Raw genomic sequence first — 57,671 nt, forward strand, 5'->3', positions numbered from 1 at the left:
AGCCTGTCCATTCACTTGGACAGATCCCGAAGTTTCAGGAACTATACCGGCAATAATATTTGAAAGTGTTGACTTACCTGATCCATTCATACCAACAAAACCTACAACGTCTCCTTTTTCCGCTTCAAAACTTACATCTGCCAATGCATAAAAATCTTCGCCATAACTTTTTGGCAAAAAAAGATCCAAGATACGTTCTTTATTACCGTTGTATAATTTATATTTTTTTGTAATGTTTTTTACAATAATGGCCTTCTCCATAATTATCACAACCATCTATAAATAATCGATAAAGTGCCTTCGAAATTTCACATGAATTTTGGCACCGAATAAAAATAACAAGATGACTACTCCCCAAAAATATAATGAGTACTGCCAATGTTCTATGAAATACCAGCCAGTTCCAAATAGTGCCGATCGATAACCCTCAATTAAATAATACAAGGGATTCAATTTTAATATTGTAGGAAGCGGCTCATCTAATATTGTAATTTGCCACAGTACTGGGGATAGGTATAACATCATACGCAATGTAGCATTTAAAAACATATGAACATCCCTAATTATTGTTGAAAGAGTGGACGTAATTAGAGAAATAGCAAAGGTTAAACAAAACGTTGCAAAGATAAAGTAAATAATCTGTAAAAAGTATATACTTACAAAATAACCAGATAACTGGAAGAGGAGAAAAGTGATTCCTAACAATATCAAGTGAGTGTAAAATTGAGAAAAAATCGCAATATTTGGGATGACACTCATAGGAAAATTCATCCTTGATAGCATCCGAAGCCGGGTATAAATAGACTTTGAACCTTGTATAGTAGATTGATAAAAGAAAGTCCATAAAACAAACCCGCCTAAGAGCCAATGAATAAAAGGGACTTCCATTCCTGGTACAACTTCAATATCAGCCCGCTGGCGGATACTTCCAAACACAAACCAGTAAATAAGAATTTGAATAACTGGATTAATAACTTCCCATGCCATTCCGAGATAATTATTTTTGTTTTTACTTTTTAATTCATATAAAGAAAGCCTTCTAATTAAATAAAAGTGTTCAACTTGCTCTTTAATTACTGTTAATGCAGATTTCATTAAATATGTCCTTTCAAAACCTTGATCTTATGTGCAAGCTGCAAGCTTTAAAAACAAGACCCTTATTTTTCTTTGCCTTCTATAGAAGGATTCTTCTCAAGAATATCCTTATAAATTATACAAGCAGCAAATGTAAAAGACAATATTCGCGGCCAAAAAATTTGGATCATCTAACCTACTCAATTTGTAATCAGATTATAATTAAAGTCTATATTAATTATAAACATATTCATTAACCGTATATATATTTCCCCTAGCGACTCTTTATATTAATGCCTTGTAAGATTCTACCATGTATGCTATTTTTTCTATTGAAATGATACATTGAGCTTTGTTATGACAAAGAATAGAATTAACTATTAAAACCAAAAGGCATACCCTTACCAATATATAAGGGTATGCTCACTACCACAACTATTTACCAAACACTTCTTTAACAACCCGATCACTTGCCCGTCCATCTTCCAGGTAACAGAACCTGCTATAAAATTCTTCAATGTTTTTAGTTCGAGCAAACCCAAACTCATCAATAGTTTTTATTTCATTAATCAATTCTTCTGTAGTTTTTACCAAAGGGCCCGGTGCTTTGGCCTCAAAGTCAAAGTAGAACCCCCGTAAATTGTCTCTGTATTCCTCAATATCGTAAACAAAGAAAATCATAGGACGCTTCAAATTGGCGTAGTCAAAGAAAACAGATGAGTAATCAGTAATCATGATATCTGAAATAAGATAGAGTTCCCTAATGTCATCATGTTTTGATAAATCAAATACAAAACCTTCGTATCCTGTGAGGTCAAGATTTTCCGCTACCAGGTAATGCAGTCTTAACACAATAATATGATCATGGCCAAATTCGGACTTTAAGCGATCTAAATCAAGTTGCAAATTAAACTTATACTTACCTTTTGCATAAAACTGATTATCCCGCCATGTAGGTGCATATAGTATGATTTTTTTATCAATAGGAAGATTACAAGTTTCCTTTAAATCTCTAATCGTCTTTTCGTTATTGTTGTTAATAAGAAAATCATTCCTTGGATATCCGGATTCTACGATTGTCTTTTCAAACCCAAAAGCACGTTTAAAAATTTCAGTTGAATAAGCATTCGGCGAAACCAGGTAGTCCCACTTGCTTGCTTCATATAAAAAATTTTTTTTATATTTCTCCGTATTAGTTCCTGGCATATGAACTTCTTCCATATCGGCTGCGAGCCGTTTAAGTGGAGTACCGTGCCAGGTTTGAAGATAAATGGTCTCTTTTGGTTTTGGAAGCCAAAGAGGTAGACGGGCATTAGTCACCCAATATTTTGCCCTAGCCATCATTAATAGCCATTTTATAGAAAAACGACGAAGATATTTAACCCTATCTAATTGTTCAAAATATGGGACATGCCTGCGATCTGCACTCCAATACATTTCATATTCATAATTGTTATCTCTTATAAATTCGTATATTGCCCTAGGGCTATCACTATATTGCTTACCATGAAAACTTTCAAAAATAATTAAGTTCTTTTTGGCAGGTATTTTCCCTAAGAGGTGAAAAGCCCGTCTGTACATGTTTTGCACAAATTTCCCTCTTCTAAATTCAACCCATTTTCTTTTCGCATTATGAATAAACTCTTCTTTGAAATTATAATTGGAAATTTGCAAGGACAGAAACTTGGATTTTTTGGTAGGTTTTACTAGGATTTTTATTTTACCCCTTACTGACCGCACAATCTTTTTTTGAGTCTCTATCCTATCTTGAATCCAACGAACTCTATTGCTCTGAATTGACTCAACCTTTCCGTCCTTCTCGTATGTCATTCTTAAGAAAAATTTATGGAATAATTTTCTTTCTAAGTCAACTTCGGTATTAATATTAAGTTTCCCCCTAAAGCCGGCGCTCTTTAACAATTTATTTCCGTTAAACTTATCAAAGAGATCGGTTCTTTCCACTACCTCTAATGGAACGACATTTATATTCTCATTAATATTATTAGTTAGTACCATCTGTATTTTTTTTACAGTAAAACCATTCTCATTAAATAGTGGAGGATAATTAAAATGGCCTGAAAAGGCAATCTCTTTTCCTGAGTTTTTAACTTCCTCTACATTTGCAAATAAGCAATAATCATTACAAAAAAAAGATAACCTTCTATTTTTTGTAGTGAATGGATAAAACATTTTATTTTGATCGGGAAGTACAATTGAATAAAACCGAAGATAATCGTTTGTGCTTTTTATTCTGGACTGTACTACTTCTACATCTTTCTTTCTATTTATATATACATCCCATATCTTTTTTTCTAAAAATAGTTTAGGATAATCATTAGTTGATAATGAGAGTTTAACGATAATAAATTCTTCGGCTTCATTTGTATTAACATTGAACGGTAATAATATCTCATCAACGCCATCTCGCTGTTTCATTGAAAAGTAATAGTCATCCCACCCATCAATGTAACTTTTTTTGACCGATAACTCTACTGTGTACGTTTTGTCGTTTAGATATATATTTGTCATTTCATTATTTCTTAACTTGCTTTTAATCATGGTGGGTAATACTCCTCTCAAAAAAACCTACAGCCAAAATTATATACCATACATACCATTGTAATCAATTAGCCATGAGAAAGAATAGTTTATCTAAGTAGCAACAATGCGGCATAACTGATAGACCCCCTTTTATTGTATTAGTTTTACCTTGATTTACACAAAATTAAAGAAGTATAATGATTTTAATGAAAGGGGAGAAGGAATTGAGTTTTTTTAAACGTATATTCTCACCTGCAAAAGCAGATAAGACAATGCCAGGGCAGCCGAAACATTCTATTGAGAAAAAAAACACATCTTTAGAAATACCGAACCGTTCTGTAGAAAGCCAAAATATTTCTTTAGAGAATCAGAGAGATTCCACAGAGGATTACCCATATAATGATGAAGGATTTTATATTCATGTGAAAAACAGAACCACCAATTATAAAGTCACAGTTGTAATGCCTGTTTATAATGCCGAATTAACTGTACGGAAAACTATCGATTCTGTAATTAATCAAACAATTGGTTTTGAAAATATAGAGTTTATTATTGTGGATGATCGTTCTAACGATGATTCTCGTACAATAATTTTGGAGTACTCAGAAACATACCCCAATGTCATTCCTGTTTTCTTAAAAGAGAATACCGGATCTCCAGCTATCCCTAGAAATTTGGGTATAAATTTAGCAAATGGGAAGTATATCATTTTTATTGATTCCGATGACTGGTTTAGTGAAAATGGTTTGAAATTACTGTACGAAACATTGGAAAGAACAGGGAACGACTATGCTATCGGAAAAACAATTCAAGTAACAGATAAAAGAATGAAGATTGTTGGAGAATATAATAATTGTATGGCGAGAGATTTTGTTGACCCATATTCTATTCCACATTTATTTCATCATTTAGGCCCAACCGCAAGAATGATGAAGACAACTTTTATAAAAGATAACAATATTAAGTTTCCTAATATGAAATTTGCTGAGGATAAGCAATTTTTCATTGATGTGTTAACAAAATGTTCTACAATATCTACTTTAGATGATGTTATTTATTATGCGAACCGATTGAAGGAAAACAAAAGTTTTACAACAACAACTTCTATATTTGAAAAAACAGACACCAATATAAAGGTAATTAAATATGTTATCGATAAACAATTGCCTGAAAAAATCGAAAAAATGATTTTAAATAGGTTGTATGAGTTTGACTGTATTACAAGGCTTTTTAATAGGAAACATTTCTTAAATTCGAAAGAAAAGGAAAAGTATTTTGAAAAGTTCGGCGAGGTTTTAGAGACAACCAAAAATTTAAATTACGATTTTACTGAGATTTTTTTTGAACCATGGCATAAAGTCCTTGTTACGCTATTTAAAGAGGAAAGATTTGATGATATTACTTCTCTAATAAACTGGAGTTTAAATGAGAGCATTAAGAACACAATAGTTAGAGATGGTTTACCCTATTATCTTCTTCCATTGAATAATGAGAACCAATTCACGCGAGTTAATATGCTTGCATACCACAAAAGTTCGAGCAAGGATACTGATTCATTATTATTGCGCCTTAATGTATATGGCGATCAAATAAATGAGATGGATTCATTTGTTATCCGCCAAAGGGATAATGAATTAAATCAAATTGAACTGCCTCTAAATAAAGTTAGCACTCATGAATATGAAGTTAAAATTCCTTATGAGCAAATAGCTACTCTCACCAGTGCCAGTTATGCTACCTTTATAAAATATAGTAATTATCTAAAGCTTTTCATCAAAATGGATACACGCAAAATTATAAACTTTGATGATAAGACAATTGACTTTTATACAACAATAGGAGATAACTTTGGTGTGAATATTAAATAAAAAAACATCATACCTTACACAAGAAAAAGCACCCAGATTTCTTCTGAAATCAGGTGCTTTTTCTTGTGTAAGGTATCCGATTATTTAAACCTAGGAATATCAAATTCTAAAGAAGGATTAATTAATTGATCGTATAGCGATTTTATTCTAGCTGTCTGTTTAACAGCCCATCCTACATCTGTCGCATATTGTTTAGGCGGATAAATAAAGTTCCACCTCATTTTATAAATAGTATTTTGGTTGTATTGATTGTGAATATAATCTTCACCAATAAACTTTGCTCCACCTACAACCGCCTTATAAGGAGTATCCCATCCCTGTTCATAGGCGTGGATGGCCCCGCAAGTATTCGGACAAGAATCATATGCCTTTATTCCAAACATATTATAAACTTTTTTGATGTCTTTTAAACTTTTTCTATTACTTGAAGTAACAAGTACAGCTTTTCCGCTACTATCCTTTCCTACTTCAATACCTTTAGCTAAATTAGATGTCCCTTGTCCAGTCTCTAATAACGCATGTGATATTAAATATATCTCATTAACAGAATGCCTTTTTCCTCCATCAATAAATGCTTGTCCCAGCCCTTGTAATACACCTTTACCAACTAAAACTTTATTTAATTCGGTTGCACCGACGCCAACACTTGAAGTTAATAATAGGTGCTGATAGGGGCTATTTTCATTTGGATTCAGGTATTGTTCAACATCACTGGCTTTTGCATTTCTCCATGCACCATAGCTAATCTCATGCCATGTACTACCTTCTTTTATAATATTCACTTGGGTCCCTTTAGGCAGAGTTGCATAAACATGACTATTTGAGCTAGCGGATTCCCGAATATTTACGTTAGCAGTAGTTGTACCTACCATTGCATTCGGATTAACCAAGGAGGAGTGTACGTATAAAGTGCTTTTATTATAATTAATTTTATACCACGTTCTACTTCCTTCATGTAAATCTCCATCAACTGTACCTAAGATTGTTACTTTTGTTCCACTGTTTACAGTTGTAGAAATATTATCGCCGAATTCGGGAGTTGTTCGCAATCTTACTAAACTCCCTGTTATAACTCCTGATCTAACAATATCAACAAAATCTTTATGGATAAAAGCATTTTGATTGCGATACTTGTCGGTTTGTGGGGATCTCTTCATTTGAATATTTACAGCTTCCTGGAATGTTAAATTATAATCAGTATATCTTGTACTAGAGTCTTTAACTTCACTAAAGCGAACCCACACTGTTTTTCCATTTATCTTTCCTCGGTACCAAATACTTGTTCCAACTTTTTCCGTTAGCTGAACATTAAAAGCTTGATTAGAATACTTTTTAAGATCAGGATAAATATAGTCTTTACGGCCTCCCCATGCTTTACTATACGCACTGCCTGTTCCCTTGAGATAAAAAGTTTTATTTTCTTTGTCAACAACTACGTGAGGATGGGATGTTATGTCTGCTGCTTTTACCCAGCCTATTAAGCCTTTAATGCTGCTTGGTTCTTTGCTTATTAGGTAAAACGTTTGTCCATTTATAATAGATTGTTTCTTTATATAATAGACAGAGTGTGTATAAGTCGATCCTGCTGTAAAAGCGGAACTAAAGTCTGGTCTATATATCTTTACTTTTGAACTTTTTAGATGGCCAAGCCTGCTAGTTTTACTTTCTTTTGACTCACCTACATACTTACTATGAATCCATACTGTTTTTCCTTTTAACTTTCCTCTATACCAAACATTTTTTCCAACCGATTCGGTTAAATGAACCTGAAACGCATGATCCTTATATTTGGCAAGATCCGAATATATATAATCCTTCCGGCCTCCCCATGCCTTACTATACGCACTGCCTGTTCCTATTATAAAAAATGTTTTTGGTTGCTTATCAACTACTAGATGTGATTGTGTCGATAGGTCTGAGGCCTTTACCCACCCGATAACGCCTCTTTCGCTGCTAGGCTGCTTACTAATCAAATAATAAGTTTCACCATTAATTAAAGCCTGCTTCTTTATATAGTAAACATAATTGGTGTAAGTTGATCCTGCTCCTATAGAAGAATTAAGACCCAAATCATTATAGATCCTAACTTTTGAACTTCTAATATGACCTAATTTGCTAGTTTTACTTTCTTTCACTTCAAAAACATTACCACTATGAATCCATACTGTTTTTCCATTTAGTTTTCCCCGGTACCATATATTATTACCAACAGTCTCGGTTAAATGTACTGCGAACATCTGGCCTTTATATTTTGAAAGGTCAGGGTAGATAAAATCCTTTCTCCCTCCCCAAGCTTTGCTATATGCACTGCCTGTTCCTTTAATATAAAAGGTTTTTGCACTTTTATCTGCCAACAGATGCTGTTGGGTGGATAAATCTAACGCTCTTACCCAGCCTACAATACCTCGAACGCTGCTAGGCTGCCTACTGATTAGGTAATAAGTCTGCCCCTTAACAATCGCTTGTTTCTTTATATAGTAAACATGGTGAGTATAGGTCGGTCCTGCTATGATTGACGATTGCAAACTCAAGTCAGAATAAATTTTGACATTTGAATTTCGAATATGCCCAAGTCTACTTGTTCCTTTTTCTTCGATTTCATTCGTTGCTTGAATTTGAAACGCTTGATTTTCTCCACTTTGAACATCTAGTATTGCTTTCCCAGAATTGTTGTCTTCTACTATAGACTCTTTTACTTTAATGTTCTCTTTAATTGGCTTAGAAGTGTCTAATTCCTCATGACTCTCTTTTTTTGAGGGTGCTTCAGTAGAATCTTCTATTTTTCCAGTTTCCTCTTTTTTCTCTACTACCGGACTTGAAACATCAAATTGGGATTCAACCTTTATTTCAGTTGTTTCTTCATTTTCCGGCGATGGGTTTGATTCCTTTTCACTATTATTAATAGCAGGAATTGATTCACTGTCAGTTTGTTCATTGATAACCTCTTCAGCTAGTAAATGATTTGGAAATGAAGAAAAAATTAAGAGTATTGCAATAAAAAATGATAACTTCCTCATGGGTTTCCTCCTTATATTTTCATATATTGTTAAAGAAAGCCATATTATCCTAACAATGTACTCGGCCTCCTAATTCTCGTCATACTAGTAACATTTTGGAATAATGACTGTCTAATTATAGCATATTTAGTAAGTTTTTCAGTTACTTTTTTGCCTTGTCAAACCAATTAATTCATCCAGTGGATGGTATTTCCTTTTTTTCTATCAAATTAATACTCTTAACCTATTAGGAAAGATTTTTATTTTTTCTATTGACATTTACGGGGGTTTGACTATTCGTCTCAACTAATTTATGATTTTATTTAGCATTGCAAAATTTTATAAGAGGTGCCATATGATTAAAGAATGGAACTTACTACGGGCTGTTGCTTGTTTAAGTATTGTTTTTCTTCATAGCACTACTCAAACTTCAAGAATTGTTGGTCATTTACAGAATGATTTCTATTCCCTTGGGAGAATATTGCTATGTTTTGCAACCCCTACGTTCATTGTCCTCTCAATTATCATTTTAGCTAATCGCTATTCTAATAAGATGCCTGATAACTTTTGGAAGAAGCGAATTAAATTTATATTAATTCCATTTATATCCTTCGGTATTATCGATGCCCTGGTTTCAAAGTACTTCAATGAAAATATATTGATTTGGGAAAAGATCCTAGAAAATATTTTCACCGGAAACTTTGTAGGATGGTTTATTTTAGTGATTTTTCAGTTGTATGCTCTCCATCATTTAGTTGTACATTTTAAGTTAGCCATGAGGTGGTTTTTGCCTACTAGTCTTCTATTAATGTTTTCCTACCTTTATATGATTAATAGTGGCTTAGTTAATCTAGGGGATTATTCACATATGAATAAACTTCCAATTATAGCATGGTTGGGATACTTTTCATTTGCGTTTATAATTGGTAAGCATTATAGCAGAATTTCTTTATTTCTTTTTCGTTATCGTTGGTGGACGCTATTATTAGTGGCAATTTCATTAATTATCGTCTACTTTTCATATGAAGCAGGCATAAGAGGTGTGCATTCAAGAAGATTAGATTTGTTTCCTTTAGTCTTTTCTATTAGCTCTGCAATATTAGCTTGGGGGCAGTTAATTCCCAATAATAATCTTATTAACATAATTAGTAACTACTCTTTTGGCATTTATTTAATCCATTGGCAATATCAGCGAATATTTGCAACTTATATTTCAAATTTATTTTCTAGCTACCTTGCAAATGTCACAGTTTTATTTGTCATATCGTTATTGGCATCAATCTTTACTGTTAAATTGATTTCTGTAATACCGTTTGGTTCCTTTATTGTAGGGAAAATTAAAAAGCGTAAACTTTTACAAGGTAATATTAAAAAACGGATAGATCAGAACGGAGAATTAGCTGGATAGAAAATTATCAAAGGTGCAGCTTTAAAGATCACACTTTATTTAGTCAGGATTAAAAGTTTCTTAATCCATTCTTTATGATTGCTACCTGTGATATATTTATAAATAAAGTTTAAAATTACGGAGGTTTCCGATGAAAAAAGTAATTACGTATGGAACATTCGATTTACTTCATACAGGACATATTAATATTCTGCGCCGAGCCAAGGAATACGGGGATTATTTGATTGTGGCAATTTCTTCTGATGAGTTTAACGCCTTAAAAGGAAAAAAGGCGTATTACACATTTGAGCAACGCAAAGCTATTCTAGAGGCTGTCCGCTATGTGGATGAGGTTATTCCCGAGCATACATGGGAACAGAAAGTAGAAGATGTTCAAAAGCACAATGTTGATGTCTTTGTAATGGGCGATGACTGGGAAGGAAAGTTTGACTTCTTAAAGGAGTACTGTGATGTTGTATACCTTCCAAGAACAGTAGGCATTTCCACAACAAAAATTAAAAATGACTTAAATAAAGCGAATAATGGTTAGGGAAGCTGCAATCCAGCTATATCTGTTTGTTTTTCGCTTTTTCTTTACATTATTCAGCTTTTGTCCCCAAAAGAAGAAAACAACATTCGTTGCTTCCTTTGGGGACAATGTTTTGTTTACGATGAAAGAGCTGAATAGGCAGACGGATGACCAAATTGTTATTTTAAAAACTGCTTCATGCCGGGTGGATTTTGAAGGAACTGTATTAAACTTTGAACCCAAGCATCTTATGGATTGGATTCGCTCCATTTATCATTTAGCGACTTCAGATGTGATTTTTATTGACAACTACTTTGGCTTTTTGGCATCAATCCAGTTTAAGCCAAATGTAAAATGCATCCAGCTTTGGCATGCCGCTGGTGCCATTAAGCAATTTGGACTTAAGGATCCTTCCATTGAAAATCGATCCCAAAAGGCACTCCAGCGATTTGAAAAGGTATACAGCCGATTCGATTATGTGATTGTAGGCGGCGAAAAAATGGCTAATATTTTTCTTGAAAGTTTTAGGATCAGAGAAGAGAACCTTCTCCGTACCGGAATTCCACGAACGGATTTCTTTTTTGACGAGACGGCCATGCAGGAAGCTGCCGATGCTTTAATAAAGGAATTCCCTCTCATTCAACAGAAGAAGGTCATTTTATATGCTCCCACATATCGCGAGAATGAATTCAATGTGTCATCCCTTCCGCTGGACATCGATCAAATGCATCAACAATTCAAAGATGAATATATATTATTGTTACGTCTACATCCTGCGGTCCGTTTAGATTTTTCCAATCACTACCCTGACTTTGTATTCGATGTATCTAACCACCCAGATATCAATCAGCTATTAATCGTGACCGACATTTTAATTTCAGATTACTCATCCATTCCATTTGAGTTTTCTCTTTTACAAAGACCCATGGCCTTTTTTGCATATGATTTGGAGGAATACGAAAAATCCCGAGGTTTTTGGGAACCGTACGAGCAGCTTGTTCCAGGCCCGGTTGTTTTTAATACAAAAGATTTGATTGAGGCCATACAAAAATATGATTTTGACTTTAATCAAATTGTAAACTTTGCAAATGAGTGGAACGAATTTTCGACAGGAACCTCCAGTACCCGCTTGATTCAGGCGATTTACGCAAAAGGGGAAAATGTGACAGGTGCAGATAATGGGTAACTTTCTAAATAATAGGTATGTACGGTAAACCCAAATGATAGTATTATAGAGAGTAGCGTATATACATTGAAAAGGAGTTCAACCCAAATGGGACGACAAAATGCTACATTAACAAAAAAACGAAAGCGTAGAAGGCGCATATTTTGGTTTGCCGTCTTTCCTTTGCTGCTTGTAGCTGCATTAGGAGCTTCTTACGGCACCTATTTATATAAGAAAGCTGAAGGCATGATGAGCGGGGCCTTTTTTGATGCACGCGGAAAGTCGGATCTCCGTGATAAAAAAGTAGACCCACATATTGATAATGTCTCAATTCTATTTATCGGGATCGATGAAAGTGAAAAGCGTGGATTTGCTGAAAACGCACGTTCTGATGCATTGATGCTCGCTACACTGAACGAAAAGGAAAAATCGGTAAAGTTGTTGACGATTCCACGTGACTCTTACGTCTACATCAAAGAAGTCGGCTATAACACAAAAATCAACCATGCACATAGTTACGGCGGGCCACGCGCGACCATTGAAACTGTTGAGGATTTATTGGAAATTCCGGTTGATTATTATGTCCGTCTTGACTTTGAAGCCTTCATGGCAGTTGTCGATGCACTAGGCGGAATTGACGTGGATGTTCCTTATGCATTTTCTGAACAGAATTCCAGAGATAAAGCCGGCGCCATTTCGTTGGAATCAGGCTGGCAAAAGCTTGACGGAGAGGAAGCACTTGCACTTGCAAGGACACGGAAGCTTGACAATGATATCGAACGCGGCAAACGCCAGCAGGAAATCATGAAAGCCATCGCCAAAAAGGCGGCTAGCGGAGCTTCAATAGCCAAGTATGGAAAAGTGATTGATGCAATCGGAGACAATATGCGGACAGACATGACATTCGATGAAATTAAAGCTTTTATTGATTACGCGGTTTCCGGTGATTTAGATATTGAGAGTTACACGATTGAAGGTCACGATACACGGATCATGAACAGCCAGGGCCAAAACATCTATTACTGGCAATTGGATGAGGATAACCTTGCTGAAGTAAAAGGCAAGCTGAAAGACCACCTGGATATCGCCACATACGATGGTACTGAGGTTGCCAAACCTGCTACACAGGAATAACTGAAGAGACTAAAGGATGCTGAGAAATCAGCGTCCTTTTTTGTTTATGAATAAGTACAAGCAAGATGATTATTAAGCCCTAAAAAACTCTAAGATGAAATGATGAACTATTAAAAACATCTAATGTTATGCCGATAATAATAAAGTAGAGAGCCTTATTATAAATACATTGTTTTTTACAATGTCTAACGGAATATTCCTGCTCAAAAGTGTATTGACTACACCATTATTATTGTTATATCATGACTTAGGTCTTATGGATAAAATTTCCTTTTATTGAATGGATTGATAGATAGTTGAAATTAATAGGCCACTATCTACCTTTTCAAATAGATCAATCAAAACTAAGGGGTGTACATAAGTGAAAAGGAATTTATTTTTATTGTTGTTGACGATAGGATTGACTATCGGTCCATTTGGCAACATGGTTGCTGCTCAAACAGTAAAAAAAGTAGTCGTTGACCCAGGGCATGGCGGCTGGGATTCCGGTGCAGTTGGTAATGGACTGCTTGAAAAAGATCTCACATTAAAAATTTCCCGAAAGGTAAATCAAAATCTAGTTAACAACTATGTTGTTGATACAAGAATGACACGGGATTCAGATGTCTACTTATCATTGAAACAGCGGACAGACTTTGCAAATAACTGGGGAGCCAATTTGTTCCTTTCTATTCACATCAATGCTAGCGGTGGATCAGGCTATGAAGATTATATCCACAACAAAACTGCAACTCCTGAGGATAAGAAGGTGCAGGCTGAAATAAACAAAGAAATAAACAAGATTCTTATTGAGTATAATAAGAAAAATCGTGGCCAAAAACAGGCAAATTTTCATGTATTAAGAGAATCAAAGATGGCTTCCATATTACTTGAAATACTTTTTATTGATAATAAATCAGATGCTCAACTATTAAAAAACGAAAAGTTTTTAAACGATATTTCAGAGGCGATTTCAACAGGTGTCGGTAATGCATTGGCTCTCCCTAAAAAAGGAAGCAACGTGGTTGGAACCTCTAATCCAAATAACTCAGCTATAGAAAAGGTTAATATCTCAAAGGCAACCGGGACTTACATTGTAACGGCAAATTCACTTAATGTCCGTACAGGTGATGGTACTAGTTATCCTACTATCGGATCTTTAAAAAAGAATGAACAGATAAATGTTACAGGGGTTACCTCTAAGAAATGGTATCAATTTTCTTATAAAGGGAAAACAGGCTATGTTAGCGGGGCGTATTTAAAAGTTAAGCCCGCCGTTCCTAAGCCTGCGCCGAAGCCTGCCGCTAAGCCAAAAAGTGATCCATTTAAGGTCACCAAAGCAAGCGGGACATACATTGTCACAGCCAACTCACTAAATGTGCGCACAGGAAACAGCACCAAATACAGTTCCCTTGGTTCTCTTAAAAAAAATAATCAAGTGAATGTAACGGGTAAAACATCAAACAATTGGTATCAGATCAAATTTAAAGGAAAAACTGGTTACGTTAGTGGAGCTTATCTGAGGGCTAAGCCTGTGGCCGCTAAGCCCGCTCCTAAGCCTGCATCGAAGCCTGCCGCTAAACCAAAAAGCGCCCCGGCCAAGGCTTCCAAAGTAAGCGGAACATATATTGTAACTGCCAGTTCTTTGAATGTACGCACAGGAAACAGCACCAAACACAGCTCTTTGGGCTCTCTCAAAAAGAATAATCAAGTAAGTGTAACGGGCAAAACTTCAAACAATTGGTATCAAATTAAGTATAAGGGAAAAACCGGTTATATCAGCGGGGCGTATTTGAAGATGAAAGCAGTTTAAGCAGCTAAACCAAAGCCCAAGAGCACCGTTAAAGTAGCTAAAGCAAAAGGTACATACAGGGTTACAGCAAGTAAATTGAATGTCCGATCAGGGAACACTGCTTCTCACTCAAAAATCGGAAGTTTAAGCCGAGGCAAAAGAGTCACTGTAACAGGCAAGACGCCGAACGGTTGGTACCGTATCAGTCATCTTGGCAAGGTTGGATATGTCAGTGGGCAATATTTAAAGGCATAAAGATTTTAATGAGGGGCGTGCTAATAGCACAGCCTCTTTCTATTTTTTCTGTTTTTTACTTTAGTATACTTCACCGACAAAAACTGCCTTTCACAAAAATCTCCCGCTCGCCACTCTTAAAACTCTATAATACTCCGGGATGGTAGATGAACGTTGTCCCCATCCGACTCTGAGACCATATCGGTTAACATAGTTCCAGTTATTAACCCACTCTTCAATCTCTGAATGGTCCGGCCCTCCTTTCAAACTTGTAAATGCTTTAATAACGGCTTTATTATGGTTGGTTATTTGCATTGCATTCCACTTATAAGCATCAAAAAGAGCACAAGCTCGGACCCTACGTCCGTTCTCATGCTCTTTTTCTGCGTTGTATGCGGTGTGCCTGCCTGCCCTCCATGATGCGGAGAAGCGGTTTGTAATCCTTGCTAACAAGGCCTACAATTTCTACAAATATTTCGATGGCGAAGATCAATACTAATAGAATCAGCAGTGATCCCCATACAGTCGACATGGAAAAAATGACGGCTGCCAAGCTGAACATCACAGCAATCCCATAAATAACAAGCACTGTCTGCCGGTGTGAAAAACCAGAGTTCAATATGCGGTGGTGCAAATGGTACTTATCCGGTGCCATTAGCGGCCTGTTGTGGATGATCCTTCGGATGATTGCAAAGAAAGTATCTGAAATAGGAACGCCCAAAATAATCACCGGAATGATTAATGAGAAAAAGGTGATATTTTTAAATCCAAGCAATGAAAGCAGGGCAATCATGTAGCCAAGGAATAACGCTCCCGTATCGCCCATGAATATTTTTGCCGGATAAAAGTTATAGACCAAGAAGCCTAATGTGCTCCCCAAAACAATCATCGCGATTGTTAATACAAACATATCCCCTTGTAAAAAGGCCATGAAGCTGACGGTTATGAGCGCAATGGAGGAAACACCTGCCGCGAGTCCGTCCAGGCCGTCAATTAAATTGATGGCATTGGTGATTCCCACAATCCAGAGGATCGTGATTGGTATGCTCAAATAACCGAACTGCAGCTCCCCTCCGAATGGAAGGTTGATAAATTCAAGGTCAAATCCACCGCTGATGGCTACGATTGCAGCAGTCACCTGCCCCAACAGCTTATATTTAGGGGCGATGTCATAAATATCGTCCAGCATCCCGGTGGCAATGATGATCAAACTTCCAATGACCAGATAGATCATGTGCGGATCCTCCGGCCTAAAAATTAAGAGTCCAACTAGGAAGCTGATGTATATGGCCAAGCCGCCCAGTCGGGGCATCAACGTTTTGTGCACCTTCCTGTGGTCCGGCTGGTCGGTTATTCTATATTTTATTGCAAGTTTTTTCACTAAAGGGGTAATTAGAATTGAGGCTATAAAACAAAGTATTAACATGAAAAACTCCAACTTTGTACCCCTCCTTAATAAAAAAATCCTAGTTTACTATAGTACATCATATCTCTATCCAATCCGGTTTTCAACTAGACCTGGAATCTTGTTTTCTTGTAAATATCACTTTAAGCATAAATATTGGGAGGAATGTCATCCTTTTCCACCTTTGCGGCTGTTTGATCAGTCGATAAAGCCATTCGATGTTCAGTTTGCGCCAAAGTGCGGGTGCACGCTTGACTGTTCCGGATAATACATCAAAGCTTCCGCCCACTCCCATGAAAATTCCTTGTTGGAACAAATGGGCGTTGTTCCTAATCCATCTTTCCTGCCTAGGAAAACCCAATGCAACAAACACTATGTCCGGATTGGATTCTTGAACCATTGTTGCCACTTCCGGATCTTCTTCATTAAAAAACCCATGATGACAGCCGGCAATTTGGATGCCAGGATAATCATGTTTGACGTTGTCGATTGCTTTATTCAGTACATTTTCCCTTGCTCCAAGAAAGAAAACCCTTAGTTGCTCCTTATTTGCGATTGTAAGGAGATCCTTCATCAAATCAAAGCCTGGAATTCTTTCGGGAAGCGGATTTTTTAAAAGCTTGGCCCCCATGATGATTCCAATCCCGTCAGGCAATATGTAATCTGCAGATTGGACAATATTTTTATACTGCGAATCCCGTTGGGCATACATCACAATTTCAGGGTTTGCCGTGACAATGAATGTTTTTTTATTATCCCTGATACGTTTTTCCAATGTATAGATAATTTCTGTTTTTGTTGTATGTTCAAACTCGATGCCGAGTACATCCACTTTTTTTGACATTTTTTGCTCCATTATTGAAAATCTTCTGGACTGATAATCTATTATATCAAATTTTGCGAGTGATTTGTTGAATTCCTACTATAAGGATCAACAAATATTATATCACGGTGGCTAAGCGTAAAGGTTAACAAATTATTACAGCTTGAGGTCACGGCATTACAGCTTGGGATCTGGCCCCAGCTTGGGGGGTCTGGCCCCCGCCAGTAATAAAGGGGGAGGCACCCTTTCGGCGGCCGCCCCGGCGCTAATCAAACGTTTGATTAATATAGTTTCCTGGGAGGTTTTGTCGTTTTTTAAGCGGAAATGGTTGGCGTAATAAGTTGTAGAAGCACATCATGGAGCTGCAATTCACAATTATGAATCTGGCCAGGCGTAGTCAAAAAATTTGAGATATCTAGCCACTCGGTTTTAAGAAAATAGATCTAGAAATATAATGCCATAGAGAAATAAAAGCAATGGTAGCTTTAGTTCATTAGGGTATGTTTTCCAAATATTGGATTATTCAATTCCATCCATCTCAATGTAGAGGAAGAAATCTTAATGGTTAAACATAACCATGTTCATCGAAAATCCCAGGGATTGATAAGTTGCCAATATTATTATTTTGTCCTCAATTATGCGGCTTCGATTAAGCATAAAATGCCCCCTTTAAGTATCCAGCTACCTGTCTACATAAAGGGGGCGTATCAAAAGAGTCTCGATCTATTCACCTATAGTTTATTTATCACGCTGTAATTTGCTTGCCGCTGCTTTATCAAGGATGATGGTGGCATTTGGATGGTTCTGTAGAACAGAAGCCGGGCAATCCACTGTAACCGGAGCATCAATCATGTTTCTGACTGCTTCTGCTTTGCCTTCCCCAAAAGCAAGCATCATGATCTCCTTGGCATTCATGATAGATGAGATTCCCATTGTGATGGCTCTTGTCGGCACTTCTTCCTCTTTATCAAAGAATCTCTTATTGGCTTCTCTAGTAGATGGAGTCAATTCGGCAATATGTGTAATTGAATCAAAGGAGGTTCCCGGCTCGTTGAAACCGATATGACCGTTCGGCCCCATTCCCAGTATTTGTAGATCAACAGGATGGTTCTTCAAAATCTCCTCGTATCGTTCACACTCTTTTTCCAGATCCTCAGCCACCCCATTAGGAACATTTGTCGTCGCGAAGTTCATATACTTGAACAACTCTTCATTCATGTAATAGTTGTAGCTTTGGGGATTGGTCGGTTCTAATCCCACATATTCATCGAGGTTTACAGTTGTCACATGAGAAACATCCGTATTCGTATCACGAAGTTTTTCATAAAGCTTTAGAGGAGTGCTTCCTGTAGCCAAGCCGATTGTTTTCAATCCTTCTTCAAAGCGCTTGATCACAATATCAAAAGCGGCTTTTGTTGCTTCTTCGGGGCTTTCAAATATTAACACGTTCATCTCATTTCCTCCTCACATAACTGGGACACATATGAACGAGAACTATATTTACTGCTTCATCATTTCGAAAAAAGGTCCTGATTATATACCAAATTTAGTAAACTGGCACCTAATAATTATAAAGCTCATGTTTTTTAGTTACAATAAAAATTCGTTGAAACGGTATGGTTTATTTTGGATGAGTATCCAGCATACCCGCGTAAACATTAGCCCCCGCAGGCTTCACTCCAGCCTTGATCAGCCGTTTGATTATTGTGATTTTTGTTGGATTTGGAGTTGTAAGAATCACTGGTAATTGAGCATCACTGCCGTATAGGCTTTTTACCATAGCCCGGATCCGTCTTCTGTAGAAACCCTCCGCACAAACGCCAAAAAAGTATCCAATGCTTTTGTACGATAAGGACTTGATGTAACGATAGAAAACTTCCTTGTGAAAGGTAACCCGTCGACCTGGATCATTTTTAACGTCCCCATGCCAAGTTCTTTACGGATCGCCCATTGTGAAAGTAAACTCATGCCCAGGCCCGCCTCCACTGATTCCTTGATCAACTGAATGCTTCCAAATTCCATCATTGAACTAGGAGTAATTTTTAGCGAAGCAAACAAGTTATCCGCAGCTTTTCTGGTCCCTGATCCGATTTCGCGGACGATCCATCTTTCTTTTTCCAAATCCTGCGGGGTGATTTTTTTATATTGGGCCAGGCGATGGTTCGGCGCTGCAACAATATACATCGCATCCTCCGCGAACGGCTCGATCATCAGCTTGTCATGCTGGAAGTCCCCTTCCACAATGCCAACGTCCATTTGGTGTTTTAGGACGAGTTCGGCAATGTCGCGCGTGTTGCCAATCGAGATAGTCGGTGCGACCTGCGGGTACTCGTCAAGCATGTCTGCAATGACATGGGGAAGGATGTATTCCCCGAACGTGTAGCTGGCTCCGATGGCTAGCGGACCGCTCGTCTTGTTCGTCAGATCATCGACTAGCCGCTGCATCTTTGTATACAGGCCGAGGATTTCTTTTGCATGGTCGTATACGATTTCCCCCGCCTTGTTCAGCTTTACATATTTATTCGTCCGCTCCAAAAGCCGCGTCCCCACCTCCCGCTCAAACGCCTGAATGTACTGACTCACCGCAGGTTGCGTCATATGAAGTTCTTCCGCAGCCCGGGAAAAATTCTTCTTTTCTGCCACTGCTATGAACACTTCGAGTTGCTGGTCCATTTTTGTGCCCTCCCGAGGCCTGACACCCCGGCACATTAACGATTAATCCCTGGGGGACAGACCCTGTATATAAATTACTTATCATTACTATTATAATGATTTATTTTTCTTATACATGCAAATCCCTTATTCTGAAATCAAGCAACAGAATGGAAGGGTGAATCATGTGGGCATATTAAAAGAAAAAAAGGAAGAGAGTGTAGTATTGGCTGAGAAAAAAGCGGCTCCATCACCTAAGAAAAATTCCACTGGACTATGGATTGGCGGAATAGCATTTACTTTTTTCATTGCCTTCCTAGGCTTTTTATTGGCGAAAGTTCCGGGGTTCAGCCTGGTTGGCCAGATGGCATCTGCGATCATCATTGCGGTTGCCTATCGACAGTTATTCGGATACCCGGAACCGTTGAAAGCTGGGATTAATTTTTCATCAAAAATACTGCTGCGAGCAGCCATAGTTTTATACGGACTGAAGTTGAATATCCATACAGTACTTGAGGATGGACTCGGTTTGCTCGTCCGAGATGTCCTGATTATTGTCGTGGCGATTTTACTGACAGTATGGCTGGCAAAAAAATTGAAGGCGAACCCGACGATTTCTTTGCTACTTGGTGTTGGAACCGGGGTGTGCGGAGCTGCTGCGATTGCCGCTGTGGCCCCCATCATCAAAGCGGAGGACGATGATACGGCGATCAGCGTCGGGATCATCGCGTTGATGGGAACGATTTTCGGGATTGTCTATACAATTCTACGCCCGATTTTACCTTTGTCACCTGCGGAATATGGCGCATGGACAGGAATGAGCCTGCACGAAATTGCGCACGTCGTCTTGGCCGGGGCGCCCGGCGGACAGGAAGCGCTTGGTATCGCGCTGTTGGCCAAATTAGGGCGAGTCTTCTTGTTGGTGCCCCTCTGTTTCATATTGATGTTTTGGATGAAAAAGAAGACGGGTGCAGATGCTGCAGATGGCGCAAAGGTAGGCTTCCCTATGTTTCTGCTCGGATTCATCGCGATGAGCTTAGTCGGCACGTATGTGATCGGATTAGTTGTTGTGGTTCCCGACGGTGTAATGGAAGCGATTGGAAGCGGGACGACATGGCTCTTGACTGCGGCTATGGTAGGGCTTGGCCTGAACGTCAGCTTGGCGGATGTTAGGAAGAAAGCGCTGAAACCATTGATTGCAATGAGCGTAGCTTCCGTTGTGTTGTCGGTGTTGGCGTTTGTGTTGGTATAAGTGGTGAAAATGGAGGGGTTCAGCGGGGCTGGACTCCTCCATTGACTCAGGAATATGCTCTTGAAAGTCCTATGACTTTTCGAGAATACTCTTAAATTCTATCGACTTTTCGAATAAATCATCAGGAAAGGTTCATCCCTTAGCCGAACCAACCTACCTCACCGAATCTAATATTTGCACGCCCTCCCCGGATGGAATCTTGCCTGAAATGCCCTGCTCCCTTTTTATGGTAAAACTTCACCTCCTTCTGCCAGGTTTATTTTTCTGAAACTTGATTCCCATCAGGTTTTCCATGCAATCTTCCCATGCGTTTCTCCTCATGAAGTTGCCCTGCAATTTTTGTAAAATGATGGGACACTTTCGAAAAGGAGGATCTTATTCATGAGGAGAATTGGCATATCGATTTTATCTTTATTGCTAGCTATCATACTTGTGCCTGTTTTTCCACAGACTTTTGCAAGCGCTGACAAGTTCAATCCCACGAACGAGACGGCTGTCGGGAAGGACGGCATGGTTGTGACTGCTCATCCGGAGGCATCGAAAATCGGTGCTAAGGTGCTGCAGACGGGAGGAAATGCGATGGACGCCGCGATTGCCGTTCAGTTTGCGCTGAATGTTACTGAACCGATGATGTCAGGGATTGGCGGCGGCGGTTTTATGATGGTGTATGATGCGAAGACCAAGGACATTTCCATCATCAACAGCCGGGAACGCGCACCAGCAGGAGCCACACCGGATATGTTTCTTGATGAAAATGGAAAACCCATCCCCTTTGCAAAACGTCATACCCATGGGAATGCAGTCGGGGTTCCGGGTACTTTAGCCGGATTATATGAGGCTCATGAAAAATGGGGAACGAAAAAGTTCCATCAGCTTATCCAGCCTTCGATCAAGCTTGCTGATAAGGGAGTAAAGGTCAACTGGGTGTTGGCAGATGCAATTAAAGATAACAAAAATAAACTGGCCAAGTCTGCGGCAAAAGATGTTTTTCTTCCGAATGGGGAACCCTTGAAGGAGGGAGACATCCTTGTTCAGAAGGATTTGGCCCGGACGTTTAAGCTTATCCAAAAGCAGGGGCCGGATGTTTTTTATCATGGTGAGGTTGCTCAGGCGATTGCCGGAACTGTCCAGGATTTCGGCGGCAGCATGACAGCGGATGATTTGAAAAATTACCGCCTGACTGTTGACAAGCCGCTCTATTCTGAATATAAAGGGTACGAGGTCGCTTCCATGCCTCCTCCAAGCTCCGGCGGTCTGACAGTTTTACAGATTCTAAAGCTGTTGGAGCCATTCAATATCAGCCAATACGGAATTCAATCTCCGGAAAAATATCACCTTCTGGCAGAGGCCATGCACCTTGCCTATGCGGACAGGGGCGCTTATATGGGTGATCCTGAATTTATTGAAATTCCTGTAAAAGGATTGTTGCATCCAGATTATATTGCTGAAAGAAGCAGCCTGATCAGGATGGATCAAGCGAATCCAAATGTTCAGCCCGGAGATCCATGGGCGTACGAAGATGGCCGTGCTGCTTCCTACGTTGAGCAAAATGATGAAAAAGCGATTGGACAAACGACTCATTTTACTGTAGCGGACAAATGGGGCAATATTGTCACTTATACAACGACGATTGAACAGCTGTTTGGCACCGGGATCATGGTTCCAGGATACGGCATCATGCTGAATAATGAGCTGACCGATTTTGACGCTGTGCCTGGTGGATCCAATGAGGTTCAGCCAAACAAACGACCGCTCAGCAGTATGTCTCCGACAATGCTTTTAAAAGACGGAGAGCCATTCATGACGGTCGGATCGCCTGGTGGCCCAACGATCATCACGTCTGTTTTGCAAACAATTTTGAACGTAGTCGATTATGATATGGACTTGAAATCGGCCATTGAAGAGCCAAGAATATACAGCAACCAATACCCGAATATCCGTTGGGAACCAGGTGTTCCGGATATAGCGCGTGCACGACTTGCACAAATGGGCCATAGATGGGATGCTGTTCCGGGTGAAATCGGAAACGTTCAGGCTCTTATGGTGGATCCGGAAACTGGCCTGTATTACGGTGCGGCCGACTCAAGCCGCGAGGGATCGGCCATTGGTCTTGGAAAAAAGAAAAAGGGCAATGGAAAAGGGCATGATAAAGGAAAAGGTAATGGTAATAATTAATAATTAAAACGCGTCATGCCGGGCATTCCGGCATGGCGTTTTTGATCTAAGGAGCGGACCGATCTTGGAAGTACGTCCATGTCGGCCGGAATCATGGCCAGTTCCTATCACACCGGACTCGGATCCTATTACTTCAACTGCGGAAATTTCAGATTCTCTAATAAAAACAACCACTCCTTTCCTTCCCAAATGCTACATCCTCCGTGCCTTCAGCAACCCATTCGCCTTGTTGATCGTTTCTTTGTATTCCAGTTCGATTTTTGAATCATGGACGATTCCTGCTCCGGCCTGCAGATAGGCAAGCTCCTCTTTGATGACGAGCGAGCGAATGGCAAGGGCAAAGTCGACGTCGCCGTTGGCGTTGACGTAGCCGAGCGCACCTGAATATACACCGCGTTTGACGTCTTCCAACTCGTTGATGATCTGCATGGCACGCACCTTTGGTGCACCGGACACGGTTCCGGCCGGAAGGCAAGCAATCAATGCGTCGAGTCCGGTTTTTCCTACATCCAGGGTTCCCTCCAGTTCGGAGACGATGTGCATGACGTGGCGATAATATTCTATTTTCATTTCTTTGGTCAACCCGATTGTTTCAGGAACGCAGATTTTTTCCATATCCTCGCGGCTCAGGTCGATGAGCATGCGGTGTTCGGACAGTTCTTTTTCATCGGCTAAAAGCTCGACGGCAAGCGCCCGGTCCTCTTCGTCCGTCCGCCCCCTGCGGCGTGTTCCCGCAATGGGGTTGGTGCTCATCTGCTGACCTTTCGATTTAATGAAGCTTTCCGGCGAAGCGCCAAGCACAACATATTCCCCGAAATCAACGAAGAACATGTATGGCGACGGGTTGGAATTTCTGAGCACCCGGTAAAAATGGAACGGATCTGCCTTCACTTCCCCGCTCATCCGCTGCGACAGTACAACTTGCTCCACTTCGCCGGACAGCACGTAGTCCTTCGCTTTCTTAATCCGCGTCATGAATTCCTCTTTTTCGAGCTGGGGCTGAAATTCAATTTCGCAAGCAGCCAAAGTTTCGTCCACATTCCCTTGGAAAATTTGCCCTTCGATATCGGACACCCGCTTTTCCAGTTGCTCTTCCGTACGATTGCCGTCCAAGTCGATGGCAAGGATGTAGATGGATTGGGCCAGGTGATCAAACACAATCACGTCTTCGTAGACTAAAAAATGGATATCCGGCATTCCGATTTCATCCTCCAAAACTTCTCCAATATCGGCATATTGTCGGATTGCATCATAGCCAACATAGCCGACGGCACCTCCATAAAAAGGAAACGGAAGATCGGCTTCAACCTTAGGCAATACGGACTGCAATGTTTTGAGGGGCAGGCCGACTTCCTCCAAGAGCACTTCCCCATTCGCTGAAACAACCTCCGCTCTTGCACCTTCGGCCGTAATTTCTTTGATTGGGTTTACGCCTATGAATGAATACCGCCCCTGTTCATTGTGTTTCAACGAGCTTTCCAGTAAAAATTTCTTTACTCCTTCAAGTCGTAAAAAAACGGTGATTGGCGTTAAAACGTCCGCGTTCAGCTTTGTCATCTTCATGTTTATGTTTTGTACAGTTGTGGTCATTTGCTCATTTCCCTTTCTTTCTTGAGTATTTTGGGGTTAGACCCCAAACAAAAAAGCCCTCGAACAAGCATGTTTTGCTTGTTCGAGGGCGATCATAACCGCGGTGCCACCTCGTATTGGAGAATGAATTCTCTCCATCTTATTCAGACACGGGAAATTTGCCCATACTTTTCCGATGCCCTATCCATATAACGGTGGAATCCCGTGTTTCCCTACTGTGATTCAGGAAACAGCTCGCAAGCCCATTCTGCCCGATTTTTCGCACCGGATTCCCACCAACACCGGTTCTCTGTACCGAAAAACTTCGAACATACTCCCCTTGCTCGACACGATTTCTGTATGGATTTTTTTAAAAAATCACAAGGCGCCCGGCCGACTTTAAGCGACGTCCTGCCCGTCGGCTAGACATATCGAATCATAATTCGATTTTCTTCCTTTTAAAGAAAAAGACAAAAAGGCCCCTCATCCGAAAGGACGAGGGACCGCGTTGCCACCTTTTTTAGCTTTGTAAAAAGCTCTCTCATAAACGCACGAAAACTTCCATGCGCGTTCCCATATAACGACGGGATGTTCGTCAAAGCCTACTGCCGGCCGGACCGGGTTCAGTTTGAAAGCTCGGAAGCCCATTCCCCTTTCGCTCCACACTGGTTTGCACCAACCACCAGCTCTCTGACGTTTCACGGAGGGTACTCTTCTTCGTCTACGCTATTTTCTGAAAGTTCATTCTGAATTGTAATTGATGATATAAAAAATCGGCCCAAATGTCAATAGTTCTTGCGTAAATTCTTTTCCGGAAACTAATTGACTTTGGACCCTATTGCTACATTGCCAACCGGAGAAAATTTTTCGCCCATCATTTTTGTTCAGGCAAATCGCAGCTTCCATCAGCACAAGCGCCGCCTTGTGAATTGTCGCCGGATAAATCCTGAATTACAGGTCCTGACTGCTCTTCCTGCCAAACTTTTTCAAGTGCACTTAAAAAAGTTTCAGTTGGCTGCGCTCCCGAAATTCCGTATTTTTGATTAATAACGAAAAACGGTACGCCACGCACGCCCATCTGCTGGGCCATTTGCTCATCGCTGCGGACTTCATCTGCGAGGGTTGTTTCATCGGCAAGAAATTTGAGCACTTCTTCCCGATCAAGCCCCGCCTCTTGGGCAATGTCTGCCAGCACTTCACGGTCGCCCAGATGCCTGGACTCCGTAAAATAGGCTCGCAGCAGCTTTTCGGTAAGTTCCGCTTCTTTATTATTCGATTTGGCAAAATGTGTTAGACGATGGGCGTCGAATGTGTTGGTTGGAATCAGCGTATCAAAATTGAAAGTCAATCCGACTTCAGCAGCCTGCTGCCGCATTCCCTCGTTCGTTCTTTTCGCCTCTTCCACACTCATCCCATATTTGCTTGCCAGTATTTCGTGAATGCTTTGGCTTATGTCATGGGGTGCGTTCGGGTCAAGTTCAAAGCTTTTAAAATTGACCTCCACCTGAGCCCGGTGGGGGAACTTTTTCAAGGCCTGCTCCAGCCTACGCTTCCCAATGTAACAAAACGGACAAGCATAATCTGACCAAATTTCAATTTTCATATCGGCACCTCATTTTTTTAAAATTTCCCTGGAAAATTGGCACAAGAGGCTGCACATTATCACGGCTACGCGTTAAAGCTTCAAGGGAAACCTACAGAAAAGCTTGAATATTATCTGATGTTCCCCGCAAACTTTTCAGGCACTCCTCGTCCGGCCCCTATAGTTTTTTTGTATCAAAGCTTCCAAGCACACGTACATCGTGGCCGTACGTCCGTAAAATGGTGATGGCCTTTTGCATACTGACTTCTTGCACGCCCATTTGAGCTTCAATAAAAAAGCGGTAAGTACCGAGCTTTTTCTTTGTCGGGCGTGATTCAATCCAGCTCAAGTTGATATCGAGCGATGAAAAGACGTTCAGAATGATCGCGAGCAATCCAGGCCTGTCTTCGCCGGGAGTAATGAGCAACATGGATTTGGACGTTTCAGGAACCTCCGGTTTCTTGTTGGTCACTATCAAGAACCTTGTTGAATTACCCTCGAAGTCCTGGATGTTCCTTTTCGCAATTTCAAGACCAAATGTTTTTGCTGCCAACTCCGAAGCGATGGCTCCGGCACCTTTATTATTCGCTTTGACGAGTGATTCAGCCGCATTTGCCGTGCTGCTGAAGTGCTTTGTCTTCGCCTGGAGTTTCCTTGTAAAATCGCGGCATTGGGCGAGAGCTGGTCCAATCGACCAGATTTCCTCGATATCATCGATGTCCGCACCCTCCACTGTCAGCAAATGAAGAGCGATCGGCAAAATTGCTTCCCCTTCAATCCACACATCATAATTGATCAAGCCATCCGTTGTCATTGTGATTGTACCCTCAATCGCATTTTCAATCGGCACAATTCCCTTGTCCGCTTCCTGCTCCGCCACGGCCTCAAGCACATCGACGATCCCGTCACACATCATGAGCTCCGTGCCGTTCGGCGGGAAAAACCTTAATGCCGCTTCCTCTGAAAAAGTGCCCTTTGGCCCTAAGTACGCAACTTTCAAAATAATTTACCCCTTTTAGTTGAAAAATTAGCTGAAATAAGCCCAATTAATTGGCTCACTCCATTAATTGCACGGATTCGATACATGATTGCACGTATCCGGCGGTTAATTGCACGAATTGGCACCGTGATTGCACGAGTTACGCCCATAATTGCACGAAATCAGCCACCATTGCACGAATCACCATTTATGCAGTCCTTACGGATTGAATTTCCCATTCGAAAAAAATTCCGGCATACAGCCGGAACTTCTTTCGACAAATTTCGGGAAATTTCGGGGAGTGACAGGCACCCCTATTTGCTTAATGCTTCTGTCAAAGATGGGACGATCTGTTTTTTGCGAGAGACGACACCTTTTAATACACATTGGTTTTTATCCAATGAGACGTTGAAGGCCTGCTCGACGCTTTCCGCCGCTTTACCGTGCGCAATCGCCGTTGAGTCGTTCGTTAAAATGTCTGTTACTACGAATAGGAAAAGGTCCAATCCGCGTTCTTCGACCGCACGCTCGAGAGCTTCTTCGATTTCAGCTTTGCGGGAAAGGATGTCTTCGACGCCGATGGCGTTCACCTGCGCAATTTCCACTTTGGCCTGTCCCATTTGGAATGGTTTTGCATCCAAAGACAATAACTCTTCCGCAGTTTTACCGCTCACGTCCGCTCCGGCTTTGAGCATGTTCATTCCATATTCTTCCGGATCCACGCCTGCAATTTCCGCAAGCTCGCGTGCTGCTTGGACATCGCGCTCCGTGCATGTTGGAGATTTGAAAAGAAGCGAGTCGGAAATGATCGCGGACAGTGCAAGTCCTGCGATGTCTTTATCAATTTCAATGCCGTTTTCTTCGTACATTTTTTTCAAAATCGTAGCCGTACATCCGACAGGCTCTACACGGAAATAAAGTGGTTCGCTTGTTTCGAAGTTGGCAACGCGGTGATGGTCGATAACCTCAACAATTTGGACTTTTTCAATATCATCCGCACTTTGCTGGCGTTCGTTGTGGTCAACAAGGATGACCTTGCTCACTTCATTCGATACGGTGCTCACTTCACGCGGAGCTTCCGTGTTGAAAGTTTTTAGCGCGTATTCAGTTTCACCGTTAACCGCACCGAGACGGACTGGTTCAACGTTTTCTCCCAATTTAGTTTTTAGGTCAGCGTAGACAAGCGCCGAACAAATAGAATCTGTATCTGGATTTTTATGACCGAAAATGAGAATTTTTTCCATGACTCTACTCCTTGTTTTCAGATGATTTTATATGATAACTATTTTAACATATCGAGTTATCTTAGTGTTAAAATGACAAGGTGAGGGGGCATTTACATATGAAAAAAATAATCGGAATGTTGTTTTTGCTGCTCATTGCTGCGATGGTCACTGGCTGCAATAAGGAACCGAAGCCCGAAGAGCGTTTTACCGCTTATGTAAAAGAGTGGAACGAACATAACTTTGACAAGATGTATGATTATCTATCCGAAGAGGCACAGGGTAAGGTTTCAAAGGAAGATTTTACTGATAGATACGAAAAAATCTACAAGGATCTCGAGATCAAGAATTTAAAAGTTGATTTTAAAGCGCCTGAGGAAGTGGAGGAAAAAGACGGCGCGGTGGAATTCCCTTTTCATGTAAAAATGGACAGCTTTGCGGGCGAAATCGCATTTGATCATACCGCTGTTTTGACAAAAGAAGAACGGGATGATGCCCAAAATTGGTTTGTGAATTGGGACACGACGTTTATTTTTCCACAGCTTGAAGAAGGCGATAAAATCAGTCTTCCGACAACTCCTGCCAAACGCGGAGATATCGTCGATAAAAATGGGACGGGACTTGCCGTGACGGGGAAAGTCTCCGAAATCGGAATCATACCCAGCGAAATGGGCGATGACGAGGAGAAAGTCATTAAGCAGGTTTCTGACGTGCTCGGATTGAGCAAGGAAAAAATTAAAAAAGAGCTGTCAGCTAGTTGGGTTCAGCCGGAACATTTTGTACCGATTAAGAAGATTCCGGGAGATGCCAATGATTTATTGGAAAAAGTGACAGCGATTCCTGGCGTCAACAACCGCACGGTTGAAGCAAGGGTTTATCCGCTCGGCGAAGCGGCTGCACATTTGATCGGCTACGTCGGCCCGATTACTGCTGAGGAACTCGAAGAAGCTGGCGGAGGCTACCAAAGCTCGGATGTAATCGGCAAAAGAGGTTTGGAGCAAGTTTTTGAAGAGAAGCTAAAAGGCGAGAACGGGGTAAAAATCGTCATAAATAAAGAAGATGGCACAGAAGAAGTGTTAGCTGAGAGAGAGGTCAAGGACGGGGAAGACGTCCAATTGACAATTGACGCTGGCGTTCAAGCTGAAATTTTTAACGAATTAAAAGGCGAAGCGGGCGCAGCAACGGCGCTGAATCCTGTAACCGGCGAAACGCTCGCATTAGTGAGCAGCCCAAGCTTCGATCCGAATATATTATCATTGGGCGCGACAGCGAAAGATTGGGAGAAGCTTGATAAGAACAAGAAAGACCCGCTTGCCACCCGATTCAAAAATGGCTACGCGCCGGGATCAGTGTTAAAGCCGATCACATCGGCGATTGCACTGGAAGCGGGCGCGGTCGATTGGAAGAAAACGTACGATATTAAGGGATTGTCCTGGCAGAAAGATGCATCTTGGGGCGGCTACTCCGTGACAAGGGTTTCCGACACGAACGGGCCGGTTGATTTGGAAAAAGCGCTCGTGCTCTCGGACAATATTTTCTTTGCAAGGGCAGCCCTGGACCTCAGACAAGATAAGTTTATCGCTGGACTGAAGACCTTCGGATTCGAAGAGGATATTCCTGACTATGCTTTCCCGCTAGATAAATCCACAATCGGGAATATCGATTCTGACATTGCTTTGGCAGACTCAGCTTACGGGCAGGGGCAAATCGAAATGAACATCGTACACTTGGCAACAACGTACACGCCACTTATCAATAAAGGAAATATGATTCAGCCTGTTTTGGTAAAAGGTGTTGCGGATAGTGCCGTTTGGAAAGAAGGCATTATGAGTGAAAAAACGGCTGCTGATATACAAAACGCTTTGGTGAAGGTGGTCGAGGATCCGAAAGGAACCGCGCGAGGCGCCCGAATTTCTGGCAAGCGCCTTGCCGGAAAAACTGGTACAGCTGAACTGAAGGCGAAACAAGGTGAAAAAGGAAAAGAGAATGGCTTTTTCGTCGCTTATGATACCGAAAAACCGGATATGCTTGTAGCCATGTTGATTGAAGACGTGCAGGGCCGCGGCGGATCAGCGCCTGCGGTAGATCGAGTAAAAAAAGTGTTTGAGAAATAAAGATGTGGTGTGTCCCGGCGCGAATGCCGTAAATAAAATAGAAAGGCAGCTCTTTTTAAGGGCTGCCTTTTTGTGTGGTGTGCGGCAGCGAGTTCGAGTAGGAGAGAGTTCTGGCGGTCTACTTTTTTTGATGCGAGAGGCTGAGTTGTGCGCCTTGATTGATGAATCTACTTCTTAGCGAAACCCAACTCTTTTGGAAATAATGTCATCTTGCGGAAATAACATCCATATTCGTCGGATTTTCGAAATACTGGCCGAGATTCCAAAATACTATCCGACTTTCTGAAATACTAACCGGAATTCCAAAATACTATCCGATTTTCTGAAATACTGTTCGGTTTTCTGAAATACTGTCCAGAATTAAAAATACTATCACTTTTAAGCCTTCCAAATCAAAACCGGACGCTCCAACGTCCGGTTCATCTTTTTCCTATTATGTTTTAGGGAAACTTCGGGGAGTGACAGTGGTCGCCCACCTATGTTTTTTTGATAAAGACTTTCCAGTCGACTCCCGTGCTGATTTTGTATTTTTTCGCGAAGGATTGCTGGTTGATGGCGACCGCAACGTTGTCGAGTGAGTTGATGTAGATCAACGATTCGCCTTTTTCGGTAGCTGCGAAGGAACGACCGTAAATCATTTCGCGCTCGAACACGATAGCGGATTCGTGTTCGATGGTGACTTTTACTAAATCGCCATACTGGACCTGCAAATCTACCAGCTGCGAACGGCTAATGTTTGTCCAGATATTCCCGTAGCGCACATCGAGCACGTCAATAATTCCGTACAACACTTCACTTTCCATGTAAGCATCCATAGATGGCAGCATGACGAGCTGTTCGAGATCGAGCTTTGACCCAACCTGTTCAAAACTTATTACTCCTGCAGCCAGCCGCGCACCTGTATAGGCGTAAATGTCGCGGCCATGGAACGTGTGGGATGCGCCCGAATTCGGAAGTCTGTTGATCGTCTCATCAATCATCCTCATTTCGGCAACCCCGATATCTTTATTAACATGTGTTAGCGTCCCGTTATCCGGAGTCACGATGTAATGATTAGAATGAGTACGCGCGACGACGCTGCGTCGATCGGTACCCACTCCCGGGTCGACGACTGATACAAATACTGAGTTCTCCGGCCAATAAGCAATAGTCTGGAGAAGCCGATAAGAGCCTTCCCAAATGTCGAATGGGGGAATTTCATGTGTAAGATTATAAATTTTCAGATCCAAATCCACGCAATTCGCGACTCCGTACATGGCACTGACCGCCCCATCACCCAAGCCAAAATCCGATTGTAGTATTAAAGGGTTGCCCACCGTCTTCTTCCTCTCTTATATGAAATTTCTTAAAATTGCCATTGGAAAAAAATTGCTTCGAATAATACGATATCTTAATACACGCAACCCCCTTTGTCAAAGTTTTACCTGAAGCCCGGGAGGGAATAACACCATAGAATAGCAACCGAGAGACAGGTGACTTAAATGAGAAAATGGACGCTGGCATTGTTTATTTGTTGTATGATGGCTTTCCCTTCACTTGCATCAGCCGAAACCCAGGTGGTCATTTCCTTTGACGGCATGCGGCATGATTTTTTAGAGGGTCTTATGAAAAAGGGAGACATGCCCCATTTTAAAAAAGTTGCGGAAAAAGGAATGTATGCCGAAAATATACAGACGATCTATCCCTCTTTGACTTCCGCTTCCCACGCAGCAATTGCGACCGGGGCTCCCCCTTCCGAGACAGGTATGGTCAGCAACGAAATCCATATGCCGGATAAAAAATTGTTAAATCGGGATGACGCTTTCTTTTCACCGCTTGATGCTGAGCCCATCTGGTCGAAAGCTCGTGAAGACGGAAAAACGACTGCCACCGTTCTTTTCCCAGGCTCGAATCCTAAATACGGCAACCAAGCGGATTACGCGGTCTATTATGGAAAAACATGGACGGAAAGCGCTCTTGTTCCGCTTGAATTCAAAGGAAAAAAAGCGAAGTTTCCTTTATTCAAGAATCGTAACGTTTATATTCGGGCTACGGATTCCAACACGTTTTACTATTCATTCGACCCCGCGATGAAGGATGCTGTGAAGGCTGGATTGAATGAATGGGGTTCTCTTTCCTATCAAACTAAGAGCGGAGACCTGGTGGGTTTTTCGTTTAAACTAAAATCTTCGAAGCCAGATTTGTCCGATGCCAGGTTATATCGGACAGCTGTCACATCCGCCAATATTGCCGGGCCTTCCGGTTTTAAAAAAGATATCAATGAGAAGTTCGGATTTTTCCCGATGCAGGACGATGATACGGCACTTGCTAAACAGTGGATCACACGCAAGGAATACGAAGAAATCAGCGAGCGGTTCGCCCAATGGACGACAGATGTATCGTTATACATTAAAGAAAAGTACAAGCCGGACCTGTTATTTTTTTACTATCCGCAAGTCGACCATGAATCACATAAATATTTACTTGTGGATCCGAGGCAGCCCGGATTTTCAGAGGAACGGGCCGAGCAGTATATGGGATATATCCGCTGGTCGTATCGGCTGGTCGACGACATGCTCGGACAGGTTCTTCCTCAGTTGAAGGCGAAAGACCGGCTTTTCCTAGTTTCCGACCATGGCATGGAGCCGGTGCATTCAAAGCTTTCCCCTAATGAAGAGCTGGAGAAGGCAGGTCTGCTAGTCCTTGATGAGGACGGAAAAGTGAACTTAAAAAAATCAAAAGCCTTTGCTGTTGCCAGTGGCTCCATCGCGCATGTGTATATTAATTTACGTGGGCGTGAAAAAGGCGGAATTGTCGACGAAGATGAATATGACACGCTGCGGCGAGACATATTGAAGATTTTTGAAAGGGCGGAAGTTGAAAAAAAGCACTTCCCCCGCCAAGATTATGTATATTACGGTTTCGCCAGTTGGTGGCACAACCTCGTTCACCAGGGTGATATTGCCGATGCAGTTGATTCTGTAAGAGAGGCTATCAGCCTGGCGAGCGAAGAAAAAGTCAGGCCGTATGATGATGTACTCATGACCGGAAGCGGCCGAACGCCTGAAGTCAATCACGAAAACGCAGGAGACATCCTTTTAGTGGCAAAAAGAGGATACTACATGGCGCAGGGAGACGGAAATGAAGTCATGGAGCCAGACGACCTTGGTAACCATGGCGGCGACCCTTCGAGACCAGAATTGTTTCCGATTCTTGTGGCGGCCGGCAACGGGATTCCTGCTGGTGTCATCGATTCTCCGATTTCCACCATGGATATTGCTCCCACTTTATATGAATTAATCGGCGTCGAGCAGCCTGATTTTGTCGAGGGGAAACCGATTCGGGAGCTCGTGGGTGAAAAAATCCCTTAGCATCGGGCTTTGAGGATGAATATATTTTATTGAAACGCTCAATCACTTCATCTAAACATAAAAATGGCCATTAAGCAGGCACCTGCTTAATGGCCATTTTTTATCTGCCGCTGTTTGTGAATACCCTGTTCACAGATAAAAAGGTACAAATGCGGCAGCGCCTTAACTTCTAGTTCCGCGTGCGTTGGATTTGCCCTTCTTTTCTTTCTGTTCATCTGGCCGCTTGTCGTTACCATTTCTTGGTTCCCTGTGTACTTTTGAATCTTTCACCATGTTAATCCCTCCAATAAAGGTTTTGCTGCAAATGAACGCAGCAGCCAGTACTATCATGACCTTAATATGTTCAAATATTCACAAACCCATATGGTTTAGGAGTATTGAAAATCTACCGGGGGGAGATTTTTTGGCGGACTCCTGTGAAAGATTGAGAATGACACAGGAGTTCTTGTTCCGTTTCTCGTGTTCCTCATTTCAGGACACAGCCCGTTTACCCTTGTTCAGTGCATCACAAAAAACCGCAGCCAATTCCTCACATCTTTTCGTATCTTCAGCATCGGGATCCAGCTCCACTTTTACACGTTCGCCCACGAGCACTGCCCCTATCTCCGTGAATCGTTCCGCCATTGAATCGACCGCCTTCCCGAACTCCGGATAAAAGCTGTCCCCTGAGCCAAATACCGAAACGATCTTTCCGTCCAAATCAACATCCAGCAACTCTTCGTAAAAGTCTTCTACTTCCCAAGGAAGATCACCGTCGTCATATGTGTATGTGCCGAACATAATTCCATCATATTCAAGCAATTCCTCCGCCCGGATGTCATCCGCGTCAAAGCCTTTCCTTGTAACCGTCATCGCCTTATCCACTAGGCATTTTTCGATAATGCTCGTAATCTCTTCAGTGTTTCCCGTCATACTCGCGTAGAGTAAAAGTACACGACCCATGGTACCCACTCCATTCCTGTTCTTCTTTCTTCCATCATAATGGCAACAGACATGTCCCATCCTTGATGTGCGTCAATGTTTAGAAAAATGACCCGATTACCCATGTTGCTGCCTCCCAATTCAAGGGCTTTTCACCCAAATAAAATCCCCGTTGGGTATTTTTGCAATACTGTATATCTTTTAGTTTCATTCTTTCAATAACCTTATTTTTTTAGCAAAAAAGGAATTCAGAAAACATTAATTCAAATTATACAGACGGCCCCGTTATACCGCATTATTGATTTCCGCTTCAAGTGGCTGGGCAACATAGCTTTTCCGGACCGGCGATAATGCCTTACTTTTGGATGCAAACGGTTTTCGTGACAGCTAATCCTGTTGCTTGGGACAATTATTAAATACTTAAATTGTGCATATTGCTATGCTAGGCTCCTAAAGACAGGAATTCCTATTGCACTTATCGATTGGCAGGCTTCGCTTCTGATGTGCACCGAAGGAAAGGTTGTGGGAGAAGTTATACCACATAGGAGGAATTCTTTCGAGGTATACATGCCGCACTATCCAGCTATGAAGCACCTTGGAACCACAGGATGTGACGCAAGAGACAGGGGTTGTCCAGGGATCTTCATGCTGGAGAGGGCCGGCGAATTTACCTTTGCAAGCTCCTCTGCGCGATCCTAGAAGGGCGAGCGGAGCTGATGCGTTGATAGTGACCGAGGAAGCAGGTAAATTCAGATTTAGGGCACCATGACTGCTTCATAGTGACCATATAGGCGAAATTGAGGACAGAACGGGCACCATGGAGCGTTCATAGTGACCGAGGAAGCAGATAAATCCAGATTTGGGGCACCATGACTACTTAATAGTGACCACCTAGGAGAAAATACGGACAGCACAGGCACCATGGAGCGTTCATAGTGACCGAGGAAGCAGATAAATTTAGATTTGGGGTACCATAACTGCTTCATAGTGACCACCTAGGAAAAAAATGCGGACCGCACGGGCGCTGTTCTTCCCTTTAACTGAGAGTAATTTAAGTCACGGAATTTCCGGCCACGGACATAAAAAAAGGGCGCAAAGAGCCTGGCTCTCCGCGCCTTAAACTGAAGGTAAGATATTCTAATTATTCTAGGTTGGCATGCTTTCCATACATGGTCTGTGAATCGAGACCTTTTTTATTCATAAATCTTAAAATCACCGCATCAAAGAATAATAGAAGTGACTGTTCAAACAGTGATCCCATGGGCTGGATAGTTACTTTTTCACCGCTTGTTTCAGATTTGACCTGGGCAGGAATTTTAATCGTAATGTCTGCCAATCGGCCAATCGTTGAATCGGGTGCAATTGTGATCAGAGCAACCGAAGCACCGATATCTTTCGCCTTTTGTGCCATAGAGACAAGGCTTTTGGTTTCTCCTGAGCCGGAACCGACAATTAATATATCGTCCTTTTCAAGACTTGGGGTGATCGTTTCGCCGACTACAAAGGAATCGATTCCCATATGCATCATCCGCATAGCAAATGACTTCGCCATCAAACCGGATCTTCCAGCCCCAGCAACAAAGACCTTTTTTGCCTCAATGATTTGGTTGACCAGTTTTTCAGCTTCTTCGTCCGTCAATTGATGAGCGGTACGCTCCAACTCCTCGATGATTTCATTGACGTATTGAACCGTTTGCATCTTTATCGCCGCCTATGCCAAAACTTTTTCTTTGATGAGTTTTTGCATTTCAGCAGCTGCAGCCTTCTTATCTTCCGCTCCTGTAATACCGCCGCCAACGATGACAAGATCCGGCTCAGCGTCTACCACTTGTGGAAGTGTATCCAATTTGATTCCGCCAGCAATAGCTGTTTTAGCGTTTTTCACAACGTTTTTGATGACTTTCAGCTGTTCGAATGGATTTTGTCCTGCTGCTTGTCCGTCATAACCAGTGTGTACACAGATGTAGTCTACGCCAAGTGCGTCGATTTCTTTCGCGCGCTGCTCCAGGTTAGGAACGTTGATCATGTCTACAAGAATTTGTGTACCATGTTTCTTCGCTTCTTCGACAGCACCTTTGATTGTGATATCGTCAGTTGCACCAAGGATAGTTACAATGTCTGCACCAGCTTGAGAAGCGTTCATAACTTCGTAAGCTCCTGCATCCATTACTTTCACGTCTGCCAAAACAGTCATGTTAGGGAAAGCTTCTTTGACTTCCTTAACTGCTCTGTGTCCTTCTTTATTGATGATTGGTGTACCAATTTCTACGATATCTACATGCTCTTCGACTTCCTTGACCAATTCCTTTGCCTCAGGAATATTTACGAGATCTAGTGCTAATTGAAGTTTCATCTTCATCTCTCCTTGTAAATTTTTTTGATTTCTTGGACTCATTGTATTTCAGAGTTTTCGGAATTGGAAGAACGCACTTTACCACCACCTAGTGTCCGGCAGGAAACCTAAAAAATTTGAACTGAGTTGGACTTTTTTGCAAAATCCAAGATGATTTTTATGTTTTTTTATAAATAATTTTCCTTCTAGGCTTAAGCTGGCTTCTGTCAGCCCTGATTGGGCTAATCCAGCGTGGGTATTCAAAAAACAGATTGGCAAAAATGTATACTTCGGGTCATATTATTGCATGGACGAATGTTAGTTCCGGAATTGGTGATGCTTGTAGTAAAAAGGGATTTTGGCCATAAAGGTCGTTTTTATATGATGATAGGTGATTGATATTCTGTCTTTGGAGGCGAGAACGTCACTGCCAAGGTAAACCACGTTATTAATTAGATTGAAGATGACCGAGTATATTTCTTAGGCGGCGATGATGATCATAATCTGTTACCCTGAACGAAAACGAGTCCCAATGGAGTAGTAAAATATGCATCCTTTAGAGCTCCCACGTTACAGGCAAGGCATTTTCTTCGCTGACTCGGTCACTTAAAACCCTTCTTAGTTACCGAGCACGCAGTTTTTCCGCTGACACGGTAACTTAGATCCCTCCTTAGTTACCGGCAAGGAAGCTTTTTCGATAACTCGGTCACTTAGAGCCCTCCTTAGTTACCGACAAGGAAGCTTTTTCGATAACTCGGTCACTTAGAGCCCTTCTTAGTTACCGACAAGGAAGCTTTTTCGAGAACTCGGTCACTTAGAGCCTTCCTTAGTTACCGACAAGGAAGCTTTTTCGATAACTCGGTCACTTAGAGCCCTCCTTAGTTACCGACAAGGAAGCTTTTTCGAGAACTCGGTCACTTAGATCCCTCCTTAGTTACCGGCAAGGAAGCTTTTTCGATAACCCGGTCACTTAGATCCCTCCTTAGTTACCGGCAGGGAAGCTTTTTCGATAACTCGGTCACTTAGAGCCCTCCTTAGTTACCGACAAGGAAGCTTTTTCGAGAACTCGGTCACTTAGAGCCCTCCTTAGTTACCGACAAGGAAGCTTTTTCGAGAACTCGGTCACTTAGATCCCTCCTTAGTTACCGGCAAGGAAGCTTTTTCGATAACCCGGTCACTTAGATCCCTCCTTAGTTACCGGCAGGGAAGCTTTTTCGATAACTCGGTCACTTAGAGCCCTCCTTAGTTACCGACAAGGAAGCTTTTTCGAGAACTCGGTCACTTAGAGCCCTCCTTAGTTACCGACAAGGAAGCTTTTTCGAGAACTCGGTCACTTAGATCCCTCCTTAGTTACCGGCAAGGAAGCTTTTTCGATAACCCGGTCACTTAGATCCCTCCTTAGTTACCGGCAGGGAAGCTTTTTCGAGAACTTGGTCACTTAGATCCCTCCTTAGTTACCGAGCACGCAGTTTTTCCGTCGTCCCGGTCACTTAATAGAATATAGAAAGCAACAATGAGCTTTACTTGTAATTTCCTGTAAAAAATGGAATCAAAGATCATCTACGGTTTACACTCCAGATTCAATGGCAAACCATTTTTATGAATGAAAGAAAAACTCATTCCCATTTTTAATTAAGATCTTGCTGTCCATTAAGAAAGGCCGTTCAGAAAATCAATTGATTTTCTGAACGGCCTTGTTTTCCAACGAATAAACAAATAAGGATTCACCTGCCATATCTGCCCTTCATATTTCAAATTATCATGATTACTTGGCGGCCCCTTCCAGCTTCAAATCGCATTGGGCTGCCATCTCCTTATAATGTTTCCCCCACTCAGAAATGGCGTCAAGCAAAGGCAACAAACTCTCCCCCATTTTTGTCAATGAATATTCTACCTTGGGAGGAACGACGGGATACACCTTCCGGTGAATAATCAGGTCCGCTTCCAGTTCCTTCAATTGAGTGGCAAGCGTTTTTTGAGACACTCCCGGCAGAAGAGATTTAAGTTCGTTGAACCGTTTGGTCCCCTCTTTGCCTAGATGCCACAATATGAGCATCTTCCACTTGCCCCCAATGATTGCAAAGGTTAATTCCTTTTCGCAGTTGAATTTAACATCCTGCAACCGTGACATGAATCTCTCTCTCCTTCCTTCCAGGTATCTATTAAGTGACTAGGTTTCCTTCTGGTAAGTATCAATTATACGCGTTGTTCGCTGTTCATTTTTTGTTAAATTGTGAAGCTTTTTTACTTGGTTCCGGAAAGACCTTAGTTTTATCAAAAAAATCATGTATAAAGTTATCTAAGGAGTTGAGAAGGATTCAAATGTTCCAAACCTTCCAAAAAGCGAAAACGAAAAGGAATTAGAGCATATTCATTATTTAAATAAAAAATTGAAAGCGTTAAAAAAGGGGTGAATGCCATGTCTTTATCTATTCCACATTCTTTTTCTGATACCGCGGCGGTTCCCAGCGGTTCAACAGCTTTGGATCCTTTGACGTTTGTCTTATTTGGGGCAACAGGGGATTTGGCAAAACGAAAGATCTTCCCTACTTTGTATCATCTATTCCTGGACGGGAAGCTTCCTGCCTCCTTTTCTGTCATTGGCTTAGGCAGGAGAGAGTGGACTGACAATGTTCTTCGAACGCATATAAAAGAATCTTTGAACCATTTTTCCAAGCGCTTTTCGGAAGAGTGTTCAAGGATGGATACATTTCTCGATGCCATTCATTATGTACCGCTGGATGTAACAGACCAGGAGAGTTATAACCATCTGCTAAAACAGATTCAGAAACGGGAGGCGGAACACTCGATTCCGGAAAATCGGCTTTTTTATTTATCGGTTGCTCCTGATTTAATCGATACAATCACCACCAACATTCAAAAAAGCGGGCTGGGTGATGGGAAAGGATGGAAGCGCCTGATCATTGAAAAACCGTTCGGTTCTGATTTAACATCCGCCCAACTGCTGAACAAGAAATTGACAAGCGCCTTCGAAGAGAGTGAAATCTACCGGATAGACCACTATTTGGGTAAGTCTATGGTTCAAAATTTAGAAGTGTTAAAGTTTGCCAATCCCATTTTTCAATCAAGCTGGAATCCGGAGAACATCTCCAATGTACAAATAACAGCCAGTGAAACCGTGGGCGTGGAAGACCGGGCCAGCTACTATGACCGGGCAGGAGCCATCAGAGATATGTTTCAGAACCATATGCTTCAAATGCTGATGATGACAGCCATGCAGGTTCCGGAACAATTGAACGCTTCCTCCATCAGACAAGAGAAGAGGAAAATTATGGAGTTTCTCCAGCCTTTAAAGAAAGAGGACTTTAATGAACACATCGTCCGAGGCCAGTATGGCCCTGGAAAAATTAACGGGACGCCTGTTGTCGGGTACAGGGAAGAGCCTGGTATCGAAGCAGTTTCCCAAAACGACACGTTCATCGCCGCCCGGCTGTTCGTTCACTACCCCGACTCAGGTCCTGTCCCTTTTTATATTCGTACAGGGAAACGGATGAAAGAGAAATCCACACGGATTGTCATTGAGTTCAAAAATAGAAACAAAGACCTTTATAAGGGGAAAATTGACCAAGCCGAACCAAATCTCCTGGATATTGAAATCAACAAGGAAGGTATGTCCCTGCAGTTGAATCTAAAAAACCCGGCGACGAAGCAAATTGAACCCATCTCTTTCTCTTTCGCCGCAAATGCGAAAGAAACACCGGGAGAATATGAATTGCTGTTATACGATGCGCTGCGCGGAGATTCCACGTTCTTTGCCCACTGGGAGGAAGTTGAACTCTCCTGGCAATGGGTTCAACCCATCTTGGAGGCATTTGATGAGGATTTGCTTCCCCTGCACTTTTATCCATCCGGATCCATGGGCCCAGAAGCTGCCGACCGATTGTTGGAAAAAGACGGATTTACATGGTGGTAGCTGATTTTTAGATAGATTGTAAACCATGAGCGATTTTATATAAAGGAGACGATTGTCGTGACGGTATCTTTTGATTACTCCAATGCACTCCCTTTTTTAAAAGAACATGAATTAGAATATATCGATGAGTTTGTCCAGGTTGCCCATCATCGTCTTCATAACCAGGCAGGACCAGGCTCGGATTTTTTGGGATGGGTCGAGCGGCCTCTATATTATGATAAAGTTGAATTTGAGCGAATAAAACTTGCAGCTGAAAAAATCCAAGGCCATTCAGATGCGCTGGTGGTTATTGGAATAGGTGGCTCCTACCTGGGGGCTCGGGCTGCTATCGAGGGGCTTTCCCATACGTTCCATAATCAAATCGGGCATGCGACAGAAGTATATTTTGCAGGTCAAAACATCAGCTCCACCTATATCGCACATCTATTTGAGCTGCTTGAAGGAAAAGATATTTCCATCAATGTAATTTCAAAGTCCGGTACAACGACCGAGCCTGCCATCACTTTTCGCATTTTCCGTGAGTATATGGAGAAAAAGTATGGAAAAGAGGGAGCAAGAAAACGGATTTTCGCCACGACGGACCGGGAAAAAGGTGCGCTTAAAAGCCTAGCGGACCAGGAAGGCTATGAAACGTTTGTCATCCCGGATGATATTGGCGGAAGGTATTCCGTTCTAACGGCTGTGGGCCTCCTCCCAATAGCAGTGGCAGGGTTGGATATCGACCAAATGATGGAAGGTGCCGCCGCCGCTTATTATAAGTACAACAACCCGGATCTCCAAACGAATGAATGTTATCAATACGCCGCTGTAAGAAACGCATTGTATCAAAAAGGAAAAGATATTGAGCTGCTTGTAAACTATGAACCTTCCTTACACTATGTCTCGGAATGGTGGAAGCAGCTGTTTGGGGAAAGTGAAGGCAAGGACCAAAAAGGCCTTTATCCTGCCTCAGTAAACTTTACAACGGATTTGCATTCTATGGGGCAATATGTCCAGGAAGGCCGTCGTCATTTGATTGAAACTGTTTTACAAATCAAGAAACCTAAAATTGACCTGGTGATTCAACCGGATCAGGAAAATTTAGACGGACTCAATTTCCTGGCGGGGCAAACCATGGATGAAGTGAACAAAAAAGCCTTTCAGGGCACGGTTCTCGCCCATATTGACGGAGGCGTTCCAAATCTGACCGTGACATTGGATGAAATGAATGAATACCACTTTGGAGAAATGTTCTATTTCTTTATGAAAGCCTGTGCAGTCAGCGGTTACCTGCTGGGAGTGAATCCGTTTGACCAGCCAGGGGTGGAAGAATACAAGAAAAATATGTTTGCTTTATTGGGCAAGCCGGGCTTTGAAAGCGAAGCCAAGATACTTGAAAAAGCACTTTCTAAATAATTTCTATGGCTAAGGAGCGATTGTATGGGAAAACAGCAAATCGGCGTGATCGGACTGGCGGTTATGGGGAAAAATCTTGCCCAGAACATAGAAAGCCGGGGTTATTCCGTATCTGTGTTCAACCGATCCCCCGAGAAAACCGAGGACTTTTTAAAAGATGAGGCCGCCGGGAAAGATTTTTTTGGCGCCTATTCAATAGAAGAATTTGCAAACTCATTGGAGAAGCCCCGAAAAATCATCCTGATGGTCAAAGCGGGAGCGGCTACGGACGCCACGATCGACTCGTTGAAGCCTTTTCTCGAACAAGGCGATATTCTCATTGACGGCGGAAATACCTTTTTCCGGGACACCATCAGACGGAGTGAGGAATTGGAGGCGGCAGGCATCCACTTCATTGGCACTGGGGTTTCAGGAGGAGAAGAAGGGGCATTGACCGGTCCTTCCCTCATGCCCGGTGGCCCCAAAGAAGCTTACGAATTGGTAAAACCTATCTTTGAAGCCATTTCTGCAAAGGTGAACGGCGATCCTTGCAGTACGTATATCGGGCCGGACGGCGCAGGCCATTACGTAAAGATGGTTCATAACGGGATTGAATATGGCGATATGCAGCTGATTTCAGAGTCCTATTTTATTATGAAGCATGTCCTGGGATTATCAGCTCAGGAACTCCATGAAGCTTTTGCAGAATGGAATAAAGGTGAATTGAACAGCTATTTGATCGAAATCACCGCTGATATTTTTACTAAAATAGATGAAGAGACCGGAAAGCCGCTTGTTGATGTCATTTTGGACACAGCCGCCCAAAAAGGGACAGGCAAATGGACGAGTCAAAGTTCATTGGACTTGGGCGTTCCTCTCCCCATCGTGACGGAATCCGTTTTTGCTCGCTTTATGTCCGCCATGAAAGAGGAACGCGTCCATGCAAGCAAGCTTTTAAAAGGCCCTGAGGCCAAAGCCTTTGCAGGTGATCGGACCGCTTTGATTGAATCCATTCGAAAAGCCCTTTATTTGAGTAAAATTTGCTCTTACGCTCAAGGTTTTGCCCAGTTCAGGGCTGCCTCCGACCATTATGGATGGGATCTGAGATACGGTGACATTGCGATGATCTTCCGCGGCGGCTGCATTATCCGGGCGCAATTTTTACAAAAGATCAAAGAGGCTTACGACCGTGATCCTCAGCTGGCTAATCTGCTGCTGGACCCTTACTTCAAGGGGATTGTTGAGGATTATCAGACCGCACTAAGAGACGTCGTGATCACTGCTATCCAACAGGGCATCCCTGTACCGGGTTTTTCCAGTGCATTGTCCTACTTGGACAGCTACCGTACGGAAACGCTGCCGGCCAATCTTTTACAGGCTCAACGGGATTACTTCGGCGCGCATACGTATCAAAGGATCGACAAAGAAGGCAGTTTCCACACGGAATGGACCAAAAATAAAGAACTATCCATATAAGAAAAGCGCAAGCGCCTTGCTTAGCGCGGGCAAACAAGACGATTCCCGAGGAGGCAGTTCTTCAGCCAAGCAGCTTTCTTAAAGGCATCATGAGTACCTTCTTGAATATGCTCCATGCAGCTTTGCGACGAGGTGAGCAACTCTTCCTCGAATAAGCTTCGCCACAGGAGCACATTCTTCTTGCAGGCTTGTGACCTCGAGGGGCTAGGCGCTGAAGGCAGGCTCAGTCAGCGACGTCCTCGAAAAAGCTAACGCTTTTTCTTCGTGCGATGTAACGCTGTCGTAGCTTTCCTTGTCCTGTCGCTTCGCCTGCACTAGCACGTCCTGTGCGTCGCTGGACAAAGAAAAGCATCTTTCAAATTAACATTTTTTCATAGCAAGTTATACATTCTTACTTTTACAGAAACAAGGCCGCTCATGCAGCGGCCTTTCCGTCTATTATCATTTTAAGGAAGGTTGATAAAATGAAAGTTTACGATATTACGAGCACAATTGTTGAAGGCATGACTGTTTATAAAAACAAACCTGAAAAACAGCCAAAGCTCACTACGGTTACGAATGGATATGTAACGGAATCCCGCATTGACATGGACGTACATTGCGGGACACATGTGGACTCACCCCTTCACATGGTGATCGATGGTGATACTTTCGAAACCATCTCATTGGAAGATTTGGTGGGCCCTTGCAAGGTGTTGGACTTCTCGGAAGTAGAAGACCGGGTGACGAAGGAAGATTTGGAAGCTTTCGATATCCAAAAGGGCGACTTCGTACTTTTAAAAACAAAGAATTCATATGAAGAAGAATTTAATTTCGATTTCATCTTTCTTGCCCATGACGGGGCTGAATATCTCTCGGAGCTGGGTGTTAGTGGAGTGGGGATCGATTCGCTGGGCATAGAAAGAAGCCAGGAGGGACACCCGACCCATAAGACATTATTTTCAAACAAAGTGATCATTATTGAGGGTCTCCGCCTGAAGGAAGTGGACCAAGGGAATTACTTCATGGTGGCGGCACCATTGAAGCTTGTTGGGACAGATGCCGCTCCGGCAAGGGTCCTTTTAATGGATGGAATAAGTATTGATGAGGAATAGGAGGGTCAGCGTTTGAAGATAGCAACTATTGGAACAGGATGGATTGTCGATAAGTTCCTTTCCGCTGTGAAGAATACAAGCGGCGCAGCATGTGTGGCGATGTATTCGCGAAAAGTGGATACGGCGCAACCTTTGGCGAAAAAATACGGAATCCCAGCCATTTATACGGATCTGGAACAGATGCTTTCAGAGGGGGATATTGATTTCATCTATATCGCTTCTCCCAACAGTTTGCACTATGAACATGCATATATGTCCCTTCTCCATGGGAAACATGTTATCTGTGAAAAGCCTTTTACATCGACGATTAAAGAAGCCGAGAGCCTGATTAGCCTGGCTAAAGAGAAGCAATTGATGGTGTTTGAAGCGGTCACCACCCTTCATCTGCCCAATTACCATCTATTGAGGGAGAATATGGAGCAGCTTGGAGCCATCAAATGGGTTCAGTGCAATTACAGCCAGTATTCCAGCAGGTATGATTTATTGAAAAACGGCGAAACGCCGAATGTATTTAATCCAAAGTTTTCAGGCGGTGCGTTGGCTGACATAAATATTTATAATATGCACTTTGTCATTCATTTATTTGGAAAACCACCTCGCCTTTCCTATACCGCCAATAAGCACGAAAATGGAATTGATACCTCTGGCGTTTTAGTTATGAGATATCCTGGTTTCATCGCTGAGTGTGTGGGTTCAAAAGACTCTCATGGAATGAATTTCCTTTTGCTCCAAGGTGAGAAAGGCTATATGCTAGCTGAGGAAGGTCCAAATGCCTTCAACCGCGTAAAAATGAAAATCGGGGAAAACGAGACTGTACTGAATGCACAGTCAAACCCTAATCTCTTAGCCTACGAACTGGCCGTATTCAAAGAGATCTACGACACAAGTGATTTTGAACAATGTTACGAACTGCTGGATCACAGCTATTCCGTCATGCAAGTCTTTGAGAAAGCGAGAAAGGATGCAGGGATCTTGTTTGATGCTGATTTAAAGAAAAGCGGAAGGCGCGCAGCTTTAGGCGACAAGCACTAGGCGAATTTTGATGAGGGAGTTCCTCAGCCACCACAGCAAATCAACTGACTCCCATTTCATCATGAGACGCATCCATGATTATGCTCCATGCAGCTTTGCGACGAGCTCAAAGGTTGGAATAAGCTATGGCGCAGGAGCACAATCTTCCTTAATCAGCTCCCTTGCAGACTTGTGACCTCGAGCTGATGTCGCCAGGCCACCTCAGGACGCCACATCCTGTAGCTTCGGCAGGCTCAGAGCGCGACATCCTGTAGCTTCGCTTGCACTAGCACTTCCTGTGCGTCGGTGGCACTAGGACCTCCTGTCCGTCGGAGCTAGACATAACGCATATTTTTCTAAAAGAAAACAAAGTCAAATTTTATATTTCTTAATTTCTATAAAAAAGTTGAAAAGGGAGAAAGCCTATGTACAAAATGATCGCCATTGACCTCGATGATACGTTGCTTACCGATCAGCTGATCATTTCACGAGGCACAATTGAAGCCATCCAACAAGCGGTGGATGCAGGAATTGTCGTCACAATCGCCACAGGTCGGATGTATTCTTCTGCCAAAAAGATTGCCAGGAGTCTGGATCTGAATGTTCCGCTTATCACGTATCAAGGCGCCTTGGTTAAAGAGGCAAACGGGGAAGATATCCACTATGAAAGGCTCATTGACCCGGAAACAGCTCATCAATTAATTGAGTTTGCCAAATATGAAGATTTGCATCTTCAAGTCTATCAGGATGATACACTTTATTCTTCGTCGGAAAATAAACTTCTTCAACAATATGCCAATGATGTAAAGGTCCCTTATGTCATCGAGCCGGATTTGGCGAAGCTTGCCGGCCGAGGCTTTGACAAGATGCTGTTTATTGATGCTCCGGATTACTTGGATAAACTGCAAGACGAGCTCCGCTCCTTGTTTGGCCAACGTGCCCATATCACAAAATCAAGGCCTTTTTACCTTGAGATTACCCATCCTGAGGCCAACAAAGGGCTCGCCTTGCTTCACCTGGCTGGGCGCCTGGGGATTGACCGCTCAGAAATCATTGGGATCGGAGACAGTTACAATGACTTGGACCTTATAATGTCAGCGGGATTAGGAGTCGCAATGGGGAATGCGGTAGACGAATTAAAGAAGCAGGCGGACTATGTCACCTATTCCAATAATGAAGAAGGCGTCCGCCATGTCATCGAAAAATTCATCTTCCAAAATGAATTGACCGCAGTGAAGTCAGGATGACTTAAGCTCTCATCTGGTAATTTACAAAAAAGGCCGCCCGAAAAGTCAATTTCCATTGAATTTCCGGGCGGCCCTTTATTGCATCTTATTTAATATTTGTTGTTGAGTTTTCATTTCAGTAACGGCTGCCAGAATGATTTGAGAAATGTTTTTCGCCAAGCTTTTTACTGAAAATAACCGGGTGCTATTTATATATTTTGGCGGCGCAAACTCTTCCCTGTACGCCACCACACCTTTCATCTGGTAGTCGCCCACTTCAGGCAACACCTTATTCATCGCTCTCCCTGGGATTAGAGGGCCTTTTTCCAAAAAAATCTTCCCGACATCTTGCTTATCCCCAATACTTGCATCTACAGCGAGAATAAACGGATCCAGGAAGCGACTGTTTATCTTTTGAATGGTTTTTTCAATATTCAATGCGTGTACAGGGTATTCAAGTGTACCAAACACTTCATAGGGTATATGACTTTCCCTTAACAAAGTTCCGACCAACGGACCCAAGGAATCGGCAATCACGCGATCGGAGCCAATACATAAAATGACAATATCCCTTCCAGCTGATTTTTGAAAAACTTTCGTCAGTTCATCCGAATCAGCCTCTCGCTTCTTGCGGCAATCTGTGACCTCTCTCCAAAAGTCGAACATCGCCATCCCCCCATATTCCCTATTTACCCTGATTATACATGTAAATAACCACACTTCTACTTTAAAAAAACCAGATAAAGAAAATTAAGAAAAACCCCATTGAAGCCAAGCTCCAATGGGACTGATATTAATAACCTTACTTTTGATATTTCGCTTCAAGAAACTTTTTCCGCTATCGATGAGCCCTTTGCGCCTTATAGTTAATAAAATACCAGCTCAGATGACATATTACTTGGCCCTAGCATGGAATTGCGGTATTCGCTGGGAGTCTTTCCTACGGTAGCTTTAAAGACACGACTGAAGTAATGGGAATTATTATATCCTACCTCAAGTGCGATCTGATACACTGTATAATCTAAATCCACCAGTAATCTTTTGGCTTTCTCAATGCGTAAATGGGTAATATATTCAATGAAATTCCTTCCTGTCACATTCTTAAACAGCCGGCTTAAGTAAGTGCTGCTAAGATGGACATGCCCTGCTACATCTTCCAGGGTGATGTTTTCGCTGAAGTTCTCCTCGATGTATTCCATCGCCATCTGTACTGATTTAAGTGTATATTCGTTGTTGTTTTTAAAGACAAGGTGAGCGAAGTTATCAATCATTTCCTTCAGTCTCTGTTTCATCTCATTGATATTTTCCATAATGTTTAAATCATTGGTGTATTGAAGGAGAATGGAATGGATCTCCTTGCTATCGGCCCCTCCATTTATAGCTGCACGGGCGAAGGTGGCCGAAATTTCCGATATTTGAAATTTAAAAATGTCGGGGTCCACTTTCATATTAATCAGCGCGTTGATTAAAAGGCCTTTGCTTTCCTGTATCCCGTCCATATCCGCCATCTTCAACTTTTTCGCCAAAGCGACAATGTCCTTATTTGGAAGGAGGGATACATCTTTGGAAAGCGGCTCTACGTCATCTATATGAATAACGATGTCCTTGCCTCCGAAAAACTTATATTTCTGCGCATTCATGGCTTCCTCATAAGAAACATGCAAATTTCTTACGTCTTCGTAATAATTTCCTATACCAATTGTAACGGTATAGCCCGTTTGCTCTTTTATATAATACTTGGTCTCTTCCGCCAGCCTTTTCACCAACAGCTTATTATCGTTTTTGTCGGCTTGAAATGGAAGAGAAAGAAGTATGGCGAACTTATCCATCCCTGTGCCCATGGCGAGTGCCTCTTCCAGTTGATTATTCAAGAACTCACGGGCAGCAATAATGACATCATTGCGGATGGAATCTTGCCAATGCTTGCTTTTATTCTTATTTAATGCAAAAAACTCATCGATTTGGACTGCCATTGCCGTATTGGGAACCGAAGACAGGCCGACCATCTGGCTTTGAGTCCAAATCTCTTTTGTTTCCCTAATATTTCCATATAGCAGATTATAGATGAGCGAAACCCTTAGGGACGGCAGGATATCATCGGTGTATTTTTCCGTTTGCCGGCCGGAGGATTCGCTGTTTTCCATTTTGAGGTCAAGCAATACTTGATGTACGTGTTCTTTATCCAAAGGCTTGCTTAGACAATCGTACACACCACTCTTAAAATAAGATCTCAACTCTTGATGCTCGTAATGACTTTTTATTAAAACTAATGGGAAAGTAATCTTCTTATTCAACTGGACAAATGGTGTATTGAGTTCCATTTGGGGAATGTGATCAAGGTCTAAAAAAACAAGGGTATTCCGGGAACCTTCACGGGACTCCATTAAAAAAGAATTTCTGTCTTGGACCTCGACAAGAAATCCAAGTTGATAATCATTGTTCAATTGATGAACCAGATTAATCAAATGAGCATCATAGGTGACAAGCAGTAAATGGTTTCCCATAAAAATCACTCTCTTCCCTTCAAATAAAGATTTACTTGATGTGAACTGCCTTGGGACATATATACCTCATAAATTGAAAGAATTCCTATTCCATAAAAGGTTTTCCGCTTCTTGCCACTCCAAATCCATGGCCAGTAAACCTTTCAGTTCTTTAAAAGTCTCCATATTTCCATCGGCTAGCGCAAATACACGTGCGTGCACCTTATTGAACAAGCCAGCGGAATGATATTGTTCGAATCCTGCCATGGCGGCACCTGAAAACATCTTTAAGGATATATCCTGTAAGTTTTCATCTCCTCCTGCTCCGCGGAAGTTAATGGCAGGGCTTTCATAAATATGGTCTATTTTTACCATTATCGGTATATCCAGCTGGCCCGAGGCAACTGTATAGTTTAATAAATCGCACATATCCATCCGTTCTTGGTACGTAAGCCAGCATGTTCTGGACGGCAGACCGTCAAAATAAAGCCGTTCTTGTATAAAAGACAGCCACCCGGCAATTTTTTTATTGTGTTTAAATTCTTTTAACACTGCTTCATCAATCTTATAAATATCATCTGGCTTGCCGGATAATGCAATCCACTGCAAAGGCATCCGTTCTTGGCTCTTCTGCTGAAACATAACGTTGGACAATGGGCTTGGAAAAATATGATTTGTCCAGGCGCCTGCCTCCCGGTATCCGATCGAACCACTTAAATCAAAGAACAGCGAGCCTTTTTCTTCGAAAATCCCTAAGGTATCTTTGTAATTTTCAATTACTTTGGCAGAGTCCGTTGGCTGGAATTTCGTTTGGTCTATTACTATTTCGGGAGTAACGTTCCTTGCTATAAACTCTTGGTAAACCTCTTTAGAATTACCAAGTAGAACGATAGATAGAGGGGTTTCTTCTCTCAAGGCTTTTTCGGCCAGGGAGATGGCGTCATTTACAGTCGGCACATGTATATCGTAGTAGTTATTTTTCAGCCCATCTTGGATTTGATAGCTATTGGGCTCGATTGTAATGCAAACGCCTCCATTTTTTGTCACAATTAACGGGGGAATCATGGCCATTTCATTTAAGCCGGTGCTTAAAGTGAGCTTCCCTCTGAGTTTACCATGGAAAAAGGTTTCTGTTAATGAGTCCATCTTCTCTAAAAAGTACTGGATCATCCCCTGCACCTCGAGAAAAGTGTAAAAATTCGGCAAGGTTTGTTCTAAAGCATTTCTTTCCATGTACCGCCCGGAGTCCATGGCTTCAGAAGAAATGAGCATTGGAGAGGATGGGTTTGTTCGAACGACAGCAACTGGTTCTCCGGATTGAATAAAAAGCGTCTGGTCCGGTTCCAACTGCCTCAATAAGTCTGTAAATATTCGGGTTTCATTACTTTCATCCCTGTTTTTTCGCCATGCTGGGTTACTTAATAAAAACCTTATTATAGCCTCAATTTTCCAATCCCGGCAAGATAATTTATTTATCATGGGAGAGGAGGCTTTCCGAAACATCGTTAAAATACCTCCATTCCTATTCGCTTTCAGTCTAAGGCACTGATGAAAACTTGAGTCAAATACCTGGTTTTAAAAGGCATTTGACTCATGATGGAAAAATATTAAACTGTTTCTTCTACAGAGTAGATTGTATTGTAGTAATGCATCATTTCTTCTTTCAGGCGGCGAGCTCCCAAGATTGCATTTGCGCGCTCTTCGTCTGTTTCAACATACTTATTGACAATCATGTTTCCTAGCCTGGAGTGGAACTCTTCACCTATTTCACTGGCTCGTAGCATCTTGCAAGCTCATCCAAACCGATTCTGCGGCAGTTCTCGATTACGATGTTGTTTTTAATTTTTTAATACTTTCCCAATTTATTCTGATAAAATTTTGCGACAGACAAAGTATTGGGAAAGTTGTTACTTATAAGTCTACATGGTTCTTTTTTATTTGGGAACTAGTCAAAATTATGATATGTTGCACTTTTTTGCTGTTAATGAGGATAAAAAAGTGCAACCATTAGGCGTTGATCTGCTGCTCAAGTTGTTGTGTGGTCTCTATGTCCTTCATCAGATGTTCGAGCTTTCTAAAATATGGATGCATGACATGGTCCTCCTCTATGAAGGGGACGTGCTCCCGGCAGAAGGAATAGGCCCATTTTGTGCCCTTTCCAAGGTTTTCCGGATTTTGGTAATCTGCTGCTCTTGCTCCGCAGAACAGTTCGATAGCAAGAACCTTATACGCATTACCAACAATTTGAGCCGCTTTTCTTGCAGCAGTAGTCCCCATGCTCACATGATCCTCCTGGTTCGCCGAACTAGGTATCGAGTCGACACTTGCCGGATGTGCCAGAGATTTATTCTCCGAAACAACAGATGCAGCAGCATATTGCGGAATCATCAATCCTGAGTTCATGCCCCCTTCTTTAGTTAAAAATCCTGGAAGTGGATCGTTCAACTGCGGGTTGACCATCCGCTCGATTCTTCTTTCAGAAATGTTGGCAAGCTCTGCCGCTGCAATAGATAGGTAGTCCATTGCGAGGGCGATCGGCTGACCATGGAAGTTGCCCCCCGAAATGACCTTATCCTCTTCTGCGAAAATAAGCGGATTATCGGTAACAGAATTAATTTCGATCACCAGTTTTTCCTGAATATGCTCGAGCGCATCCCTTGAGGCGCCATGAACCTGAGGAGCACAGCGGAGTGAATAAGCATCCTGTACCCGAAGCTCTCCCTGCTCTGTCATCAGCTTGCTGTCTTTTGTCAGTTTCAGGATATTTTTTGCGACCTGTTTTTGCCCTGCATGTGGACGGATATCATGCGTCTCCGGCTCGAAAGCCTGTTTGACTCCCCGTAGAACATCAGTCGTCAAAGCCGCGGTGCAATCTGCCCAATTCGCGAGCTGCTGCGCATCCCAGCAAGCCAATGTTCCGACTGCGGTCATCACTTGTGTACCGTTTATCAGCGCGAGTCCTTCTTTCGCCTCCAGGGAAACAGGCTGGATTCCGGCTGAAGCAAGCGCCTTTCCTCCGTCCATTTGTTCCCCTTCATAGTAGGCTTCCCCTTCCCCCATCAGAACGAGGGCCAAGTGAGCCAACGGGGCCAAATCACCGCTTGCACCTAGAGAGCCTTGTTCAGGTATGACCGGCGTGACTCCTTTGTTCAGCATTTCTACCATAGTTTCGATCACTTTGAGACGAATGCCGGAATGGCCTTGTAAAAGCGCATTTACCCTTAGGAGGATAATCGCCCTTGCCACTTCTTTTGGAAACGGATTTCCAAGACCGCAAGCATGGCTTCTTATAAGATTTATTTGAAGTTGCTTTGCCTGTTCGCTAGGAATGTAAGTCTCACTGAACTTTCCGAACCCTGTCGTAAGTCCATAAACGACTCTTCTCTCAGCCAACAGTTTTTCTACGTATTCTCTACTGTGATTAACCTTCTTTTTTGATTCTTGGTCGATTTCAACTTTATGATCATACCTAGCAACACGTACAACGTCCTCTATCGATAAAGGAATACTTCCAATGATGATTTCCATGTTTTTCAGTAACATCGCATACCCTCTTCTCGTCGTTAGTTAAGGATTTCTTAGTAGTGAATATCTATCGCAAAATGCTATGTCCAGCTCCGATGTACAGGAAGTACTAGTGCGAGCGAAGCGACAGGACATGGAGAGCTTCGACAGCATTACACTGCACGATGGAAAAGCGTCAGCTTTTTCGAGGATGGCGCCCAAAGGCGGCCAGCGCTTGCGCCCCTCCCCTAAGCGGCTGTCTTCCGCATTTCTGTTCAGTCTGTACGTCGATGGACAGGCACTTGCACTTGCGCTTTTGGTTTAAACTCGCAAGGTTTTTAACACCTGCGGGTTTAAGGTGGCTTCCACTTCCTGGCCATTCAGAATATCAATGATGTTTTGGCAGGTTTTGCTTTTTAATTCATACATCGCATCATCCGATATATAGGCCGAGTGCGGTGTGATGTATACTTCATCCAAATTGAGCAGCGGATCATTGAATACCGGCGGTTCATTCACCAATACATCAAGCCCTGCACCGGCAATATGCCCTTCCAGGATCGTTTGGCGCAATCCCTCTTCTTCCAGCACTCCACCCCTGCTAGTGTTTACGACAAAGGCACCTTTTGGCATCTTTTTAAGTTCCTTATAACCAATGATATTTCTGGTTTTGTCGTTTAATGGCACGTGCAGTGTCAAAATCGTGGAGCGTTCCAGAAGTTCATCGAATGAAACTCTTTCCACTGAATACTTATCAAAAGTATCTTGAGACCCATTCGAATCATGAGCGATCAATTGAACCCCAAAGGAACTGAGCTTTTGCGCCACCTTCCCGCCAATTCTTCCAAGGCCAAGCAGCCCAACCGTGTGCTTGTTAAAGCGTTGGATCGGCTTTGTATCCACTGGATCCCATTTTCCATTTTTCACCTGCCGGTTGTAGTCCGGGAAGCGTCGGGCAAGTGTAAGGATATGGGTGATCGCGTGGTCGGAAACTTCTTCCGAACAATATTCCGGTACATGGGTTACAACGATGCCTTTCTCCGTAGCTGCGTCCACTTCGATATGGTTATAACCGACAGCGGAAGCCGAGATGACCTTACAGGCATCCAATTGATTGATTAATTCCGCACGGCACGGAAACCCTACTTGAGCAACAACGCCATCCGCATATGGTGCATAATGTGGAAGATCCTGTTCCAAATCTTCAGAGCGTGTCACTTTTACCTCGAAACCATTTTTTTCATAAATTTCTTTTTCAACGCTGTGGTCCGCCCATTCATCATCCAGAATCCAAACCAGTTTTTTTCCGTTTTTCATGAGTAGTCCTCCCTTGATTTAAACTTGTGCTGTTTGTGTGATTTCCTCCAAAGCCTTGAGCAGTTGATCATTTTGTTCCGGCGTACCTATGCTTATCCTCATGTAGTTGGGTAAATCCCAAATGTTTGCAGGCCGTACAATGAGACCTCTTTCTGCCAGCTCGTTGGCAATTCCCGTCGTATCTTGCTTCATATCGCAAAAGATGAAATTCGTGTGCGATTCTTCGACTTCAAAGCCTTGGTTACGAAGTGCTGTAACAAGCTTTTTCATTTCTTGTTTGTTTCGAGTTAAAACTTTGTTTTTATAATCAATATCATCAAGGGCACCTAGGGCTCCACCGTGAGCTACGCGGTTGCAGGCGAATGGTTCGCGCACCATATGCAACGGTTTGATCAGCTCTTCGTTCGCCACTGCATAGCCGACCCTCATGCCAGCCAATCCATATAATTTTGAGAATGTCCGAAGGACAATCACTGGCAGGCCTTCTTTAATAAAATCGATTCCTGTTTCATAGCCGTTTACGTCTATAAAATCTACATAGGCTTCATCAAGGATAGGGACAACATGTTTTGGTAGCCTTTTCAAAAATCCTCTTATTTCATCTCCATCCAAGATGGTTCCCGTCGGATTGTTCGGATTGCATATGATGACCATTTTTGTTTTTTCATTGATGGCCTGGAACATGGCCTCCAAGTCAAATTTATGATCAGTTGTTGTCGGAACCTCTACCGGGATTCCTCCCATAATCGTTGTGTTTTTGTTGTATTCGGAAAAAGTCGGGGCACAATAAACGACTTCATCCCCAGGATTGATATACGAAGCAATCATCAAGTTGATAATATTGTCTGCCCCATTGGCAATCACGTAATTTTCCGGATCGATTCCGTGCAGGCGGCCCAGCTTATCCCGGAGCTCCCAGCAGGATGGATCCGGATACAAGTGCCCCTCTTGAATAGCTTTCTGCATGGCCTCAATGGCTTTTGGCGATGGACCGTATGGATTTTCATTCGTCGCAAGACGAATTACATTGGTTGCTTTTAATTGTTGTTTAGCTGCCTTCGTTGCTTGACCGGGAATATGCGGCTCCAAGCTTCTCACAGTGTTGCGCCATAATTGTTCAGACAAAATAACTCAATCCCTTCTTTAAATGTTTTTACTTGAAAAAATTATCTTCAAAAGAAGCTAATTCTTAGATTCTTTTCATGTGCTTAAATCACTTATACACGATGTGACAATAAAATCTAAGGGGTTTTGGCGTATAAGGAAAAAATATTAACAATATAACAAAAATAGACAACAAAGGAATTATCGTTATCAAAAAGAGCTACTTTAGAGCAAAGGTACTATGACGGATCCATAATGACCCAATAAGAGAAAAAAATGTTGATCCGGTCACCATGAAGAGTTCATAACGACCGAACAAGAGAACAATCATTGCGTTCTATAGTCTAGCTTTAGATGATTGCTTAAAAAGAATGGGCATCCACTATAAAAAGGCCGCTGAATTCAGCGGCCTTTTGCGTTAAATGACGACTATGAAGTAACTAATTCATGATCGTTAAAATAAATTATCTCAGTCAAGATTTTATAGTTTGGGATATTCCGAAGAGCCTCTCTTGCTTCCTGTTCAGTCTCAAATTCCAACATTTTCATATCGCGACCTGAATAAACGGTAATTACCCACACAAAAGACGCCCTCCAAAATAATTTGTAATTTTTTTCAATAAAATCCGGGAAGTGACACCTATTTAGACAGGCGCTGGCCCGTAACAAATTGAAGCCACGCATAGACTCCCGTCTTTACTGTTTCTGAAACGGATGAATCCCTGCTTGGGTCAAGGCAGACAAAGTCGATATGGCGAACAGACGAGTTCTTTCCTATTTCCAGCAGAATGTCAAATAGCTCATGTGAGGTCATGCCGCCAGGCGTCGAAGCCGGGACGCCGGGAGCTGCTGATATATCAAGCACATCCATATCGACCGTGACATAAATACGGTCCGTTTTCTGTGAAAGCCGTTCAAGGGCACCTTGAACCGTTTCAACCAGCCCTTGCTTACGAGCCTGTCTTAACGTCACCATGTCAATTTTATGTTCCAAGGCATAGTCAACTAAAGGCTTGGCATTAAAATATCCATGAAGTCCGATATTGATGACATTTTCCCCTCTTACTGTTTCCCCATCAATTAACTGGCGGATCGGCGTTCCATTGGCGGGTCCCAATTCCTGAGGGTCCCTCACATCCAAATGGGTGTCGAGCTGCAGGATGCCAATTTCCTCATGAGCATGAACTTCCTTGATCCCTCGGACAGCACACGCTGTAACAGAATGATCCCCGCCAATCAGACACGTGACCGTCTGGGGGTAGGCCTCAGCCAAAAAAGCCGTCGCTTCCTGAATTCTTTGATGTGATAAAAGAATATCCGTTGTATGCATGGCAATATCACCTGCATCCGCCACTTGAAGCGATGACAAATCCACATGTTCGTCCAAATTATAAGTAGCAAAATTTTTCCATAAACGCCTGAACTCCAATGGATACAAAGAGGCTCCCGATACACTGATGGAGGAGCGGGAGATGGGGGCGCCGTACAAGATCACGTCCGGCGACTCCCCCTCTTCCTCTAATGGCTGCACCCATTGGTGGACAAACTCTTTTCCGCTTTTAGGAGCGTTCCAAGACCACTCCGGGATTTGAAACCACTTTTTCCCCATCTGCTCCCACCACCTGAACACCTTTTTTCCATACGGACTTGACGTGGTTTACGCCAAATAAATATTGCAGTTCCTGATAGTTTTTCACATTCCACAGAACTACGTCTCCGAGCTTACCTACTTCCAGCGACCCAACCTGATCCTGGCGGTTGATGGCACAGGCGGCATTATGTGTAGCAGCCGTCAGTGCTTCCGCCGGTGTCATCCACATGGAAATGCAGGCTAGGTTCATGACGAGCGGCATGGAAGTTGTCGGTGATGATCCCGGATTGGCATCGGTTGAAATGGCAACCGGCACACCATGGTCAATCATATAACGTCCTTCAGCAGCCTCTTCTCTCAAATATAATGCTGTTGCCGGGAGCAGGCAGGCAATCGTTCCGGCTTCTGCCATTGCGTGAATGCCTTCTTTGGAAGCTTTCAATAAATGCTCAGCCGAAATCGCCCCGACCTTGGCAGCCAA

The 57,671-nt window shown here is 42.5% G+C and carries 46 protein-coding genes and 2 other annotated features (2 of these 48 only partly in view); of the genes, 18 read left to right on the forward strand and 28 right to left on the reverse strand.

Going from position 1 to position 57,671, the window contains the following annotated elements:
• The 3 genes from tagH to D4T97_RS20970 form a co-directional block, all read right to left on the reverse strand.
• Positions 1-261: the 5' portion of a teichoic acids export ABC transporter ATP-binding subunit TagH gene (gene tagH, locus D4T97_RS11060; protein ID WP_126050645.1), read on the reverse strand. 543 nt of this gene lie to the left of the window's left edge; the window shows 261 of its 804 coding nt (coding positions 1-261); the start codon lies at positions 259-261; its stop codon lies beyond the left edge, outside the window.
• Positions 262-276: 15 nt separating this feature from the next.
• A complete protein-coding gene (locus tag D4T97_RS11065; protein ID WP_126050647.1) occupies positions 277-1,095 on the reverse strand; it encodes an ABC transporter permease in 819 nt (272 codons plus the stop codon).
• A 414-nt stretch (positions 1,096-1,509) separates the two neighbouring features.
• Positions 1,510-3,633: a CDP-glycerol glycerophosphotransferase family protein gene (locus D4T97_RS20970; protein ID WP_126050649.1), complete on the reverse strand. Its 2,124-nt coding sequence runs from the start codon at positions 3,631-3,633 to the stop codon at positions 1,510-1,512.
• Positions 3,634-3,839: 206 nt separating this feature from the next.
• Between D4T97_RS20970 and D4T97_RS11075 the strand changes: the two genes are divergently transcribed.
• Complete coding sequence (locus D4T97_RS11075; RefSeq protein ID WP_235872221.1) at positions 3,840-5,483, forward strand: glycosyltransferase family 2 protein; 1,644 nt, start codon at positions 3,840-3,842, stop codon at positions 5,481-5,483.
• Positions 5,484-5,563: 80 nt separating this feature from the next.
• Here D4T97_RS11075 and D4T97_RS11080 read toward each other — a convergent pair whose 3' ends face one another.
• Positions 5,564-8,500: an N-acetylglucosaminidase gene (locus tag D4T97_RS11080; RefSeq protein WP_126050651.1), complete on the reverse strand. Its 2,937-nt coding sequence runs from the start codon at positions 8,498-8,500 to the stop codon at positions 5,564-5,566.
• Positions 8,501-8,834: 334 nt separating this feature from the next.
• Here D4T97_RS11080 and D4T97_RS11085 point away from each other — a divergent pair, with 334 nt between their 5' ends.
• The 6 genes from D4T97_RS11085 to D4T97_RS21090 all read left to right on the forward strand — a co-directional run bounded on the left by D4T97_RS11085 (position 8,835) and on the right by D4T97_RS21090 (position 14,720).
• Complete coding sequence (locus tag D4T97_RS11085; RefSeq protein WP_164525545.1) at positions 8,835-9,887, forward strand: acyltransferase family protein; 1,053 nt, start codon at positions 8,835-8,837, stop codon at positions 9,885-9,887.
• Positions 9,888-10,017: 130 nt separating this feature from the next.
• Positions 10,018-10,416: a glycerol-3-phosphate cytidylyltransferase gene (gene tagD, locus D4T97_RS11090; RefSeq protein WP_126050655.1), complete on the forward strand. Its 399-nt coding sequence runs from the start codon at positions 10,018-10,020 to the stop codon at positions 10,414-10,416.
• A 121-nt stretch (positions 10,417-10,537) separates the two neighbouring features.
• Positions 10,538-11,581, forward strand: coding sequence for a CDP-glycerol glycerophosphotransferase family protein (locus tag D4T97_RS11095; RefSeq protein ID WP_235872237.1), 1,044 nt, complete (start codon positions 10,538-10,540; stop codon positions 11,579-11,581).
• 87 nt (positions 11,582-11,668) lie between these two features.
• Complete coding sequence (locus tag D4T97_RS11100; RefSeq protein ID WP_126050657.1) at positions 11,669-12,694, forward strand: LCP family protein; 1,026 nt, start codon at positions 11,669-11,671, stop codon at positions 12,692-12,694.
• A gap of 361 nt (positions 12,695-13,055) precedes the next feature.
• Entirely contained in the window at positions 13,056-14,486 is a 1,431-nt protein-coding gene (locus D4T97_RS11105; RefSeq protein ID WP_126050659.1) for an N-acetylmuramoyl-L-alanine amidase, read from the forward strand.
• A gap of 75 nt (positions 14,487-14,561) precedes the next feature.
• Positions 14,562-14,720 (forward strand): SH3 domain-containing protein, encoded by a 159-nt coding sequence (locus D4T97_RS21090; RefSeq protein ID WP_126050661.1) that lies wholly within the window; start codon positions 14,562-14,564, stop codon positions 14,718-14,720.
• 90 nt (positions 14,721-14,810) lie between these two features.
• Here D4T97_RS21090 and D4T97_RS11115 read toward each other — a convergent pair whose 3' ends face one another.
• From D4T97_RS11115 to D4T97_RS11135, 5 genes are all read right to left on the reverse strand, one after another.
• Positions 14,811-15,014 (reverse strand): hypothetical protein, encoded by a 204-nt coding sequence (locus D4T97_RS11115; protein WP_126050663.1) that lies wholly within the window; start codon positions 15,012-15,014, stop codon positions 14,811-14,813.
• A 55-nt stretch (positions 15,015-15,069) separates the two neighbouring features.
• The gene (locus tag D4T97_RS11120; RefSeq protein WP_126050665.1) at positions 15,070-16,137 is read right to left on the reverse strand and encodes a glycosyltransferase family 4 protein; all 1,068 of its coding nucleotides are present in this window, start codon (positions 16,135-16,137) and stop codon (positions 15,070-15,072) included.
• A gap of 70 nt (positions 16,138-16,207) precedes the next feature.
• Positions 16,208-16,948, reverse strand: coding sequence for a WecB/TagA/CpsF family glycosyltransferase (locus D4T97_RS11125; protein WP_126050667.1), 741 nt, complete (start codon positions 16,946-16,948; stop codon positions 16,208-16,210).
• 717 nt (positions 16,949-17,665) lie between these two features.
• Complete coding sequence (nagB, locus tag D4T97_RS11130; RefSeq protein ID WP_126050669.1) at positions 17,666-18,379, reverse strand: glucosamine-6-phosphate deaminase; 714 nt, start codon at positions 18,377-18,379, stop codon at positions 17,666-17,668.
• Positions 18,380-18,700: 321 nt separating this feature from the next.
• Positions 18,701-19,600 (reverse strand): LysR family transcriptional regulator, encoded by a 900-nt coding sequence (locus D4T97_RS11135; protein ID WP_126050671.1) that lies wholly within the window; start codon positions 19,598-19,600, stop codon positions 18,701-18,703.
• A gap of 166 nt (positions 19,601-19,766) precedes the next feature.
• On the opposite strand from D4T97_RS11135, the gene D4T97_RS11140 reads away from it, so the two are divergent.
• Positions 19,767-20,831, forward strand: coding sequence for a YeiH family protein (locus tag D4T97_RS11140; RefSeq protein ID WP_126050673.1), 1,065 nt, complete (start codon positions 19,767-19,769; stop codon positions 20,829-20,831).
• A 381-nt stretch (positions 20,832-21,212) separates the two neighbouring features.
• Positions 21,213-23,006 (forward strand): gamma-glutamyltransferase, encoded by a 1,794-nt coding sequence (ggt, locus tag D4T97_RS11145; RefSeq protein WP_126050675.1) that lies wholly within the window; start codon positions 21,213-21,215, stop codon positions 23,004-23,006.
• Positions 23,007-23,198: 192 nt separating this feature from the next.
• Here ggt and trpE read toward each other — a convergent pair whose 3' ends face one another.
• The 4 genes from trpE to D4T97_RS11165 form a co-directional block, all read right to left on the reverse strand.
• Positions 23,199-24,596 (reverse strand): anthranilate synthase component I, encoded by a 1,398-nt coding sequence (trpE, locus tag D4T97_RS11150; RefSeq protein ID WP_126050677.1) that lies wholly within the window; start codon positions 24,594-24,596, stop codon positions 23,199-23,201.
• Positions 24,597-24,677: 81 nt separating this feature from the next.
• Positions 24,678-24,932 (reverse strand) — a binding site (T-box leader).
• Positions 24,933-25,063: 131 nt separating this feature from the next.
• Positions 25,064-25,308 (reverse strand) — a binding site (T-box leader).
• A gap of 141 nt (positions 25,309-25,449) precedes the next feature.
• Positions 25,450-26,178 carry a DsbA family oxidoreductase gene (locus D4T97_RS11155; RefSeq protein WP_126050679.1) on the reverse strand — a complete coding sequence of 243 codons (729 nt, stop codon included), beginning with the start codon at positions 26,176-26,178 and terminating at the stop codon, positions 25,450-25,452.
• Positions 26,179-26,335: 157 nt separating this feature from the next.
• Positions 26,336-27,157 carry a prephenate dehydratase gene (pheA, locus tag D4T97_RS11160; RefSeq protein ID WP_126050681.1) on the reverse strand — a complete coding sequence of 274 codons (822 nt, stop codon included), beginning with the start codon at positions 27,155-27,157 and terminating at the stop codon, positions 26,336-26,338.
• Between the two features lie 293 nt (positions 27,158-27,450).
• Complete coding sequence (locus tag D4T97_RS11165; protein ID WP_126050683.1) at positions 27,451-28,380, reverse strand: manganese-dependent inorganic pyrophosphatase; 930 nt, start codon at positions 28,378-28,380, stop codon at positions 27,451-27,453.
• A 98-nt stretch (positions 28,381-28,478) separates the two neighbouring features.
• Between D4T97_RS11165 and D4T97_RS11170 the strand changes: the two genes are divergently transcribed.
• On the forward strand, positions 28,479-30,473 hold the full coding sequence (locus D4T97_RS11170) for a penicillin-binding transpeptidase domain-containing protein (protein WP_126050685.1): 1,995 nt from the start codon (positions 28,479-28,481) through the stop codon (positions 30,471-30,473).
• Positions 30,474-30,949: 476 nt separating this feature from the next.
• Here the strand turns inward: D4T97_RS11170 and D4T97_RS11175 are convergent, their stop codons facing one another.
• Positions 30,950-31,729 (reverse strand): SAM hydrolase/SAM-dependent halogenase family protein, encoded by a 780-nt coding sequence (locus D4T97_RS11175; RefSeq protein WP_235872238.1) that lies wholly within the window; start codon positions 31,727-31,729, stop codon positions 30,950-30,952.
• 225 nt (positions 31,730-31,954) lie between these two features.
• On the opposite strand from D4T97_RS11175, the gene D4T97_RS11180 reads away from it, so the two are divergent.
• The gene (locus D4T97_RS11180) at positions 31,955-33,823 is read left to right on the forward strand and encodes an alkaline phosphatase family protein (protein WP_126050689.1); all 1,869 of its coding nucleotides are present in this window, start codon (positions 31,955-31,957) and stop codon (positions 33,821-33,823) included.
• A gap of 471 nt (positions 33,824-34,294) precedes the next feature.
• Here D4T97_RS11180 and D4T97_RS11185 read toward each other — a convergent pair whose 3' ends face one another.
• The 5 genes from D4T97_RS11185 to D4T97_RS11200 form a co-directional block, all read right to left on the reverse strand.
• Complete coding sequence (locus D4T97_RS11185; RefSeq protein WP_126050691.1) at positions 34,295-34,765, reverse strand: flavodoxin; 471 nt, start codon at positions 34,763-34,765, stop codon at positions 34,295-34,297.
• Positions 34,732-34,869, reverse strand: a complete 138-nt coding sequence (locus D4T97_RS20510) for a hypothetical protein (protein WP_164525547.1) — start codon at positions 34,867-34,869, stop codon at positions 34,732-34,734. Before D4T97_RS20510 ends, D4T97_RS11185 begins: the two co-directional genes overlap by 34 nt.
• A gap of 1,016 nt (positions 34,870-35,885) precedes the next feature.
• The gene (gene hxlB, locus D4T97_RS11190; RefSeq protein WP_126050693.1) at positions 35,886-36,443 is read right to left on the reverse strand and encodes a 6-phospho-3-hexuloisomerase; all 558 of its coding nucleotides are present in this window, start codon (positions 36,441-36,443) and stop codon (positions 35,886-35,888) included.
• A 12-nt stretch (positions 36,444-36,455) separates the two neighbouring features.
• Positions 36,456-37,097 (reverse strand): 3-hexulose-6-phosphate synthase, encoded by a 642-nt coding sequence (gene hxlA / locus D4T97_RS11195; RefSeq protein WP_126050695.1) that lies wholly within the window; start codon positions 37,095-37,097, stop codon positions 36,456-36,458.
• 1,744 nt (positions 37,098-38,841) lie between these two features.
• The gene (locus tag D4T97_RS11200; protein WP_126050697.1) at positions 38,842-39,207 is read right to left on the reverse strand and encodes a winged helix-turn-helix transcriptional regulator; all 366 of its coding nucleotides are present in this window, start codon (positions 39,205-39,207) and stop codon (positions 38,842-38,844) included.
• 351 nt (positions 39,208-39,558) lie between these two features.
• Between D4T97_RS11200 and zwf the strand changes: the two genes are divergently transcribed.
• From zwf to D4T97_RS11230, 6 genes are all read left to right on the forward strand, one after another.
• The gene (gene zwf, locus D4T97_RS11205; RefSeq protein WP_126050993.1) at positions 39,559-41,010 is read left to right on the forward strand and encodes a glucose-6-phosphate dehydrogenase; all 1,452 of its coding nucleotides are present in this window, start codon (positions 39,559-39,561) and stop codon (positions 41,008-41,010) included.
• Between the two features lie 57 nt (positions 41,011-41,067).
• The gene (locus D4T97_RS11210) at positions 41,068-42,405 is read left to right on the forward strand and encodes a glucose-6-phosphate isomerase (protein WP_126050699.1); all 1,338 of its coding nucleotides are present in this window, start codon (positions 41,068-41,070) and stop codon (positions 42,403-42,405) included.
• A gap of 24 nt (positions 42,406-42,429) precedes the next feature.
• Positions 42,430-43,860 (forward strand): NADP-dependent phosphogluconate dehydrogenase, encoded by a 1,431-nt coding sequence (gndA, locus tag D4T97_RS11215; protein WP_126050701.1) that lies wholly within the window; start codon positions 42,430-42,432, stop codon positions 43,858-43,860.
• A 464-nt stretch (positions 43,861-44,324) separates the two neighbouring features.
• Complete coding sequence (locus D4T97_RS11220) at positions 44,325-44,954, forward strand: cyclase family protein (RefSeq protein ID WP_126050704.1); 630 nt, start codon at positions 44,325-44,327, stop codon at positions 44,952-44,954.
• A gap of 12 nt (positions 44,955-44,966) precedes the next feature.
• Positions 44,967-45,986, forward strand: a complete 1,020-nt coding sequence (locus D4T97_RS11225) for a Gfo/Idh/MocA family protein (RefSeq protein ID WP_126050707.1) — start codon at positions 44,967-44,969, stop codon at positions 45,984-45,986.
• Between the two features lie 404 nt (positions 45,987-46,390).
• Entirely contained in the window at positions 46,391-47,212 is an 822-nt protein-coding gene (locus D4T97_RS11230) for a Cof-type HAD-IIB family hydrolase (protein ID WP_126050710.1), read from the forward strand.
• A gap of 75 nt (positions 47,213-47,287) precedes the next feature.
• Here the strand turns inward: D4T97_RS11230 and yyaC are convergent, their stop codons facing one another.
• From yyaC to hutH, 5 genes are all read right to left on the reverse strand, one after another.
• Positions 47,288-47,857: a spore protease YyaC gene (gene yyaC, locus D4T97_RS11235; RefSeq protein WP_164525548.1), complete on the reverse strand. Its 570-nt coding sequence runs from the start codon at positions 47,855-47,857 to the stop codon at positions 47,288-47,290.
• A gap of 200 nt (positions 47,858-48,057) precedes the next feature.
• Positions 48,058-49,695 (reverse strand): helix-turn-helix domain-containing protein, encoded by a 1,638-nt coding sequence (locus tag D4T97_RS11240; protein WP_126050716.1) that lies wholly within the window; start codon positions 49,693-49,695, stop codon positions 48,058-48,060.
• Between the two features lie 66 nt (positions 49,696-49,761).
• Positions 49,762-51,177: a hypothetical protein gene (locus D4T97_RS11245; protein WP_126050718.1), complete on the reverse strand. Its 1,416-nt coding sequence runs from the start codon at positions 51,175-51,177 to the stop codon at positions 49,762-49,764.
• Positions 51,178-51,281: 104 nt separating this feature from the next.
• Positions 51,282-51,458 (reverse strand): hypothetical protein, encoded by a 177-nt coding sequence (locus D4T97_RS20515; protein ID WP_164525549.1) that lies wholly within the window; start codon positions 51,456-51,458, stop codon positions 51,282-51,284.
• Positions 51,459-51,681: 223 nt separating this feature from the next.
• Positions 51,682-53,217, reverse strand: a complete 1,536-nt coding sequence (hutH, locus tag D4T97_RS11250; protein WP_235872222.1) for a histidine ammonia-lyase — start codon at positions 53,215-53,217, stop codon at positions 51,682-51,684.
• 94 nt (positions 53,218-53,311) lie between these two features.
• Between hutH and D4T97_RS11255 the strand changes: the two genes are divergently transcribed.
• A complete protein-coding gene (locus D4T97_RS11255) occupies positions 53,312-53,503 on the forward strand; it encodes a hypothetical protein (protein WP_126050720.1) in 192 nt (63 codons plus the stop codon).
• Here the strand turns inward: D4T97_RS11255 and D4T97_RS11260 are convergent.
• The 4 genes from D4T97_RS11260 to hutI all read right to left on the reverse strand — a co-directional run.
• A complete protein-coding gene (locus D4T97_RS11260) occupies positions 53,500-54,495 on the reverse strand; it encodes a C-terminal binding protein (RefSeq protein WP_126050722.1) in 996 nt (331 codons plus the stop codon). The genes D4T97_RS11255 and D4T97_RS11260 overlap by 4 nt on opposite strands.
• Positions 54,496-54,513: 18 nt before the next feature.
• Positions 54,514-55,620, reverse strand: a complete 1,107-nt coding sequence (gene hisC, locus D4T97_RS11265) for a histidinol-phosphate transaminase (RefSeq protein WP_126050724.1) — start codon at positions 55,618-55,620, stop codon at positions 54,514-54,516.
• Between the two features lie 619 nt (positions 55,621-56,239).
• Entirely contained in the window at positions 56,240-57,208 is a 969-nt protein-coding gene (locus tag D4T97_RS11270) for an agmatinase family protein (RefSeq protein WP_126050726.1), read from the reverse strand.
• On the reverse strand, positions 57,159-57,671 hold the final stretch of the coding sequence (gene hutI / locus D4T97_RS11275) for an imidazolonepropionase (protein WP_126050728.1). Its footprint extends 798 nt past the window's final position; the window shows 513 of its 1,311 coding nt (coding positions 799-1,311); its start codon lies beyond the right edge, outside the window — the gene reads right to left on this strand; the stop codon is at positions 57,159-57,161. Before hutI ends, D4T97_RS11270 begins: the two co-directional genes overlap by 50 nt.

The sequence above is a fragment of the Siminovitchia acidinfaciens genome (assembly GCF_003605385.1).
GTDB classification, from domain to species: domain Bacteria; phylum Bacillota; class Bacilli; order Bacillales; family Bacillaceae_C; genus Siminovitchia; species Siminovitchia acidinfaciens.

What these genes read in the sequence shown, in the direction of transcription:
- trpE (WP_126050677.1), bottom strand. Translation starts at nt 24,596, where the DNA reads ATGACCACAACTGTACAAAACATAAACATGAAGATGACAAAGCTGAAC.
- D4T97_RS11260 (WP_126050722.1), bottom strand. Translation starts at nt 54,495, where the DNA reads ATGAAAAACGGAAAAAAACTGGTTTGGATTCTGGATGATGAATGGGCG.
- D4T97_RS11220 (WP_126050704.1), top strand. Translation starts at nt 44,325, where the DNA reads ATGAAAGTTTACGATATTACGAGCACAATTGTTGAAGGCATGACTGTT.
- D4T97_RS11085 (WP_164525545.1), top strand. Translation starts at nt 8,835, where the DNA reads ATGATTAAAGAATGGAACTTACTACGGGCTGTTGCTTGTTTAAGTATT.
- D4T97_RS11180 (WP_126050689.1), top strand. Translation starts at nt 31,955, where the DNA reads ATGAGAAAATGGACGCTGGCATTGTTTATTTGTTGTATGATGGCTTTC.
- D4T97_RS20510 (WP_164525547.1), bottom strand. Translation starts at nt 34,869, where the DNA reads ATGGGTAATCGGGTCATTTTTCTAAACATTGACGCACATCAAGGATGG.
- D4T97_RS11135 (WP_126050671.1), bottom strand. Translation starts at nt 19,600, where the DNA reads ATGGACCAGCAACTCGAAGTGTTCATAGCAGTGGCAGAAAAGAAGAAT.
- nagB (WP_126050669.1), bottom strand. Translation starts at nt 18,379, where the DNA reads ATGAACGTGTTAATATTTGAAAGCCCCGAAGAAGCAACAAAAGCCGCT.
- D4T97_RS11230 (WP_126050710.1), top strand. Translation starts at nt 46,391, where the DNA reads ATGTACAAAATGATCGCCATTGACCTCGATGATACGTTGCTTACCGAT.
- D4T97_RS11125 (WP_126050667.1), bottom strand. Translation starts at nt 16,948, where the DNA reads ATGTCAAAAAAAGTGGATGTACTCGGCATCGAGTTTGAACATACAACA.
- D4T97_RS11185 (WP_126050691.1), bottom strand. Translation starts at nt 34,765, where the DNA reads ATGGGTCGTGTACTTTTACTCTACGCGAGTATGACGGGAAACACTGAA.
- D4T97_RS11095 (WP_235872237.1), top strand. Translation starts at nt 10,538, where the DNA reads ATGAAAGAGCTGAATAGGCAGACGGATGACCAAATTGTTATTTTAAAA.
- D4T97_RS11245 (WP_126050718.1), bottom strand. Translation starts at nt 51,177, where the DNA reads ATGTTTCGGAAAGCCTCCTCTCCCATGATAAATAAATTATCTTGCCGG.
- D4T97_RS11080 (WP_126050651.1), bottom strand. Translation starts at nt 8,500, where the DNA reads ATGAGGAAGTTATCATTTTTTATTGCAATACTCTTAATTTTTTCTTCA.
- hxlA (WP_126050695.1), bottom strand. Translation starts at nt 37,097, where the DNA reads ATGAAACTTCAATTAGCACTAGATCTCGTAAATATTCCTGAGGCAAAG.
- D4T97_RS20970 (WP_126050649.1), bottom strand. Translation starts at nt 3,633, where the DNA reads ATGATTAAAAGCAAGTTAAGAAATAATGAAATGACAAATATATATCTA.
- D4T97_RS11175 (WP_235872238.1), bottom strand. Translation starts at nt 31,729, where the DNA reads ATGTACGGAGTCGCGAATTGCGTGGATTTGGATCTGAAAATTTATAAT.
- D4T97_RS20515 (WP_164525549.1), bottom strand. Translation starts at nt 51,458, where the DNA reads ATGCTACGAGCCAGTGAAATAGGTGAAGAGTTCCACTCCAGGCTAGGA.
- D4T97_RS11270 (WP_126050726.1), bottom strand. Translation starts at nt 57,208, where the DNA reads ATGGGGAAAAAGTGGTTTCAAATCCCGGAGTGGTCTTGGAACGCTCCT.
- D4T97_RS11200 (WP_126050697.1), bottom strand. Translation starts at nt 39,207, where the DNA reads ATGTCACGGTTGCAGGATGTTAAATTCAACTGCGAAAAGGAATTAACC.
- D4T97_RS11170 (WP_126050685.1), top strand. Translation starts at nt 28,479, where the DNA reads ATGAAAAAAATAATCGGAATGTTGTTTTTGCTGCTCATTGCTGCGATG.
- hutH (WP_235872222.1), bottom strand. Translation starts at nt 53,217, where the DNA reads ATGTTACTGAAAAACATGGAAATCATCATTGGAAGTATTCCTTTATCG.
- hxlB (WP_126050693.1), bottom strand. Translation starts at nt 36,443, where the DNA reads ATGCAAACGGTTCAATACGTCAATGAAATCATCGAGGAGTTGGAGCGT.
- D4T97_RS11165 (WP_126050683.1), bottom strand. Translation starts at nt 28,380, where the DNA reads ATGGAAAAAATTCTCATTTTCGGTCATAAAAATCCAGATACAGATTCT.
- D4T97_RS11240 (WP_126050716.1), bottom strand. Translation starts at nt 49,695, where the DNA reads ATGGGAAACCATTTACTGCTTGTCACCTATGATGCTCATTTGATTAAT.
- gndA (WP_126050701.1), top strand. Translation starts at nt 42,430, where the DNA reads ATGGGAAAACAGCAAATCGGCGTGATCGGACTGGCGGTTATGGGGAAA.
- D4T97_RS11100 (WP_126050657.1), top strand. Translation starts at nt 11,669, where the DNA reads ATGGGACGACAAAATGCTACATTAACAAAAAAACGAAAGCGTAGAAGG.
- D4T97_RS11155 (WP_126050679.1), bottom strand. Translation starts at nt 26,178, where the DNA reads ATGAAAATTGAAATTTGGTCAGATTATGCTTGTCCGTTTTGTTACATT.
- yyaC (WP_164525548.1), bottom strand. Translation starts at nt 47,857, where the DNA reads ATGTTCGACTTTTGGAGAGAGGTCACAGATTGCCGCAAGAAGCGAGAG.
- tagD (WP_126050655.1), top strand. Translation starts at nt 10,018, where the DNA reads ATGAAAAAAGTAATTACGTATGGAACATTCGATTTACTTCATACAGGA.
- D4T97_RS11065 (WP_126050647.1), bottom strand. Translation starts at nt 1,095, where the DNA reads ATGAAATCTGCATTAACAGTAATTAAAGAGCAAGTTGAACACTTTTAT.
- ggt (WP_126050675.1), top strand. Translation starts at nt 21,213, where the DNA reads ATGAGGAGAATTGGCATATCGATTTTATCTTTATTGCTAGCTATCATA.
- D4T97_RS11115 (WP_126050663.1), bottom strand. Translation starts at nt 15,014, where the DNA reads ATGCAAATAACCAACCATAATAAAGCCGTTATTAAAGCATTTACAAGT.